General features: G+C 48.6%; 31 protein-coding genes. 30 read left to right on the plus strand and 1 reads right to left on the minus strand.

From position 1 onward, the window contains the following. The first annotated feature begins 33 nt into the window (after positions 1–33). Positions 34–16,593 (plus strand): hypothetical protein, encoded by a 16,560-nt coding sequence (locus tag EQP46_RS22910; RefSeq protein ID WP_205685945.1) that lies wholly within the window; start codon positions 34–36, stop codon positions 16,591–16,593. A gap of 9 nt (positions 16,594–16,602) precedes the next feature. Next, positions 16,603–16,947: a hypothetical protein gene (locus EQP46_RS22915; RefSeq protein ID WP_129495807.1), complete on the plus strand. Its 345-nt coding sequence runs from the start codon at positions 16,603–16,605 to the stop codon at positions 16,945–16,947. A gap of 296 nt (positions 16,948–17,243) precedes the next feature. Here EQP46_RS22915 and EQP46_RS22920 read toward each other — a convergent pair whose 3' ends face one another. Further along, positions 17,244–18,206 (minus strand): transposase, encoded by a 963-nt coding sequence (locus EQP46_RS22920; RefSeq protein WP_129495808.1) that lies wholly within the window; start codon positions 18,204–18,206, stop codon positions 17,244–17,246. Positions 18,207–19,100: 894 nt separating this feature from the next. On the opposite strand from EQP46_RS22920, the gene EQP46_RS22925 reads away from it, so the two are divergent. The 28 genes from EQP46_RS22925 to EQP46_RS23060 form a co-directional block, all read left to right on the plus strand. After that, positions 19,101–19,628: a tetratricopeptide repeat protein gene (locus EQP46_RS22925; RefSeq protein WP_129495809.1), complete on the plus strand. Its 528-nt coding sequence runs from the start codon at positions 19,101–19,103 to the stop codon at positions 19,626–19,628. A 103-nt stretch (positions 19,629–19,731) separates the two neighbouring features. Further along, positions 19,732–20,775: a tetratricopeptide repeat protein gene (locus tag EQP46_RS22930; protein WP_161972887.1), complete on the plus strand. Its 1,044-nt coding sequence runs from the start codon at positions 19,732–19,734 to the stop codon at positions 20,773–20,775. Continuing rightward, positions 20,768–21,031: a flagellar biosynthetic protein FliQ gene (locus EQP46_RS22935; RefSeq protein WP_017012279.1), complete on the plus strand. Its 264-nt coding sequence runs from the start codon at positions 20,768–20,770 to the stop codon at positions 21,029–21,031. The genes EQP46_RS22930 and EQP46_RS22935 overlap by 8 nt, the downstream gene beginning before the upstream one ends. Continuing rightward, the gene (locus EQP46_RS22940; protein WP_240671787.1) at positions 21,028–21,810 is read left to right on the plus strand and encodes a flagellar biosynthetic protein FliR; all 783 of its coding nucleotides are present in this window, start codon (positions 21,028–21,030) and stop codon (positions 21,808–21,810) included. The genes EQP46_RS22935 and EQP46_RS22940 overlap by 4 nt, the downstream gene beginning before the upstream one ends. A gap of 18 nt (positions 21,811–21,828) precedes the next feature. Further along, on the plus strand, positions 21,829–22,893 hold the full coding sequence (locus EQP46_RS22945) for an EscU/YscU/HrcU family type III secretion system export apparatus switch protein (protein ID WP_240671788.1): 1,065 nt from the start codon (positions 21,829–21,831) through the stop codon (positions 22,891–22,893). Between the two features lie 14 nt (positions 22,894–22,907). Next, positions 22,908–24,929 (plus strand): flagellar biosynthesis protein FlhA, encoded by a 2,022-nt coding sequence (locus tag EQP46_RS22950; RefSeq protein WP_129495812.1) that lies wholly within the window; start codon positions 22,908–22,910, stop codon positions 24,927–24,929. Continuing rightward, positions 24,929–25,600, plus strand: a complete 672-nt coding sequence (locus EQP46_RS22955) for a flagellar hook-basal body complex protein (RefSeq protein WP_129495813.1) — start codon at positions 24,929–24,931, stop codon at positions 25,598–25,600. Before EQP46_RS22950 ends, EQP46_RS22955 begins: the two co-directional genes overlap by 1 nt. 1 nt (position 25,601) lies before the next feature. After that, positions 25,602–26,363, plus strand: coding sequence for a flagellar hook-basal body protein (locus tag EQP46_RS22960; RefSeq protein WP_129495814.1), 762 nt, complete (start codon positions 25,602–25,604; stop codon positions 26,361–26,363). Further along, complete coding sequence (flgA, locus tag EQP46_RS22965; RefSeq protein ID WP_129495815.1) at positions 26,364–27,044, plus strand: flagellar basal body P-ring formation chaperone FlgA; 681 nt, start codon at positions 26,364–26,366, stop codon at positions 27,042–27,044. Between the two features lie 2 nt (positions 27,045–27,046). After that, complete coding sequence (locus EQP46_RS22970; protein ID WP_129495816.1) at positions 27,047–27,610, plus strand: flagellar basal body L-ring protein FlgH; 564 nt, start codon at positions 27,047–27,049, stop codon at positions 27,608–27,610. Further along, positions 27,611–28,738: a flagellar basal body P-ring protein FlgI gene (gene flgI, locus EQP46_RS22975; protein ID WP_129495817.1), complete on the plus strand. Its 1,128-nt coding sequence runs from the start codon at positions 27,611–27,613 to the stop codon at positions 28,736–28,738. It abuts the gene before it with no gap. A gap of 12 nt (positions 28,739–28,750) precedes the next feature. Continuing rightward, positions 28,751–29,068, plus strand: coding sequence for a hypothetical protein (locus EQP46_RS22980; protein WP_129495818.1), 318 nt, complete (start codon positions 28,751–28,753; stop codon positions 29,066–29,068). After that, the gene (locus EQP46_RS22985; RefSeq protein ID WP_129495819.1) at positions 29,068–29,481 is read left to right on the plus strand and encodes a flagellar basal body rod protein FlgC; all 414 of its coding nucleotides are present in this window, start codon (positions 29,068–29,070) and stop codon (positions 29,479–29,481) included. The genes EQP46_RS22980 and EQP46_RS22985 overlap by 1 nt, the downstream gene beginning before the upstream one ends. Beyond that, positions 29,481–29,747: a flagellar hook-basal body complex protein FliE gene (fliE, locus tag EQP46_RS22990; protein ID WP_194956914.1), complete on the plus strand. Its 267-nt coding sequence runs from the start codon at positions 29,481–29,483 to the stop codon at positions 29,745–29,747. Before EQP46_RS22985 ends, fliE begins: the two co-directional genes overlap by 1 nt. A gap of 2 nt (positions 29,748–29,749) precedes the next feature. Then, a complete protein-coding gene (gene fliF / locus EQP46_RS22995) occupies positions 29,750–31,123 on the plus strand; it encodes a flagellar basal-body MS-ring/collar protein FliF (RefSeq protein WP_129495821.1) in 1,374 nt (457 codons plus the stop codon). Next, on the plus strand, positions 31,101–31,481 hold the full coding sequence (locus EQP46_RS23000; protein ID WP_129495822.1) for a hypothetical protein: 381 nt from the start codon (positions 31,101–31,103) through the stop codon (positions 31,479–31,481). The genes fliF and EQP46_RS23000 overlap by 23 nt, the downstream gene beginning before the upstream one ends. Then, a complete protein-coding gene (locus EQP46_RS23005; RefSeq protein WP_129495823.1) occupies positions 31,474–32,142 on the plus strand; it encodes a hypothetical protein in 669 nt (222 codons plus the stop codon). Before EQP46_RS23000 ends, EQP46_RS23005 begins: the two co-directional genes overlap by 8 nt. Further along, positions 32,132–33,451: a FliI/YscN family ATPase gene (locus tag EQP46_RS23010; protein WP_129495824.1), complete on the plus strand. Its 1,320-nt coding sequence runs from the start codon at positions 32,132–32,134 to the stop codon at positions 33,449–33,451. Before EQP46_RS23005 ends, EQP46_RS23010 begins: the two co-directional genes overlap by 11 nt. Next, positions 33,423–33,857 (plus strand): hypothetical protein, encoded by a 435-nt coding sequence (locus EQP46_RS23015; RefSeq protein ID WP_129495825.1) that lies wholly within the window; start codon positions 33,423–33,425, stop codon positions 33,855–33,857. Before EQP46_RS23010 ends, EQP46_RS23015 begins: the two co-directional genes overlap by 29 nt. Further along, positions 33,844–34,581, plus strand: a complete 738-nt coding sequence (locus EQP46_RS23020) for a hypothetical protein (protein WP_129495826.1) — start codon at positions 33,844–33,846, stop codon at positions 34,579–34,581. Before EQP46_RS23015 ends, EQP46_RS23020 begins: the two co-directional genes overlap by 14 nt. Then, positions 34,559–34,987, plus strand: coding sequence for a flagellar hook assembly protein FlgD (locus EQP46_RS23025; RefSeq protein ID WP_017012261.1), 429 nt, complete (start codon positions 34,559–34,561; stop codon positions 34,985–34,987). The genes EQP46_RS23020 and EQP46_RS23025 overlap by 23 nt, the downstream gene beginning before the upstream one ends. Positions 34,988–34,996: 9 nt before the next feature. Further along, entirely contained in the window at positions 34,997–36,139 is a 1,143-nt protein-coding gene (locus tag EQP46_RS23030) for a flagellar hook-basal body complex protein (protein ID WP_129495827.1), read from the plus strand. Further along, on the plus strand, positions 36,139–36,855 hold the full coding sequence (locus EQP46_RS23035; protein ID WP_129495828.1) for a hypothetical protein: 717 nt from the start codon (positions 36,139–36,141) through the stop codon (positions 36,853–36,855). Before EQP46_RS23030 ends, EQP46_RS23035 begins: the two co-directional genes overlap by 1 nt. Further along, a complete protein-coding gene (locus EQP46_RS23040; RefSeq protein ID WP_017012258.1) occupies positions 36,839–37,087 on the plus strand; it encodes a FliM/FliN family flagellar motor switch protein in 249 nt (82 codons plus the stop codon). The genes EQP46_RS23035 and EQP46_RS23040 overlap by 17 nt, the downstream gene beginning before the upstream one ends. Positions 37,088–37,390: 303 nt before the next feature. Continuing rightward, positions 37,391–38,032, plus strand: a complete 642-nt coding sequence (locus EQP46_RS23045) for a flagellar type III secretion system pore protein FliP (RefSeq protein WP_129495829.1) — start codon at positions 37,391–37,393, stop codon at positions 38,030–38,032. A gap of 14 nt (positions 38,033–38,046) precedes the next feature. Further along, complete coding sequence (locus tag EQP46_RS23050) at positions 38,047–38,622, plus strand: sigma-70 RNA polymerase sigma factor region 4 domain-containing protein (protein ID WP_129495830.1); 576 nt, start codon at positions 38,047–38,049, stop codon at positions 38,620–38,622. Further along, positions 38,615–39,226 carry a tetratricopeptide repeat protein gene (locus EQP46_RS23055; protein ID WP_129495831.1) on the plus strand — a complete coding sequence of 204 codons (612 nt, stop codon included), beginning with the start codon at positions 38,615–38,617 and terminating at the stop codon, positions 39,224–39,226. The genes EQP46_RS23050 and EQP46_RS23055 overlap by 8 nt, the downstream gene beginning before the upstream one ends. 194 nt (positions 39,227–39,420) lie before the next feature. After that, a partial coding sequence (locus EQP46_RS23060) for a DUF6531 domain-containing protein (protein WP_161972888.1) occupies positions 39,421–46,990 on the plus strand: 7,570 nt, incomplete at its 3' end.

Here is a 46,990-nt window from a genome sequence, read left to right on the forward strand (position 1 = left end):
GGCATTGCATTGACCCAGAACAAGCAACAGAGTGTGCTCACTGATTACACCTATGCCCGCGGGGAAGTGGCGAGCCAGACCCGCTACACCCGTCTTGATGCTAACGGTCAGGGTATCGTGGTGTCGGACGTGACGGTGTCGGCGTCGACTGATGCCAGTGGGCGCAGTGTGACCGTGGGGAATACGCCTGTGGTGAGTGACCTTGGCACCGGCATTACCCTCACGGTGCTGAATGCACACCATCAGGTGGTGTCGAGCGAGACCATCGATACGCAAAACGCCGCCAATGGCGGCACCTTGTTGGCCAATGCTTTGGACGCCTTGGTCATGCCAGAAGAAGGCGGCAAGGTGGTGGTGACAGGCTCAGACGGTTGGGCCAACAACATCAGTGGCAGGGCCGCGAACGCCCTGAAAGCACTCGGACTGAGTCACCCGTTGTTCACTGAGACAGCGCAAGAGCGCCGTGCCTCGGGCACCCTGTTGGTGGCGGTCAGCGAAGTCAAAGACGGTCAATGGTCGCTGGTTGACCAAAGTGTGCGCGCCGCCGACGAGGCACTGACCTTGTCAGTGACGGGGACCGAGCATGTGCACATGACCTACGATGCCTTCGGGAACCTGCTGGGCACCCAGACCTTGAGCGGCAACCTTGCCACGGGCGAGGTGCGCGTGCTGTCTCAGACTCGCCAAGTGGTGGATGGGCTCAACCGTGTTACCAGTGTGACGGACGCGGCGGGCAACACCGTCAGCACCCAATACCTGGACGCCAGCCGTCAGGTATTGGTGACCCAAGAAAGTGGTCTGGTGACCGAACGCACCTTCAGTGTGCGCGGGGAGCTGTTGACCGAAAGCCAACAGGCGACGGGCGAAGAGACCCGCACCCGCGGGTTTGTGTATGACGCGCGTGGCCAGTTGGTTGCAACGACTTACCCGAACGGCAGCCTGAGCGTGCAGCAGTACGATGCGGCAGGGCGTCTGTGGGTGACTGTGTCTGCCACCGGGCAAGTGACCGAGTACCGCCGCGACAGCGAAGGACGTGTGTTACAAGAAATCCGTTATGACAGTGCGCTGGACATGACAGCGTGGCTCGACAGCCAGAGCAACACACTCTCGGTCACCGCCGACGATATCTTGTCTCAGGTCAGTGAGAAAACCACGCACCGTATTATCATTACCGAGTACGATGCCCGAGGCCGCCTGCACCGTGTGATAGACGGGGAAGGGCGCGTGGCCGAGACTCAGTACGACCACCAAGACCGCCAAGTGGGTGTGTTGAGTTACACCGAGGGCGACAAGGCCAATGCGGTGTCAGCTACCCAGACGTATGATGCGGCAGGGCGTCTTGACAGCCAGACTGATGCCGACGGGTTCATCACGCGCCACGTATACGATGAGGCGGGACGCCTTATCGAGACCAAAACGTATCATGTGGCGAATGCTGCTGAGACCAGTGGCCTCGTTGACCGTGTCCAAACGTTTTATGATGCCAAAGGGCGTCAGCAATACACGGTCAATGCTCAAGGCTTTGTGACCGAGACCCGCTACTTGGATGCGGGGCGTGAGGTGGCGACTTATCGCTATGCGAAATCCGTGACCCACCGCGATGGGGGTATCACCAGCATCTTAAACAAAGCCGGGGATGCGCAGCTACTTAGCCGTGTGCGCAACGACAAGGCAGGGCGTCTTGTCAGCAGCATCAACCAACACGGCATTGAAACCCGCTACCACTATGATGATGTCACGGGCTTGCTGCGCCAGCAAACGGCGGCGGCCAATACCGATGACAGCCGCAGCGTCTACCACACCTACACCGACTTTAACGAGCTTGAAGGCCAAGTGGCCCTCGCGGGCAAACAGGAATGGCAATCGCTGAATCTGACCGACCTTGTTACGCAGCAAGGCAGCCAGACCACCTACAACATCATGGGCTGGACAGAAAGCACCACCCACCCGGCGACCGGCACCACCCACTACGCGTATGACAACGCAGGGCGCTTGCTCTCGACCACCGACGCAAAAGGCAGTACCACGTCCACCACCTACAACGCCTTCGGGGAGACAGAGACCCGGACGGCCGGGGGCGAGCTCAAAGAGGCCTTCACTTATGACAACGCCGGGCGCCTTGCCCGCACCGTGGACGGGGAAGGCATCACGACCGCGTACCACTACAACCACCAAGGCCATGTCAGCCACACGGTGCGCCAGCACGTGTCGGATGCCTATCAAGCGTTCAACACCACGGAAGGAGAAGCCCGTGGTGACCTGATTGCCCGCTATGTGACCCAATACGGCTACGATGCCCGTGGCAATGTGATTGCCCAATCGGTGGCGAAAGACACCCGCGAAGGCAGCAGCCTCACCGGGGGCGATACCCTGACTGACATTGTCCCGTCCGCCAAGCTCAAATACGTGTCCCAGTGGACGCGCAAGTACGACCATGCGGGCCGTGTTGTTGAAGAGACTGACGGTGTCGGGAGGGTGACCACCCAGACGTATGCAGAATGGGGACGTAAACGCATTACCCGCTTGAGTGGCGCGCTGCAAGAGCGCATCGAGCTTGATGCCCTTGGCCGCACGTTGAAACAGGCGGACGCCAAGGGACTGGTGACCCACTATACCTATGATGACCATCTCAATGCTGTCGTTATGCTGACCCCAGGCGGGGTGCGGACGGTGACCGAAAGTAACGCCCACGGGGAAACGACCATCGTCACCGACGGGGAAGGCAACGAACGCCATGTTCATTATGACCACCGAGGTCAGGTGACCCACACCGCCTTTAAGGCCGCGGGCAGCGACACACTCGAGGTGCTCACCACCAACAGCTACGATACCCGCACCGGTCAGCTTGCCTTCACTGTTGACAGCGAAGGCGCCAAGACCGAATACCGCTACACAGCCAACGGCCTGCAATGGAAAGTCATTCAACACGTGGATGACATCACGCTCACCACCGAATACGGCTATGACAGCCAACACCGCCGAGTCTGGACCAACAGCGAAGGGCGGGTGACCACGGTCCGCTACGACAGCCACAACCGCCAAATCCACACCGAGCTGGGCGGCATTGCCACCACCTACCAGTACGACGCCAACGGCCAGGTGCTTCGCAGTGTGGACGGCAAGGTCATCGACAGCACAGAGACTGCCCCTGCACGGGTTTTGGAAGAGCGTGTCACCGAATACGGCTATGACGCGCAGGGGAGCATGACCCACAAGGTGGTCAAGTCAGGGGCCGACTGGGACCAAACCCAGAGTGTGCGCACCACGGAATACCGCTACAACGACGCGGGGCAAGTCACGGAAAAAATCACCGGCAACGGGGCCGTGACCCGCTACACCTATGACGGCCGTGGCCGGGTGGTGCATGAGGTCAATGCCCTGCGTTATGTGACGGAATATACCTATGACAACGCAGGCCAAGTGGTGAAAACCACACGCTATGCCAATGCCATAGACTTACCGCGCAAAATGACCGCATTCTTGATGGGGCAGGAAATCAAGAAAGTCGCGGACAGCACGCAAGACCGCGTCACCCGCACTCAATACGACAAAGACGGGCGTGTTACCTACGAAATCGACGGGGCGGGGTATGCGACGGGCTACACCTACAACGCCAACGGGCAGGTGACCCAGACCACGCAATACCATCAACCGACCACCGAAGCGGGTTGGAGCCAGACGTCCGCCGCCAACCGCACCACCCACAGCCTGTATGACGGCAAAGGGCAACTGCGTTTTACCGTGAGCCCGAACGGGCAGGTGAGCGAGCGCCGCTACGACGGCGAAGGACGCGTCACCCAAACCTTGCGCTACGGCGAGACCGTTCACCTCACCGCAGCCCTGATGGACACAGAGGCGCTCAGTCAGCACCTTAAAACGCAGCTCGCTAACGACGTGCGCAGCGAGATGACCGTCTACGACACCCTCGGCCGCAAACGCTTTACGCTCGACGGTGACGGTTACCTTGTTGAATACCAATACAACCGCCACTCAGAGGTCGCGACCAAGAAAGCGTACGTCAACAACACCGCCATCAAAAACGCCATCATTACAGTGCGCGATGGCGACAGTGACATCAAAGACTACGCCGTGTTCCAGCAGGCGTTGGACAACCTGGGTGGGATTGAAGAGGCATCGGTTGAACTCAACGCCAAACTGACGGCGCTCAATACCCAACAGGCGCGCATAGACAGTCTTAATGCAGAGCTTGCACAGCTTGAGCAGGACATTGCCAGCACCGATGCGGCTAACCATGCCCTGGGCGTGGACATTAATACCGCGGCGACCCGCATTGATAACCTGTACCTGGACGTCAAAGAAGAGGCGGCGTATCAAGAGAACCTCAAACAAGACATCCTCGAACTGCGTGCGGAGATAGAGACGAAAGAAGACGCACTGCGCGTGCAATACCATGAAGAGTTGTCGGCGGCGCAGACAGCGGCAGATACTGCCAGCGCTGCCTATGAAGTGGCCCTCACTCAAAAGGCTATCACTGACGCGGCGGTGCAGGCGTTGGTGACAGAGAGCATCATCACAGAGTTGATGCCAGAGACTCACGATGACTTTGCGTCGCAAAGCGGGGCGATAGCGCGCGCTACTGAGTCAAGTGTCCGTGCCGAGGCGGCACTGGCGGTTATTCATGATGCACGAAACACACTGGACGCGCGCTTTGCGAGTGAAACAGACGTCTCAGTCAAACAGGCGTTGGCATCGGCGTTAGCGCGTCTTGCCGATGTGGAAGCGGCTGTGCGACGCGACGGTGAAGCAAGCTTGACTCGCGCTTACACTGACGCCTCCAACACCCAGGCGGCAGCCACCTTGCTAGACGTACAGATGCGCCTGAACAACATGGAGGCACAGATAGCGCAGAACGCGTTTATCGCGTTGGGGTCTGTGGTGAACGTGGATGTTGCACCGCAGGCAGGACAACGGGATGTAGAAGACACCCGTACGCTGGATGAGCTTAATGCGGCTCTCGAGTTAGCGCAGGCAGAGTATGGTATCGCGCAGGCCACGGCGACGCGGAGACAGGCTGATTTTAGTACTTATCTAAATAGCGGCGAGCTCTCAGAGTTGTCGGTTAGGCTCGCGCTACGTAGCCAAGTGTCTCTCCCTGTGACGAGTTCCTATCCGGCGCTCAGCGCATTGTTTGACTCGGGGTCTGTGGTGCACGGATATGCTGAACATTATGAAGATGTGTATTACAGCTTGTTAGAAGAAGCTGGGTATCCAAACCAAGGATTATCCGAAGGGGTGCAGACACACATTGAACTGATGGCGGTGGAGCTAGAAGGCTCGTTGCAACACAGTTCCTTGGCCGACATGCTGTCTGAGCTTGACGACTACATTGCACGGTTGGACACGCTGGGTCAGATACGTTCGGAAATCCCCGCCCATTTTTGGTCACAACAAAGCCCTGAAGAACTCTGGCAGTCGCGACACCCCACTTATATCGATCCTGTCACAGGGGAAGAGCGATACCATCAGGAACCCGACTACACCTTGGGCGAAGCATTGGGTGCAACCAATGTGAAGGTGCAAAGTGACGTTGATAGCTATGTCGCGTTAACCGAGCAAGGGTTGGAATTGCTTGCAGCGTATCGTGAAAATCTCTCGTCAGTTGTGGAGGCAAAAAAAGCGCTTGATGCGGCCCAAGACGCAATGTTTGAGCTGCAGTTTCAGATCGAAATGAAAGAGCAAGAAGCGCAAACAGAAGCCCTGACCTTGTCACTGAGACAGGTGTCAGCTGAGCTTCAAGCCTTATCTACACAGATACGAGACCAACAGGCTCGGATCGCATCAGACCCAAGTAACAATGTACTGCTCGATGAGTTAGCCGCGCTGGTGAGCGATCAGAACACCCTACTTACCCAACAGGCAGAGCTGTTGGTGCAGCTTCAGACCCACAATGTCCATGAGCTGTTAGCAGATGCCGCTTCTGTTGAAGCAGAGAATGGCAATGCCTCCATGATGACAACGGCGCAATGGGAAGAGGCGGTTGCCGTTGCTCGTCAGACTTACGAAGATGCGGTTGAGACCGAAAGCGAGAAAAATCATCGACTGTCGCTGCGCTACTTTGGAGAGTATGCCCAACCGGGGATATTGCAGGATATTGAGGCTTTGTCGGCCAGTTACTTGCCGGCACTGAACTTTGATGAGGCGCAACAAGTCCTCAACGCTGCCCAGGCAACGCTGGATGTTGCCGACCCGCAGGAACTATACAGTTACCGACAGGAGAGCTCAGCGATTAAAGCTGAGATGGATAAGGTAGGAAACATTTCTAGTGAGGCTCATTCAGGCGTGGGTTTGTCTGGAGACACATCACGCTTTATCGGCGCAGTGTTCCCTTACCATCAAAGTCAGAACTATGGCTATTTACATGGTTACTACAGCCATTACAGAGCACATCTAAATGAACGCGTCTCTTCCGTGGTTGATTTTGACTCGTTTTCTGGTGATGTATCTCGCTTAAACACGTTGAAGAGACAGGTGGAATGGAGTGACAGTGATGTGGTCGAAGCAATAGCCTTGACCGAAAAGGTAATGACAAACTATTCCCTCATTTACGACGAACTGTCGACACTGGCAGACGATTTCTTGACACTGGAAGAGGCGCAATCGCTACGGGAAAATAACCCTGGGAATACATATCAAGGTCTTGATGCAGTTGATTTCCCTTCGATGGAGGGGTATTCCACGCAGGAAATATTGGATGAAATATTGGCCGCTGTTGAAACTAATTCTCAGGGTTCGCGCAGCAATGTTTCTCGAGAGGTCTCAGATGTTCAGTCCCTTCAACGCTCCTTCCAGGAAATAGCAGACGCCAGACAGCGAGCCAAAATGTTGGCCCTGTTTGGTGGTGAAACCGCGAATTTTGATACTTTCGCAACACGGTATGCAAGGCCTTCTGGTGCCATGTATACGAGAGGTGATTATCCTCTTATCGGTGCACTTTTCCCCTATTGGCAGCACCAGCATTATGGTTTGCACTCCGGGTATGTGGAGTATTTCGAAACACGTGTCGAAGCGCAGTTGCAGGCAAGCGTTGATACTGAAGCCTTCGGCAATCATGCGTCAGGGTTGCGGGCACTGCTCAGTCAATCCCAATGGACTGACAATGACATTGCACAGGGGTTGGCACTGACCGCACAGTGGGCGTCTGACTTAGAAAGCATTGACAGTGTGTTATCAACACTGCCTGAACACTTCCTCACGCTGGAGGAAGCTCAAGCATTGCGGGAGAGTAATCCCGGAAATACCTATGTTTCTGAAAGTGACTATCTACGTCCCATGGATTTGCCCTCATCAGAAGAGCATTCAACGCAAGAGCTATTGGATACAGCGCTTTCATGGGCTGCTTTAGATGCAGAGGTAAAGCGTAATGATATTGCGCAAAGACTGGCGTCGGTAGAGTCGATGCAGGCGTATTTTGAGGCCCTAGAACAAGACAGGCAGCGTACCCGATTACGTGTTTTATTTGGAGAAGGAACACGCTTTGACGATTTCACTGCGCGCTATGAGCAGGTATTAGCGTCATTGTCACCAGAAGCTGCACCAACCAATGTGGCTGCAATGAATGAGGCGATTGCCTCGCACATTGGCCGCTTATCTGAAACGGCCAGCATGAGTACGGAAAATGCTGAACTGCTTCGCTACCGCGAAGACAATGCGGCGTTTATTCAGCGTCTCAATGAGATGAGAGAGGCCGTCACGGCCGTGCCCGCGCACTTTATGACGCTGGAGGAGGCAGAGACGCTTTGGCAGGGACGCACAAAAGTGGCTGACCCTGCCACGGGCGCTATCTTAAGTGCAGAACAAGGGCTGACTGCAGCCAGAGCACAGGCTGCATCAGAGAGTGCGAGATATGTTGCCAAGCTGGATGACGCCCTCGAAGAGTTACAATCAGTCCAAGAGGCCTTGGACAAGGCGTTGTTGGTCGAGGATGCTCAGACCCGCCTCAACAGTATTGAAGCCGATGCCTACCTCGCAAAAACCCAGCTGTCAGCAGCCGTGGCGGTGGACAAGCTGACCACGCAACGTGCAGGACTGGATGCGGCAATAGAAGCCGAAATGGCGGCGTTAAACACTGCGGCGCAAGCGCAGTCGACCTTGTTTACGGACCTGCAATACTTTTCCAGCGTCGCCCCAACCAATGGACATACCGCGAACAACAGACTTTATAACGAAATTTCATTCTTGAATGAATATGAAAACGCGCTGTACACCTATTATACCGATGGCTCACGCGGGGTAACAGAACACTACCTGAATAAATTGGGGCAATCGGTTGATGGTAGAGCGAAGAGTATTCAGCAAGACTGGGATTCTCTCCGTGGCACTATGAGGTCGTATAGCTATGGTGTTGTGTTAAGCCTGCGTTCGAGCCCTATCACGCAGTCGAATATCAGCAGCTACATTAAAGCGAACCAGAAGCTCGAACAGGTGTTGGATGCGGCTGATATTATTACTGAGACTCTTGATTACGTGCCAGGTAGTTTGGCGCCACAAATTCCTTACAGCCCACGGTCGAGTTTTGCGTACGCGTTGGTACATAAAAATCCTGAACGCATTGATTTTAGAACGGGCGAGCCTTCAGGGCTATCAATAGAAGACATTCGACAGGGTATCATTGCAAGTGGCGAGGCGATATCAGCGCACTTGGCAAGCTCGCTAGAAAGCACAATCGAAGGGGTTGCGACTCTGGGAGACAGGCTGCGTACCCTTGAGTACTTGTTGTCAGAGCGTGACAGAAGCGACCATGCCTTGGCGGGCTTACAGACCCGCATCGAAGAAGAAGCGCGGGCATTAGCACAAGCAGAACTTCAGGCAACCTCCAACAGCACGTTGCAAGACCTGCAGGCACTGGCAGCGTCCATCGAAGTGGTGCAATCCCAACTGGCGGAAGACACTTCCAACCTAACCCTGCAGGATGAACTCGCCGCGCTCATCCATCAGCAACAGGCCTTATTGGCCGAGCAACAATCAACCCTGACCGCGTTGACAGACGATGGCGCGCAAGGTCTGCTGGTCACCAACTCCCTGCGTAATCTTGAAGAAGCAACTGCCACAAGAGCCCAGGCTGAGGAAGACGTCGAAGCTAACAAGCAGCAGGTGGCAGACCTCAAGCAAGAAGTGGCTGTGCTGTCAGAAGAAATCGAAGCGCAGCTTTCAGCTATGGCCGATAAGCGCGCTGAGTATGAAGCCTTGGAAGAAGAGGCTGAGCGTCTGCGCCAGCAGGAAAATGAACTTAGGGATACCTTAGCCGGTGAAGAGTCCACGCAAGCTGATGCCTTGGCCGTTGAGGCTGCCAAAGTGGGCGCACTGACCTCGCTGTATACTCAGAAAACTATCCTGACATCTTCTCAGGTGGAGAGGGAGGCGATTGAGGTTAATAGCCAGACCATCATTAGAAATGCGAGTGACTTAATCAGTACCAATGAGGCTGTGTTAACTCAACATGCCCAGGATATTACGAATAAAGAAAATGAGTTGGTTGCGGCGAATAAGGTATTGGAAAAAGCGAATAAGGCATTTTCCAATGCAAAGCTGGAACTTAGTCGCCAACTCGGCGGGCGCAATATTATTCGCTTTGGGAGTAGAGGTGTTGTTCATCGTAGGGGGAGTGTATTGGAGTCATCTGGCTTTAGTGCGTTAAACCTTCGGCCTGAGATAGGTAATAACTCCTTTAATTACTTCTACTACTACAAGAGAACCGATAACTTTATTTTTGGACCCTTTGAGGTGCGCACGTTTTTGCCAAATGAATTCGAGGCACAATTTCAATCAATGTTTATGCGTAAGTTGCCATACGTTGATTCATCAAGTGCATCTTCATATGTCAGTTTCTCACGTTCCATATCCGGGGTAATCAATGAGCCAAATACCGTTGGCGCAAAGATTGGCGGGGTTAATGATTACATAAATTTATTAAGTTCAGTATACAGGAGTGCAAACCAGCTAAACCGAACAATTGATGGCCCTTACAAGGTTACGAAACAGGGCTCTTATGGCTTTTTGTGGTGGTCAGGTATAGAAGGTTATGATAGGAGATTCATTGAAAAATTGGACTCACTTTACAACCAGTCCAAAAACCAAATAAAAACCTGGGCCAGTAGGGCGATAAGTGGTCTTAAAACTATTAGAACCGCTTTGGTGAACTACCAAAATGCCATTAACGCCGTTAACACCGCCAAAGCCAACATCGCAGGCATAGAAGCCTGGCTAGACCCTTACCACACCAAACAGAACGAAATCGCCACCGCGGAGAAACAGATAGCCGATGCGCAGTTGGCACTGGATACCGCCCAAGCGGCTATCACTGATGGTGAAGCGGCGCTTGCACGGGTGAATGTGGACATTGCTGAAGCGGAAGCGGCTTTGGCGACGTCGGTTGCTTCACGTAAAGAAGCGGAGGCGTCGGTGAGCGCCACCCGCTCGCTACTGGCACAGGCAGAAATTGACAAAGCGAACGCGGAAGGGTTGGTATTGGCCGCTCGCCAAGAAATCAACGTGGCCGGGGGGCATTACAATGCTGCGCAGGCCTCTCTTCTGGAAGCCACCACAGAGCTTGGCTCAGCCCAAAGCAACCTCAACGTCGCGATGAACCTGCACCTGCAAGCAGAGCAATATATTCATGATGCTGACATGGCCAAACTGAGTGCGTCGGGCACCTTGTCCGATGCTGAGAAAGTGGTGCAGTTCAGCCAGTACCTGCTTAAACGCCAAATGAATGCAGAGACGGCCAGTAATGATACCTCGTATGAATATGATGACCGTGGTCAGCTTATTGGTGAAGTGTCCGCCTTGGTCAGCTATTCAGAGCGCGCAGAGCAAGGCGGTCTAACCCAATACATTGGTCGCCTACGGAGTGAACATCAGTACGACAGTCTCGGTAATGTGGTGGGCACCATCACGGCCAAGGGAACGGCGGATGAGACGTCCAATACCTTTGTTTACGATGTGGACGGCAATCAGACCCAGTCAATTGGGATTGCGGGCAGTACCGTCACGTTTGATGCCACTCATCAGGCTATCATCAACATCAACGCGGACGGGCAACGCCGCGACAACGTGTATGACGCAATGGGGCGCTTACGCTTTGAAGTGGATGAGCTGGGGTATGTGACCGAACACCGCTATGACGGTCTGAATCAAAAAGTGGCGCAACGGCGCTACGGCGCCGCCTTTGGTGGTGTGCGCACCCCAGGTGAAGCCCTGACGGTAGAAACACTCGATGCCTTCACCGCGAGCGCGGGGGAATACCGTCTTCTTCGCTATGGCTATGACCAACGTGGCCAGAGTGTGTCTACCACGCAAAGCAGCTCGGTGGACACATTGTCTCGCGACACCCAAGTGGCGCTGAGCGCCTTTGGTGAGACCCTGTCTGTCACCGTGCGTGCATCAAACGATGGCGTGATTGAATCCGACGTGACCACCCAAGCGCACCTTTATTCTGTGGCTGGGCAATTGTTGGCCACCCGTGACGCTGAACATTACGTTACCCTATATGGCTATAACGGTCATGGGGAAGTGGTCACACAACGTGAACTGACCGCGCGTTACGACGGTGATTGGACGCTGGATGCGCTTAACGCTTGGCTAGCGGATGCTGACACCACAGCGCGCGAACAGAGCTTTAGCTACGATAACCGCGGTAACCGCCAACAAACGACTCTGCACAACGTTACCTACCACCGTCATAATGGCGCCCTTGTCGAGGACGTCACCAACGACCTTATCACCACCACCTACCACGACCATGCAGGCCGTATGTACCTGACGGTGACAGAAGAAGGCACCACTGACCCAGACAGCCACTTTACCGCGGCAGACCGGACCCTTCTCGAATACGATGCGCTAGGCCGTCTAGTCGCGAGCTGGGGTAAAACGCGTGAATACTTGGTTGATGGCTTAGAGCTTGGCTTTAAGGGCGCACTTCCTGAGAGACTCATCGCCAATCAGCGCACGGACTACTTCTATGACGCGCAAGGCAACCAGGTCGCGACCCGTGTCGATGGCCCGATTGGCCGGGTGACGCAACAGTACTTTGATGATGAAGGCCGTCTTATCGGCCGCCGGGATGCGGAAGGGAATTATACCGCCATCACAACGGATGCGATGAACCGTGTCATCAGTGAGCGTACCGAGGTCAACGGCAACGGCTATCAACATACCCGCGACGTGACGTACCACTATGACGTCACCGGCCGTCAGACAGGGACTACGGTCTCGGTCAACAATGCAGATGACATCATCGATACGGTTATCTATAACGCGTACGGTGAAGTGACGGCGAAGCAACACAATGGCACGGTGCAAGAAAGCTACGGTTATGACGGCCTAGGCCGTGTCACACAGAACACCGTGAAAGGCGTGACCACCGGCTACCGCTACAACTGGCTAGACAAGGTCACGGCGGAAACCGTTGAAGGCACCCGTACCACCACACGTGCGTACGACCAAGTGGGGAATCTCACCCAAGAAACAGGCCCTGCCCAGGACGTGAATGTGGCGACCTCGTTGCGCTCTGTGACCAAGATGGTCCATGACCGTTGGGGCAATGTGCTCACACAGACAGTCAATGGCCACACCCATACCCTTAGCTACAATCATGCTAATCAGGTGACTAAGCAGGTTGGCCCCAGTGTTGACGTGGTGCGTGCCGACGGCAGCATCGACACATCAACCCGCGTCATGACGCTGATGTATTACGACCGCCATGGCAATCGTATCGCGGTGCAAGATGGCAATGGCCACTGGCAGAAAAGTTACTACGACCTTACCGGTCAAAAACTGATGGATGTGAATGGGGTTGGGGGAACAACCCATTACTACCACAATGCGTTCGGGGACGAGATAGCGCGCGTGAATGCTGCCGGTCAGGGGGAAGTGTTCACTTATGACAATAACAGCCAGCTGCTGACCCGCGCCAAAGTGAGTAAGAGTAAAGGGTACTTGGAAGTGTATGCAACGTACGCCTATGACCAGGCAGGGCAGCGCTACCATGAGCAGTGGCAGGGGGCGTCAGGCTATGAAATTTTCACCCGCTATGACGCGGCAGGACGGGTGCTGGAAACCCAAGGGGCAGGGCAACACAAGCGCTATACCTACGACAGCTTTGGCAACCGTAAAACCGAATCTTGGTTAGCGTCCGGTGCGATTAAAGCCACCAAAACCTCGCATTACGACACGCACGGCAGGTTGAAAACCCAAACGCTGTATAGCGGTGATTCGGTCAGCTATGGCTATGACGAATTTGGTCAGTTGAAAACGAAATCGGGTGCCATTACCCAAAACTACGATTATTGGGACAACGGGTTACTGAAAACCCAAACGGCGGGCAGCAAAAAAGAGTCTTATGCCTATAACGCCAGCGGGCAGGAAACCACACGTACATTGACGGACAATGGTCATAAGCTTGTAACGCGCACAGAGTGGGATGCGCTGGGGCGGATTCAAGGTGTGACGGCCAGTGAGATACAACAGACCGAGGCCATTGATGAGTATGAGCGTGTATGGACAATCCATTACGACGAGGACGGTGACTCTTATCGCACCTGGGAGGACGTAAAGAAACCAGATGTGGTACATACGCTGGCTGACTCGTCGGTACAGTACTTCTACGATGCCGTGGGTAACCGCCGTAAAGTGGTGACGTCGGGCGAGCAGTCCGGTACTCGCTGGTATCACTATGACGATGACAATCGCACGGTGGGGTCGCATACCCGAAGCACAGATGTGGCGTTAAACAGCATCCAGGGACAGGCAGGTGACCGACGTATCACCTATAACGCGCTGGGCCAGAAAATCACCGAGCTGAGTTGGGAGACTGAGCAACGGGAAGTTGAATATACGGCCTTTGGTTTCAGCCGTTGGAGCGGTCAATATGAATTCACAGCGAAAAAGACACTGTCCGAGACGGTGAAAAATGAAACCCACCTAAGCTATGACAAAAACGGGCATATTGCCGGTATAAACGAATACGAATACGTCAACGGAACACGTTACAACACACGGGCAATGACGCAGACAAACAGCATGACGGGTCATGCTGAGCGTAGTACCGATGTGACACGCACTTATACGTATTCGCGCGACAACATAGAGACATCGCCGACGACCGCTGAACTGAAGTCAAGCAAAACGTCCACGACAGACATCTTGTATTCCGCAGATGGTCGCGCATACAGCCAAGTGGTCAACACCACCGGTGAGCAAGAAGTTTCGGTGTGGATGGATTATCACTTCAGTGGGCAACTGGCGGTGCAGCGCACCTTCCACACGATCGATGGGCAATCGGTCGTCGATACCCAAACCTACGCCTATCAAGGCAGAGAAAACTTCCAGAAAGAGAGTATTACAGCGAACACAACTCGCCGGGTATACAGCAAAAACTTCACCCCAGGCACGACGACCTTCCATTACAACAACGTTGGGCATCTCACAAAGGTAACCAGCACCAAAGAGGAAAGTGAGCGACAAATACTGACGGACTTTAATGGTCAAATTGCGTTGCAAGTGGCGGACGGCAAACTCAGTGCTGAGCTGACCAATGGGGGTAACCCGTTAGCAAATATTGCAATAGACAGTGTGAATGCAGACCTATTGAGTGACAGCGGGGCTAGCGCAGGCCAACAGCCGGGCACCTACACGGTCGCTGCCAACGACACCTTACAACGCATCTCGCAACTCGTTTACGGCGACAGTCGCTACTGGTATTTGATTGCCGATGCCAATGGCCTATCACCAACGGAGCCACTGATCGAAGGCAAGGTGCTGGTTATTCCTAACCAGCATACTCAAACCTTCAATGGTGCGGAGAGCTTCAAACCGTATAACGAAAGCGAGGTGCTGGGCAATGTAAACCCAGACCCGATTGCGCCGCCGCCACCGAAGAAGAGCTGTAACCCGATTGCACAGATAGTGATGGTAGTTATAGCAGTCGTAGTTGCTTATTACACAGGTGTATACATCGGTAATTTGGCTGGTTCTGCCGTTGTAGGTGGAGCTGTAGGTGGTGCAGCAGGCTCAGCTGCATCACAACTTGTAGGTATAGCTCTAGGGGAGGTTGAAAGTTTCTCATGGAAACAAGTAGCAACCGGTGCTTTGGCTGGCGCAGTTACGGCTGGGCTAAATACCGCTGGGGTTACAGGTTTTTCAAAAGCCGCGATTTCATACGGTGTTAACTATGCTGGTAGCAAAGTGTTGGGACAAGATGTTTCATTCAGTTGGGAAGGCCTTGTTGCATCAACGGTGGGCTCTTTGGTTGGAAGCTCTTTAGGAGGTGAGAGTGGTTATCTCAGTGACTGGGGATTAACAAATACTCTGGCTAATGACTACATCAGTGGGTTTGTAGGTAGCGCAACGACTTCTGTTTTACGAGGAGATTCATTCCGAGACAATGCAGGGGCATTGGCAGTTGATGCGTTTGGGAATGTGTTGGGGAATGCAGTTGTTGGTGAAATTGAAAGACAGAACGCAAGTAACACAGCGGCTGCCAAGGTAATTGATAAACCAAGGGAAAGAACCCGAATAGGAGGAACAGCATCCACTAATGGCGTGGGTGTATATTTTGGTGGTGCGATAAACGACAGCTTTAGCTTTGAAGAAGAAGCCAAGCGTTATGGTGTAGAGATACTTTTGGACGACAGTGACGAGCCTCAAGCATTCGTCAACACAGAAGTACTTGAGCAACAAGCGGGTGAGATTTTTGATTCCGAGGTATATAGCCTTAAAGGGTATGAGAATTATCATGAAGCGGGGCTCCCTATCGAATCAACATGGGCTCCATCTAACGGTATAGTCCTCAGCAGTGGCGCAATTGCCTATGGTGAAGATGGCTCGTATCAATCGAATGAAGGTTGGGTTAATGAAGGAAGACGCTATTTTAGAGACAATTATCCAGTTTTAGGTCTGATGGTTGATATTGGTTTAGCTCCGCTAGATGCTATTGGTGGTGTTGTTGGTCTTACTGGAATCAATTCTCAAGATGGCGTGAAGTTCAATGCTTTTACTGGTTATTCAATGGGTATCAACGACCTGCAAACGGCAGCGATGGATATACTTACGTTTGGTGTGGCAACATTAGAAAGCCGAACTGCGAAGGCGACGATTGGCTTGGTTGATGATGTTATAGGTAACAACAATTTTGTTGATAAATTTCTAGTTGAAGTAGATCCTAATAAGTTCAATTATCTTTTTGGTCGAGCAAGAAAAGATGAACACAATACACCCAGAACAAAACAACTATATTTATACATGGAGCGATTAGGCGTGCATGACAATGCGAAAGGGCGCCAGTTGCTTGAAGACCATTTTAGATCAGTGGCTCAGCAAGAGGGAAACATAGTCACGACTTGGACAGATAAATTTGGGACGTTTGAGATTAGAGAGTCTATATTTTTCGGCCCATCAGGGAAGGCAGTAAAATTTGAAACTGGATTCATGGTTCATGAAAATGGAACCCGTAGGTTCACCTCAGCTATTCCCAAAGCAGATTGGAGGAAGTTTGGTAAAGGAGGTGTAGATAATCTTCGAAGTGATGGTGAGCCACCAGAATGGTGGCCACATAAAGTAGTTAATGATAAGAAATAAAGGAGTTTAATGGTGGATATACCTGAGGAGTGGGAGCTCATAGATTTTTTTGGGTCTTCTAAATATAAGTCAAAACCGGAAGATGGTTTTCATTGTTATGAATTAAATACAGAAGCCGGGTTAGCTTTTGAGTTTTCATTAAACATATTTCAAAGCTCAGTCCTAATGAGGCTTGAATTCAATCAGGAAGAGATAGTAAATATTTACCAAGAGGCTGTTTTAAATCTGTGTATTGAAAATAGTCCTAAGGGTAAAACCTTAATTATTTCCTTTGATGAGGATGCGCTAAGTCGTTCTTTGATAGTTAGAATGGACCCAACAATACATGTAAGTTTGGAGGAAATGGTCGACTAGGTCGTGTGGTGACTTAAAAAACGGTTACTAAACAGAGGTATATATGGGCGCTCCCCGAACGTCAAGTCAATACGCTCTTGTCGTTTCGCGCGTAAAAATAGAGACAGGCACTTTTAGATAAAGATGATGACTAGTCTGTTAGTAAGTGACTGATTTATTGTCTAACTTTAAGGAAAGGTGCTCAGAGTGGGTTGTTAGGAAGAGATTTTTTCAAATCACGCTAAATTTATAAGTTTCAGGCAGCACGAAAACAGGCGATGGCCTGTTAGCTTTGTAAAGTTGTGCGAGGAGAAGGTTTAGCTATCAGGCAATCTGAACCCTGAAAGTCGCTTTCGGTTTAGGTGGGGCAGCGCGGTCTTAATGGCTTGGCTGCTGCCGACTAACCTGCCTCTTTCTACTTGGGTGCAGGCGTTCAGCCAATCGGCTTTGTCAAACCCCAACCTTGAAAGAATGGGTGGTAAAGTGCTGCGAATATAGCCGCGTTTGTCATTGCGTATCTGGCGCCCAGTCCAATCAACCAGATCCAAATAATCCAACAGGCGAAAAGGGATCCCATCAGGCATCTCTTCGCGCGGGTTGCCGGCAAACGGGAACAAATTCGGAGCTGTCATCTCATCACTTTTTATCGACTCAATTCTCGCTTTTACTGACGTATGGTCAGACTGTTCGGGTGTATCCGCAATTGCCGCTCGCACAGGGTTTAGATCGACATAAGTCATCGCAGCCGCTAACGCTTTTTCGTCCAGCAGTGCCTGACTCTTAAATCGCCCTTCCCAGAAATGCCCTGTGCATTTGTCTTCACGGTTTGCTTCAGCTGCAATATGTTGATTGATAAGGCGCATAAACCAACTGATTGACGTTAAACGCTTCCGCCAAACTTCAATGATAGCCAGACAACGTTCTGATTCTGCCTCTGATAGCTTGTCCCCTCGTATAAATCGCTGGATAAGCAAAGGACCTTGATGGAAAGCTAGCCAACGTTCAGCTATGTCAGTTGGAGATAACGTCTTAGCCTCGTCTGCGTTGATGTGTAGGACGACGTGATAGTGATTGTTCATGATGGCGTAGGCACAAACATCAATGCAAAAGGCTTGGGAGAGAGCTAATAACCGCTTCTCAATCCAACCTCGACGATGTTCATAGCACTTGTCAGTTGTTTCATCACGACCGCATAGAAAGGAGCGACGAACGCAACGCGAAACACAGTGATAGTAGGGTGTTGCGTCAATACTGATGAGAGAAGAACGCGCTTGAGCCATTGTTGGAAACTTTGATAAGCAATGATGGTGCATTGAAAGTACCTCAGCGAGATACCCCTTTCATCTTGACGTATTCAAGGTGGGCGGATGAGCAAGAAATGTTGAAACTGACATTTTTGTTGTTTTCTTAAAGTGTCTGTCTATCTTGTTTCTTGTTTCTCTTATTCCCCTTTGCGGGCCCCCCCCGAGCATAGATGCCAGAAGGGTTGCTTATTCGCTTGATGGATTATCTCGAACTTGTTGATTGGTCGGGGCGTCAATGCCTCGAAAGTAAACGCGACACATCGATGATGGTGGACCTGACATACTAAAACGTTTGGGGTTTGTTTCAGCGGAAAGGCTGAAGCATATGCGTGCGTTGAAAAGGGCCCAGTAGTCGGTACAGAGGTTTTCTTGAGAGCAGCTTTGGCAGCAGGTGTTTTAAACAAAACTCTGTGCCAGATAGATGCGGAAGATGAATGGATGAATAACAGGGCAGTACCATTAAACATAACCTGTGCGCTTGTTTTTGTCAGGATTGTGTCAAAAAACCTGTCGACTCATTGAAACATATCAGAAGTGTATTATTGTTTAAATACGGCTTTGCCTGATGCTGTGTCCCCCTAGTTGTAAGTCTATCCAAATCTATCGCTTGGTGATGAAAGTCATATAACAATGTAATGTATGGCTTTATTTACATCGAGATTCCCATTTCCGCTTTTTCCTTCTCTCATATATTTCTCTCTCTCACTATCTGTAATTCTGTTCAATCTGTTAAAAAAGCTGACATGCACTGAGAATAACTATTCTAAAAGAGATGAAATGCGTTAAGGTTTGTATAACCAAATTACAAAAGCCCTTCGTTCTGTAAGATAAGTCGGGCAAACAATAAAGCAGTCGGTTGGACAAAGAACTATGCAGTATCTTGAATTGTTTTCTACGGAAGAACTTTTAGCATTAGCAGCACTTGATCTAGAGAAAGAACAGCTTGATCAGGGCTTGCAAAAATTAAAATACCTCACAAAACAGAGTGTTGTTTCTGATGAGTTAGACTCAATGCTCGGTAGTGTATATGCCAAGCTTCGGTTGTTTGATTCTGCGGCAGAACATTACGCTCTTCTCTTAGATAGGACGCCTTCTCGCCTTCATGAAAGGTTTCAACTTGGGATGGTTTATCGAGAAATGAATGAACTCGAGAAAGCCGCCGAATGCTGGGACGTCGTGTTGAAAGAAGATGGCACTTATCCTCCAGTTTTGTTTCACAAGGCTCTATTGCATCTGACGATAGAAGACGTGTCTGAATCTAAAACGCTGCTAAACAAATTGATAGCGTCAGCAGACTCAGATAACTACTACGTTGAGCGTGCGCGCAATGTGCTTGAAGACATTAATTTGTCAGAGAGTGAGCCTAAGCCAACAACGTCTATCGACCAGGTTCACTAAAGGTTCACGTTTGACTATGTCGATAGAGCGTATGCAGCAGTATTTGGCGCTCGACCCTGGTAACTCATTGTTAGCCTGTGATGTTGTTGAAGCATTGGCGAAAATGGGTGACTTCGAGGGGGCGAAGGAAGCATTAAATACAGCTCTCACACATAACAATAAAGATGCTCATCTACTCAGTTGGAAAGGGCATATTTCTCTTGCGTTGAAAGACTATGATGAGGCTATCTCAGCCTACGGTGATTTGTTTTCTGAAGGTTATGACCAGTCAGGCTTGAAGATAAATTGCGCACTTGCTCATTTCCAAAAGAAAGCGTTTGCAGAGGCAAATGAGCTACTTGATGACATTGAAGGGCTCGACGTAAAAAATGGTTTGATGAAGGCAAGATGTTTAGCACACATGGAGCATATTCCTGAAGCCATTACGCTAACTCGAGATCTTTTGACTCAGTGTGACTCAACAGAAGAAGCAGATGTGCTTGGTGCTTTAAGTCTATTTTATGTTGACGATGCATTGTACGAAGAGGCTGATAAATACCAAGCGTTAGCGTTAGAGATCGATGCTGAACAAACCGATGCTCTGGTGACTGCTGCCAGTTTGGCTCTTTATAGGCTCGATATGAACACTGCAGAGCAGAAAGTTTCTCGCTTGCTGTTGATGATGCCAACGAGTGGCCGAGTTTTGGCGATGAAAGCGCTCATCCATATGTATCGTCAAGAATTGGTAGAAGCGATTTCTACTTACGAGCTAGCATGCAAAGAAATGCCGGATCATGTTGGTAGCCGAGTCAACCTCGCGTGGTGTTTTTTCGCGACGGGTGATTTGGATACTGCGGAGAAAACGTTTAATGAAGCGGTTGAAATAGAACATAACTTTGCTGAGTGCCATGGTGGTTTAGCCGTTGTGAAAGCCTATCGTGAAGACTGGAGTGCTTCTAAGCAGTTAGCTAAGAAAGCGTTAAAACTTGATGCTCAATGTGCTTCTGCTCTTTTTGCGCGTTCGCTTTATCTAAAAGTGAAGGGGATGGATGAGCAAGCGGAGGCGATCATGAATAGTGTTATGTCTTTCCAATCAGAGCTGGCTGAGCAAAACCTGAGTGAAACGATCACTCTTAACTTTTTAACCAAGCAAAAGCTAAATGGATAAAGACGCTGCGAGCTTTCTACTCAGTGAAATGATGAGTACAGCATTTCTTGTTTGTGGCCCTATTTTATTGGTGGCTCTCGTCGTTGGATTGGCAGTGAGTATTATTCAAGTAGTAACGCAAATACAGGAAATGACATTAACCTTTGTTCCAAAAATGTTTGCTGTGGCGCTTATTATTATGGTGATGTCCGGTTGGATGCTTGGTGTATTAACAGAGTTTACCATTTCGCTTTTTAAGTATGCTTCGAGTTTGTGATTGATAATGAAGTAGCCATTGACTGGCAAAACTATATTAGTGTCTTCTTTTTGATCCTCTGTAGGGTCACACCTCCTCTTGTATTTAGGAGTATAAATCCACTTTCAATGTTGCCGCCTTATATAAAAGTATTGGTAACGATTGTTTTCTCTCTGGTTATTTTATTCAGAGTGGGTGATGACAATATGATTATGCGCGCTGTACAGCTAGATGGTACGGCATTGGCGGTAGCGTGTCTAATCGAGTTTGGAATTGGATTAATATTATGGTTTGCATTGCTTGCGACGTATGGCGCGATTTATACATTTTTGCGCGTGTTAGATATGCAAGTGGGCTTCAACCCCATGGGTATATTTAACCCGTCGATGAGCGAGTCTGATCCTATATTGACCCGCGTTGTCCTTGTGTTTGTTTTTCTGTTGTTTTTTATAACAGATATGCATTATTTTATTCTTCTTTCATTGACTCAATCGTTAAGCGTTTTTCCAATTTTAAGTGGGTTTGGTGAGCCGGATTTGGATATGTTGATTGCACTGTTCTCTTCCCAGTTTATGCTTTGTTTGATTTTGGTTTTACCCATTATGGTTTCTATTTTTTGGGTTGATTTAGTGTTAGGCATGTGTAGCCGGGTTATGCCACAAGTGAACATATATTTTGTGGGTTTGCCGTTAAAAATTGCTGTGGCATTCATTATTCTAGGCCTTGCATCACGACATATCACTAATGTGTCTGAGGAGCTATTTGATAACGTCGTAAGGTATTGGCAGGCCTTGTACTGACAAATTTATAGAAGGGGCATGTCGTTGGCTACGGAAGAAAAAACAGAAAAAGCAACAGACTATAAACTCCGTAAAGCCAGAGAAAAAGGTCAAGTATCCAAGAGCATGGATGTAACATCCACAGCCAGTTTACTGGTGACGTTGATCATGGTTATGGCAATGATTTCCCATGTCGGTATCGTCGTTCTTGCAACGACATCGGACGTTTTTTTGTTGGCAGCGAATCTGGATGTGACCAGTAGTCTCGATTGGTTACTCAACAAACTTTTTAACGCCTACTTGTCGGCGTTAATGCCAGTTTTTCTCACCGCGATTATTTTTGGTGTACTCATCAACTTGCTACAAACTAAGGGCGTTTTCAGTTTTCATCCTTTAAAGCCAAATATTGGAAAGCTTAATCCTATTAAGGGACTAAAAAAACTCTTTTCGATAAAGTCGCTTTTTGAATTGGCAAAGAATATTCTTCGTTTAAGTTTTATCTCTGTTATGGCTTGGTATTTGTTTTATGACGAGGTTCTCTATATCCCAGATAATTCTGGGCTTTCAGCTTGGTTGATACTCGAAAGAACGCAGGTTTTATTTGGTAAGACTGTGGCTCTTTTTATCCTGACTATTTTACCTTTCACTTTGTTTGATTTGATTTTTCAAAATTGGTCATTTGCAAAAGAAATGCGAATGACAAAGAAAGAACTTAAAGATCAGTATAAAAGCCAAGATGGCGATCAGGAGATAAAGCAAAAAAGAAGGCAGCTCCAAAAAGAACTCGGTTCTAAAGTTGGTTCTCTCACCAATGTGTCTAATGCGGATGTGGTTATTACCAATCCAACACATATTGCTATTGCACTAAAGTATGACGAAGAAACAATGACAGCGCCGAAAGTTATTTCTAAAGGGAAAGGGCCGATAGCAGAGGCAATAAAAGAAATAGCAAGAGAACATCGTATTCATACGAAAACGAACATTCCGCTAGCCAGAGCGATTTATAGAAAAATCCGGATAGGAAGGGAGATTCCACCTGAGTTTTATGACGAGGTGTCGGAAATCTATAAGTGGTTATTGAAAAGTAAAAATGCCAATTTGTGAAGTAAGGTAGTCATTTGTTTAAGCAGTATTTTCTAAAAGATTGGCATAGTAATTTATTCATCATCGGTGTTGTACTGATCTTGATGGTGATTTTTCTGCCGATTCCGCCGTCGTTGTTGGATTTTCTTCAAATCATCAACTTCAGTGTCGCTTTGCTCATTCTTTTGCTGACATTCAGTACAGATAAGCCACTGAGCTTTTCTACATTTCCTTCCATTATATTGATTGCGACATTATTTCGGCTCGCGCTCAACATCTCTGCAACGCGACTTATTTTAGGCGAGGGTGATGCAGGGGAAGTGATAGGCGCTATTGGTGAGTTTGTTGTATCCGGCAACTATGTGATCGGGTTTATCGTTTTTATCATTCTTGTTGTTGTTCAGTATGTGGTTGTTACTAACGGTGCCCAGCGTGTGGCAGAGGTTGCTGCCAGATTTACGTTAGACAGTATGCCGGGCAAACAAATGGCCATTGATGCCGATATGAATATGGGTCTCATTGATGCGGAAGAAGCTCGGACGCGCCGCTCGAATATTGAAAGAGAAGCCAGTTTCTATGGTGCGATGGATGGTGCCACAAAGTTTGTAAAAGGTGATGCGATTGCAGGCATCATCATCATCCTGATCGACATTATCGGTGGTGTCACTATCGGCGTGATGCAACACGATCTTACGTGGGGTGAGTCTCTAACTAAGTATTCGTTGCTAACAATTGGTGATGGCATTGTCACCCAGATACCATCGCTCATCATCGCAGTTGCGACAGGTATCATCATTACGCGCGCGGCGACTGACACTGAACTTAGCCGAGAGATAGGGCGTCAAATTTCCTCTCATCCTCGCACACTGATTTTGGTCACTCTTGCGTTAATAGGCGCACTATTTTTGGATGGTCTTCCTACCATTCCAATCCTTGTTGTCGCTGTCTTCTTTGCAGTTTGTGTTTGGTGGGCAATCAGAAGCAAAGAACATGAAACCGATATTGAGATTGAAAGCGCGGAGAAAGAAGATCTTGCGGACATCATCAAAGTGTATCCACTCGAGGTGCGACTGGGTGCGTCCCTCAAATCCCTAAGCACCTCGCATCAATGGAACCTAGGAAAACGTCTGGAAGCTTTGAAAAAGGTTGTTGCTAAAGAGTTTGGTTTTATTTGTCCAGAGATCAAATTTACCGAAGATGAATTGCTGAGGACTGATGATTATGAAATCCATATTCATGGTTCTCGTGTTGGCAAAGGCACGTTAAAAACAGACAAGGTGCTGGCGATTGGCCATACCGACGTTCTTTCTCAACTTGAAGGTGAAACGACCAAAGAGCCAGCCTATGGATTACCCGCTCTTTGGATCGATAGTGCTGCGCGGGACTTGGCACAAAGTCAATCCTGTACGCTTGTTGAGCCTGAAATGGTCGTTTTCACGCATATTTCTGAAACCGTGAAGAATAACCTTCATGAAATTATTTCCCGTAAAGATATCGAGCAGATCCTTATCTCTTTGAGGCAGGACAAGATATCAATCGTGGATGAGATCGTGCCTAACTTGCTCACGATCTCGGATATTCACCGTATCTGTCGCATGCTGCTGACTGAGAAAGTCAGCATCCGTTATATGGAGCTGATCCTCGAGACACTGGCCGAGCATGCGGCTCAGGAAAACAAAGACATTGATAAGTTAGTCGAGAAGGTACGCGAGCGCTTAGCGTTGCGACTTTGTGAACGTTATCTCGATGAAAACGAACAGCTGAATGTTATCACTATGTCCCCTCAGCTGGAGGCCATGCTTAAACGTACGCTGCGTGGCGAGGCGTCAGGCGCATTCAACATAGATAGTGTACTGAAACAGCTGGTCTCTCACTGTGAAGAGATTCTTTCAAAAGGAATGGAACCCGTACTGCTATGTTCGGGAGCTATCCGTTCGCCACTTAGGAAGATCACGGAGAGAGTGGTTCCTAAACTCGCGGTGATCTCAGCTCAGGAAGTCCGTGGTGTGAAATCAGTCCAAACTATTGGAAAGCTCACGTATGAGGAGAACGCGTAGTGGAAAATGTGTCTGAAATTGTTGCTTCGTCGATCACCCGTAATTTAGATGCGTTGGAGCGAATTAGCAACAATACGCAAAACGTGACAACCGTCGGGTTTAAATCGCGGTTACATGGTCAATCATCCGAAAGTACTTCAATGGCAACATCCATCGATATGTCTCAAGGCGAGTTAAGACAGACCAACCGTTCTCTTGATTTGGCAATTAATGGTTCAGCCTGGTTTGTGCTCAAACAAGGTGACAGCCTTTACCTTAGCAGGAATGGTCAGTTCCGCCTGACGGGAAATGGGCAGGTGATTGATGGTAAAGGGCGTATTTTGCAGGGCCAAAATGGTGATGTCTTTCTTGACTCTTCCAATGTTTCAATCTCTGGCAGTGGAGAAATTTCGGACCTTAACGGCGCGCTTGATCAACTATTACTGGTGTCTCCTTCCGCCATGACAAAGGGTCAATACATCGGCGGAGAATGGCATGTTAATCCTTCTACCACATTGGACTTTGACGCTTCTAGTACGGTTCTCCAGGGATATTTAGAACAATCAAACGTTGATCCTTCAACAGAAGTTCTCGAAATGATGTCAGCGAGACGACATGTGGAAACGATGCAAAAAACAATCGTTGCTTATAACGAAACCCTCGGTAAAGCGATCTCAGAATTAGGTAAATAAGATGATTGATGCACTAGCAAATGCGGAGCTAGCGTTAAGAACGCACCAAAAGCATATCGACATGATTTCAAATAACGTGTCGAACATTAATACGCCGGGATACAAAGCAAGTACACCGGTCTTCAATAGCCTTGTTTCTGAAGGTGCTAATCCAAACGCGGCAACATCAGCGACCAGTGGAAGTGGTGTTGAAATCAGCGATGAAATCTATCGATTCGACAACGGTGAGTTTAAATTCACTGGCTCTTCGCTTGATCTCGCTATTCAAGGCAATGGCTTGCTTGAAGTCGAGCTAGATAATGGAGACTACGCCTACACGCGAGTCACTTCTCTTAGAAAACTCGAAGATGGTTCTTTGGCCACAGTGCATGGGCACAAGCTAGCAGCAGGTATTGTTGTGCCACCAGATGTCTCTGAAATTCAGATTTCGAGTGATGGCATCGTTAACGGAGTGATTCAGGGAGAACCTGAACCTCTTGAATTAGGGCAGCTTGAACTCGCTTTATTTGATTCTTATGAGTCGTTGGAAGCGAGAGACGGTGGATTGTGGTACCGCACCGAGAGTGCAGGACAGATGCAGTATCTCTTACCAAGCGAAGAAGGTGCAGGAACGATTCTTCAGGGCTTCACTGAGATGTCTAACGTGAACATGATTGAAGAAATGGTCTCCTTAATGGCAGCTCAGCGCGCTTATCAACTTAACTCGCGTGTTATTCAAACCAGTGATCAGATCCTCGAAACCATCAATAACCTAACGCGGTAAATGATAGTCACGATAAATAAAGTTGCAGTGGCTCTTTGGTTTATGTGTTTGCTCGGCGTGAGCAGTGTGCATGCAAATGAAGAAAACACGGATGCGACTCAATTCCTATCAGCACATCTGCTTTCAAAAGGCTTCACTGACTTGGTGATTGGAGCGGTCGGTAAGAAAAATGGAGAGGCGCTTCAAAAGACGCGCTACTTCGCTGTGGAATGCACTTACAAGATTAATCGCTGCAGAGTGATGGGCGAAGACTCTGAGGGAAAACGCCTCTCTTCCTGGTTCCGTGTCTACAGTCAACAGCTAGGTTGGCAAGCGAAGAAGTCCATTCGTAAACATGCGCGCATCCAACAATCTGACTTTGAGTGGGTGATGACGGATGGCTTTTTATGCGCAAATAAGCTGGCTGGCAGAGACGAGATTGACACTGGAGTGATTGCTGCTCAGCGCATAAAGAAGGGCTCAACGCTGTGTGACTTACACATATTGAAATCAGACGGTATTGCAGCTGGGGATACAGTTTCTCTCACCTCTACCACTGAAATGCTTCAATTGATGATTGAAGTAAAGGCCCTGGACTCTGGCAATGTTGGAGACACTATCAGGGTGCGAATTCCAAGCTCAGGCAACATTCTTCAGGGCAAAGTGGTGTCTTCTGAACTGGTTGAATCGGAGATCAAGTAAACATGAGAGCAATATTACTGGCTTTGGGTCTTTTGCTATGTGCTAACGCTGCCCACGCCATTGAATTTGATATTGATAGTTATACATCGACGTGGGCAGACCAAAGAGCTTCCTCTATTGGCGACATCGTCACTGTTTTGGTTCAAGAGAAAGCCAAAGCGGTTTCATCGGCTGGGATTGATGCGGACAACGCCCACAGTATTGGAATTTCAAGCAACTATAAAGGCAGCGCTTTCAATCTGGACGCGGGTTTAGATAGCCGCATGAACAACGATGCCAGCACCGCTAGAAACGGTAGCATCAGCGCTACGATCACTACCCGTGTTATTGATATCGATGACTTTGGGCTTCTGAAAATTGAGGGTACTCAGTTTGTGACTGTTAATGGCGAGGAGCAGAAGATTACGTTGAGCGGATTTGTGCGAGAAAAAGATCTATCGCCAGATAGTGCTGTTATCTCTTCCAGAATCGAATCGGCGCGCATTGAATTGAGTGGGATAGGTGAAGTGAATGACAACAGAAAGCCAGGAATTATCCGCTCTCTTTTCAGATGGTTAGGGTTTTAAATGATGAAAACCAAATTTTTATTCTTTCTGCTTACATTGCTTGTCTCGCCACTCGTCTCCGCCGCAGAATCTTATGTTCGGCTCAAGGATGTTGCCCGCGTTGAAGGGGATAGGGAAGACGCGCTCATTGGTTACGGTTTGGTTGTTGGTTTAGCTGGCAGCGGTGATTCCCGCAGAAGTAAGTCAACGATTAGAAGTATTGCTAACACACTTGAGCATTTTGGTTTAGTCGTTTCTGATAGCGACGTAAATAGCCGTAATGTTGCTGCTGTTATCGTTACTGGTACGGTGGGCAGTTTCTCTGAAAAGGGAGACAAGATTGATGTGACTGTGTCAGCGTTAGGTGATGCTAGAAGCCTCGTAGGCGGAACATTGCTAATGACGCCACTTGAAGCTGCAGATGGAAGAAACTATGCCATCGCACAAGGCCAAATATCTGTCGGTGGCTATAAGTTTGAGCAGTTTGGCAACACACAACAAAAGAATCATCCTACCGTTGGTATCGTTCCTAAAGGCGGCTCAATAGAGCGGAGTAACATGGGAACGATGATTAATGAAAATGGCAGGATTGGCATTATTCTCCGCGAACCAGACTTCAACTCCGCCATTAACATTGCCGATGCAATCCGTGCCAATGGCTTTAACGCTGAAGCAGTTCATTCTGGGAAGGTCGAGGTTGTTGTTGGTAACCAGAATTCTAGCAATGTTATACGAACCATCGCGCGTATCCAGTCTATCGATGTCCTCATCGACCAAAAAGCCGTCATAGTGGTCAATGAAAGAACAGGAACGATAGTGTCTGGCGGTGATGTGAAAGTAAATGCGATGACGGTTGCTCATGGCAATTTAGAGCTGAGTATAAAAACTCAATATAATGTTAGCCAGCCGAATAATACGATCATTGGACGAAATAATACAACTAATGGCCGAACTGTCGTGGTGCCAGATGTTGATATAAAGGTGAACGACAATAAGAAAAATATTGCCGTTAACTTTAGAAATGAAACGACCGTATTTTCTTTGGTCAAGGAATTGAGGCGTTTAGGCCTTTCTACGCGCGATATTATTGTTGTTTTACAAGCGGCTGATAAGGCGGGTGCTATTAATGCAGAGCTTGTTCTCCAATAAAAGAGGTAAGACATGGAAGTTGAGTTGATTTTAAATAAAGTATCAAAAGCATTGGACAAAATATCTGTCGAATCAAGAGTGAATGCGTATAACCTTCTTGCTCAAAGGGCCAATAAGCCTCAGTTTTCAGTTTCTTTTAATGAGAGCTTTAATTTGGAGACTCTTTCTGCTTCATCTTTGGAAGATCACGTTGTACTGAAAGAAGAAGATTATTCAATTGATGAACTGCTGCTCAATGCCATCGATCTGTCGAGCCAGCAGGGTAAATTAATTTCAGTGACCAATGCGAGATTGCAGCTGGAAAGAATGGTGATTAAAGGAAGTGCGTAATGAATGATCTCAGTACATACAACATCTTATCGACATCGTTGAGCGCAGAAGGAAACCGCCTCGAAGCTGTTGCTTTCAACTTAGCCATGATCAATGAGACTTATAGCAGCAAATCTGACGTGCCCGGTGCGAAGTATATAAAAGTACAAAATTTTCCTGATATCAAAGAGGCTGTACTTGGTGGCAGTGTAGATGCGCCATCAGCTGAGATACGGAATAATTTCAACCGTGTGGATAGCGTATTAGATGTGAGTGGCTCTGAAACAATCACTAAGTTTAAAACCGCTATAAAGCTTGAAGAACAAATGATGTTTCTCAATGAAGCAACACGCGCTTATGAAGCCAGTATTCGTTTGTTTAATTTACAGAAAGAAATGAATGGAAGGGTACTTTCTTTAGGAGGGAACTCATAATGAAAATAGACGCTATTCAGTCTGAAGTTGTTAACCTTCTTCAGATAACTAATGAAGTGCCAACAGTGAAGGTTGATGATAATAACTTTTCAGAGATGTTGAAAAGTATTGATTCTCGCATTGATAAAATGGCGAAAGGTGAGCATGTCGAACTGCATTCTCTGTTAATCGATATTGAAAAGGCAAAGTTAAATATCGAGTACACAGTCAAAATGAAAGATAGCATTATTGATGCATATAAAGAAGTAACAAGGATGCAGGTTTAGACATGGAATTTAGTAAGAATGGGAAAATCTTACTGGTAGTAGGTTTTGTTTTTATATTGGGTTTGGCTGCGTATTTAAGTGTCGCTTTCCTTAATAAAAATTATACACGAGTATTTACTGACCAAAGCTCCGAGAAATTAGCAAAAATTGTCGATAGTCTTGAGCAAGCGGGAATTGCATTTGAGTATCCAGAGGCTGGTTCGGGTATTTTGATAGAAAATAAAACACTGTCGCAGGCTCGAATTCAACTTTCAAAAGATGCTGTCTTTGATAGTGAGGTTGTGGGGCTAGAGTTTTTCTCTGAGTCACAACATGCGATGTCTGATTTCTATCAAAAAGTGAACTACCAGCGCGCACTCCAAGGAGAATTAGAACGCTCTCTCATCCTGATAGAAGGTGTTAACTCTGCTCGCGTTCACCTTGCGATTCCAAGAGAAAAGTCTTTTTCGGTTAAGAAGGCCGACATTAAGGCTGCAGTCACGATTGAACTTACCCCACAAGGAAGAGCAAATGAAGGAGACATTGTCAGCGCGGTTGTAAGCCTAGTCGCCAATGCAGTTCCAGAATTGACAGAAGAAAAAGTGTCAGTGTTGGACAGTCAGGGAAGGGCATTTACGAGTGCAGATGAAGGCATGTCTAGCGCCGGTGGAACTCGACAAAAAAGCGCAGTTGAGAGCAATGTTGAAGGCAAGATTAAGCGTCTACTTGCCCCATTTTATGGTAACGATGAGGTTGGTGTTTCCGCATGGGTTGAGGTAAACAACGATAAAGTCTCTGAACGTGCTCAAGGTTTAGATGCGTCTAAAGAACCTGCTGTTTTGAAACGCACTACTGAGACGATACAAGGTTCTAAAAGTAAATCGAAATCTACCGTGCTTAACGAAGAGTTTGGCTATCAAACACTAACGCGTGAAATCGAATATGAAAGTGGCAACATTAGTCGATTAACTGTCAGTGTATTGCTTCCGCGGAGTCATCATTTCAGTGAATCAGAGCTTATCGCACTCATCAAATCGGCTGTGGGTTTGGATGAAGCTCGAGGAGATAAGTTGTCGGTGTTGCAATATACACCTGAGACGAAATCCGACACTGCAATTTCAAACCAATCGATGGTTAATGCTGAGCAAATAGCAAACGCTGAACAAACTGAAAAGCAGGAGATCACTCCTCCGGTACAAACCGGAAATGAAGTTATCGATTGGTTTTCATCCAACGTATTTTATCTGTTTCTCGCGCTGTTAGCGTTATTAACGCTTTCTTTTGCCGCTTTTTTCTCGTATCGACAACGTACGACAGAAGAAGAAGTTAAACAGATTACGGCTGACCTGAAAGTATGGATTGAGGAGAGGAAAGTTGAGCAAAACCTTAATCTATAGTTTCTTGATGCTTAAATCTTCAGCAAAAGTTCGTGAAAAAGTACTCGCGCGTTTTAATGCAGAAGAGAAAGATCTGGTCATGAAGGAGCTTGAAGTCACACCTCTTTACTCTGCGGATCTCCTTCGATCTATGCAAAGCGCGATTGTGGAAGAAAGCAACAAACCTGCGCTTATTCACAAACTAGAGAGCAAAGCTCCCGAAGAACCACAAAACAACAGGTCAACGTTGCTTGATTGGGTCATAAACAGCACTTGGCTCAGTATCAATGATAGAGATGCTGCTTCAGAGTATCTGGATGGACTTGATAGCTTCGCGTTGAAAACCCTCACTGAATACGCAGAACTAGATAATGAATGAGTCTTCCCAAAATCAGCTCAACGTTCGTGAAGTTGACGGTGATAACATCAAAAGATTTATAGAAAAGAACTATGCTGATGCGCTCAAGCAAGCATTCAATGACCAAAAAGAAAAAGCCTACGCCAAGGCTAAAGAAGAGCTTGAGTTAGAACTGCAATCGCGTGAGGAAGCTATTGCACTGCAGCAAAAAGAGTGCAATGCATTGTCTGAATCACTGACGAAGGAAAAAAACGCGTTCATTGAAGAAAACCAGGCATTAAGTGAAGCTCTGTCGCAGTTCGCCGTATCAATCCAAACACTCAATAAAGCGATTGATGATACACACAAAGCGTGTGAAGCCGAAAAGCTGGCATTTGCTGCGATGTTGGTCAAAAAGGTATTTTCTCTTTCCTCATTACCTTCTCTTTTTGAAGATGAACTGTCGAATTTATCTCAAGAAGCTCAAGGCGAGCGTGTGGCTTTGGATCTCTCGAGAGAAGATTATGGCAATGCCGCATTAAAACGCTATTTCGAGACGTTGAATTACGTTGTCGGTGTAAACAAATCGCTTAAGGCTGGCGAGATCAACCTGAAAACACCTTCGCTTTGTTATCACTTATCTGCTGAAGAAAAAATAAAGGTGATTAAGGCAAACCTGCAGGATAGTGTCGATGCAATTTGAGCAATTGCTTTCAGAGTTGACACTTGGAGTGAGTGACACTCACCTTTCAAGTGCTTTTGGAAAAGTCACCTCTATTAAAGGCGGATACATTCAATCAACGCATCACAACTGTTCGTTTGGTGAATCAGTTCGAGTTGGCAAAGCGGATAGAAGTATTGAATGCGAAGTGATCTCGGTGGATGAGAAATATTGTCTTCTTGCCCCGCTTAGAAGTATTGACGGTTTATCTATTAATGATCCTGTTTCTTTCAGCGGAAAGCGCCCTCAACTGACATTATTGCATCAACCCTTTGGGAAAGTCCTTGATGGGTTTGGAGATGTGGTATCGGATGAAGAATCGTCATTCGGCGAGAGCCAAACATTATTTCAAGAGCCAGTATCACCCATTTATAAGGAAAGCCTTTCTGAGCAACTGACGACTGGTTCGCCGATCATCGATAACATTCTACCTTTGTGTAAAGGCCAGAAGGTTGGGGTGTTTGCGGGGTCAGGTGTGGGTAAATCTACCTTGTTGAACAAGCTCTACACCAATGTGGATGCGGATGTAAAAATCTACGTAATGATTGGTGAACGGAGCCGCGAAATCGTTGATTTTTACCAATCAGAAATGGCGTCGAAAGATCAAAACAAGAAAACCATTTTAATCGCGTCCAGTACGGAAGATTCACCCGTGCTCAAGAAACGAGCCGTATATATCGCGATGGCTTATGCTCGCCGCTTTTCTCAGGCGGGCAAATCAGTGGCTGTGGTGATTGACTCGATCACACGTTTGGCTCATGCCATGCGAGAGATTGGCATTTCTCGCGGTGAGTTACCTGTTGCGCGAGGCTACCCACCTTCCGTTTTTTCTGAGCTTTCTCGTTTAGTTGAGCTCGGGGGCAACTTCAAGAACCAAGGCAGTATTACCACCGTGATGTCCATTCTTGTTGATGGTGATGATGTCAATGAACCTATCTCTGACTACTTGAGAGGTGTATTGGATGGTCACTATGTGTTGGATCGGAAATTGGCAAACCTTGGTTACTACCCTTCTATCAATATTTTGAAGAGTCGCTCTCGCACAATGGGGGATGTATTCAATCGCACTGAGCTCGAGTTTGAGCGAAGAGTGAGAGAGATATACGGCGAATATCATGAGGTTGAGGATATTGTCAAAACGGGGATCTATCAGAAGGGTTCAAATGCGGGTATAGACGAAGTGATTGATTTGAAGAAATCGCTTGATAATGAACTCTATACCTGGCCTGGAAGCGTAAGCAAAGCGCTAAGAGAGAAAGTTGATGCCTTTACCCAGAATCATCAAGATTAAGCGCTTACAGCAGGATGTTGAGATCCAGAAAAGGATGAAATCGCAGCAATCCCTGTTAGAGAAACGTTCGAGTGTTGATGCCGAATTGAATGACCTAAAACAACACATTCCATTGCTAAGCGATATCTCGTCTGAATGCTATGCCAACCCGCGTTTACATGAGCTTTCGTTAGACCAGATTGATGAAGTCATGACGACCATCAACACGCTCGAAGCAGAGTCTAGTGATTTGGAAAAATTGATAGAAAGATCACAAGAGAGACTCAGAAGAGAGAGGGCGATTAAAGAATCTCTCAAAGAACTGGAAAGCAAGGTTGAGCAAAGCCTTCAACCTTCTGTTTCTAGCGAACAGGTTGACGAACTGGTAACGCAGCAGGCGGGGATGATTCAACATGGAAATTCATAGCGATTTTGGAACATTGGTTGAGCCAGAAAGAAGAGATGTTGCAACCAATAAAGACAATCATGACTCATTTAAGCAGTACTTAGAGCGGGAAACTGTCAGCGAACCTGAATTTACGGAAATAGAGGAATATGTATCTGATGACATTTATATTTCTCTTCTTGAACAGGATTTTTCTAAGACACTGGATGAGAAAAATATTGATGTAAACGTTGAAATTGCAACGCTGCTTAATCAAGCATTCATTCAAAGCGCTTTTGCCACTGGTCAGTACAAAACGATCTCATCTTCTGAATTTGACTCCGGCACTTTTTCACCAAATCTGGTGGGGACGAACACGCAAACGGCGGGTGTTAAAGACGGCAATATCACATGGGTAAAGAACGCATCTGCGATGTCATCAAATAGCATTCATCGATCGTTTACTGCTGGTGTTCACATTAACACTGAACGCAACGTTGAAAATGCCAGCATCAATCGTTCCGAAACTCACAGACAACAGGTTTTGCTCCCATACAGACCTATCGATGATTACGCAAAGGTATTTATCAAAGTCGTCGAGCATGGCAAGAATCTAAAAATCATGTACAGGAATTTTGAAGATGTTGAAGGGGTATCTCTGAAACAACAGCTCTTCAATTCAGATTCTTCTCTTCCACACGTTCCACTTTCATTGACAATTAATGGCAAAACGGAGGTATTCAATGGATATCCCGCCAGTAGGTAGTGCTGCAACCCAAACCAGCCAACTCAATAATGCATTGGGGCAGGATGATTTTATTGAGCTGTTTTTGACCCAGTTAAGGGCGCAAGACCCTCTTGAACCTGTTAACAACCAAGACTTTCTTGCTCAAATGGCTCAATTTTCGTTGCTCGAGTCAAACCGAGTGGCAAATGAGGAATTGGCAAGCCTCCGCTCTCTTGTTGAAGCCAATCAAGGAATAGGTTTGATTGGCAAAGTGGCAGAGACCCAATCTGCTGGTCAATTGGTTGTTGGTGAGGTGATCTCGGTTGGCTTTAACACCACAGGCACCGTCGTGTCTATGAAGGTGACAGATGCGAGTGGTGAAGAATTTTTTCTGAACGAATTGCCCGTTTCCCAGCTTACCCGCGTTTACAACGAAGAAAATTAAGGAGCGGCTATGTTTCAGTCTTTCTATAACGGCTTGTCGGGGATGAAAACAAGCTCAGAGGCTTTGGACATTGTCAGTGACAATGTGGCTAACATGCAAACGCCTGGCTTTAAGTCAAAAGAAGTCTTCTTTTCAAATGTTGAATCCGGCGACAAAGGGCTAGGAGCCCGTGTTGCATCTGAATCTGTTAAATATACTGATGGTGAGGTATCACAAACGGGCAATGTTACGGACCTCTATTTAGATGGGCGTGCAATGTTTGTTTTGAGGGATGGCACGAACCAGTATTACACGCGAGCGGGCACTTTTACCCTGAATGATGACAATGTGCTGGTGGATCGTCTCTCTGGTTATGAAGTCGCGGGTATCGACAATCGTGGTGCTATAACAGACATCAAAATTGGTGACAAAGCCGCAATTGCTGCTGTGGCGAGCACAGAAGCAACATTGACGGGAGAAATATCCACCAAAGATCCCAACGTTTCATTAGAGGGGATGGGCTATTTTGATAGCGAGGGGGAGTATAAAGAGCTTTCTACGTTTTTAGAGTACAACGCCGATGACGAAACTTGGGGTGTCAGTATTACAGATATTGACGGTAACGAAGTTGGTCAGGGAACGCTGGAATTTGATTTAGCAGGCACACTTACAGTTGGAAGCAATGAGGTTGTTGCCACGCTTGAAGGTGGGCAACTTATTACGGTGAGCTTTGGTGAACCAGGGTCCCTGACAGGACTGACACTGCGAGAAGAAAACGAAACATCAACCCTAGAACTAACAGAAATCGACGGTTCGGCAGAATCACCGTATACAGAGCTCCGTTTTGAAGATGATGGCAATGTCGTTTTGATCTATGGCAACGGTGATGAAGCGTCAATTGGCAGGGTTGCGGTAGCTAAAGTCGACAACTTTGATGATTTTAGTGTCAAAGATGGTCATCTTCTTGTTGCTGAAAAAAAACCGGAGATCACTGCAATAGGTCGAGGCGTAGACGCGAGCATTATCTCTGGCTCTCTTGAACTGTCTAATGTCGATCTGGCGGAGGAGTTCGGCGATATGATGGTTATTCAGAGAACTTATCAAGCGAGTTCTCGTGTAATGACGGTGTCCAATCAGCTTCTCGAACAACTCTACAATAGTACGGGTGGTTAATGTCTGGCACCGAAATCATTCAACTAAGTAAAAAGCGATTTGTCTCATTCATCCTAGATGAAATGGTGTGTTGTTTTCCTTCCCTTTCCAACGAGACAGTAACCATCACTGAAGGCGTGAGCAGTGAAGCATTACGGCATTTCGAAGGAAGCATCCAAATCTCTTTAGGAAACGCCATTCGGTTCGATTTTGACCGCGCAATGGTTCAGAATCTGATGAAGTATTTCTTTGGTGATACTTATCAGCAACAAAACAGAGATTTTGAGGCTTTTTTTCTAAATAAGAAAATTAAGCAATGGTTCAGTGAGTCTGGTTTAGATAAGGATAGGAAGTTAGATGAAAAATCTGACTTCAAAGAGATATATCTCAATAGCGAGGATGGGGTTATTCATGTCTCAATTAACTCGGATTTTATTGAGACTATTAATCAAAAAATAGGTTTTTCAACCTCTCGGAAACTGTCGGTAAAAGAAGTTTCTGATAGTATAAAATCAATGTTAGTAACGTTAAATATAAAAATAAACAATGTAAGTTCGACGGTTGGTGTCTTGGGTAATATTGAACCGGGAATGAAAATAAAAACCAATCAGAAACTAGAAAATGGCTTGATGATCGAGCATCGAAGCACTGTTATATCAAAAAATACCTTCGTGACACTTGAAGAAGGTGGACCATTGTTAACTCTAGGAAGTGTGGAAAGTGACTACAGAAGTTGAAAATAAACGTCTAAATACATTCTCTGATGTACCTGTTTCGTTAGAGGTTAAGATCGGCGACGTAGCGTGTACCCTTGGTGATATTATGAAGTTGTCTCCAGGGAGTGTTATTAGCACCAATGTAAAGCTGTATGAAAAGGTCGAACTATTGATGGATGGTAAAACTATTGCTAAAGGGATTCTTGTTGAAGAGGACGGTTTCTTTGCTGTCGAAGTTGCTGAAGTAATCTAATGCCTTTTAAGCCGGAGACTAATGTTTTTAGTTTTGAATATATTATACTGATTTCGATACTTATTGTTGTATTTTTTATCGCAGTATATTTCAAGAAAAAAACATCTAAAGACAATAAGATACTGAATGTTGAATCTAAAGTTGAAGTGCTAGATAAAATCTATCTTGATAACAAAACAAAACTTTTTGTTGTTAAGTGCCATGGTAATGAATTCTTTGTAGTTAGTAACGCAAATTCAGTGTCGATTAGCGAAAAAATAGATAAAAAAGAAATATAAACTTCTTTGTATAAGTTAAATTTTTATGGATATAGATCTAACGCATCCAATAGTACAGTCATTTATCTTTGTTACAGCATCAGCATTTGTCCCTTTATTGCTTGTATCTGTGACCAGTTTTACTCGGTATTTGATTGTTCTTTCACTACTTAGAACTGCATTAGGGTTACAACAAACGCCCCCAAATATAGTTGTTATTTCATTGGCACTTTTTATGAGTGTGTTTACAATGGCGCCTGTTTATATGGATATAAAGAGTGAGAGTTATGATAAATATAATGAAGGTATAGTCTCTCAGGATGTCGCTATAGATAACGGAGTATCAGCTTTTTCAGAGTACCTCACGAGTAAAACCACAGAAAAAGATTACTATTTCGTTAAAAGTCTAGGCCAGAGTGAGGACAATAGTGCTCAGAGTATTCTCCCTAATGAACTTGCTGTGCTCATACCTGCATTTATGCTGACGGAATTGAAGGCTGCGTTTCAGTTTGCTTTTATCATTTTTCTCCCATTTGTATTAATTGATTTGATCGTTGCGAGTGTGTTGATGGCGTTAGGTATGATTATGCTTCCGCCAATATCAATTTCACTTCCTGTTAAACTACTTGTTTTTGTTCTCATTGATGGTTGGACACTATTAGTGGGTAGTTTAATTAGTGGATTTTAGCTGCATTTCTTAATATGAAAGACATAACCTATTCTTCATTAGTGCTAGAAATGCTGCCGTGGTGTGAAGTCATTGCGAAAGGCTTTTTGCGTAAGCACTACTATAACAAAGAAAATGAAATTGGCGACTACGTAAATAGTGGCGTTCTTGGTCTTTTTGATGCATATAGGAATTATGACTCGAATAAAGGTGAAGTGAAACCATATTGTTTTAGATACATGTATCTTGAAATGAATAGGGTTCTTATTAGTTCAAATTCATATCAGCTAAAGAAAATCAGCTTAGGTGAGTTTGGTGAGTCATTTGGTGATTTGTCGCTACCGCACTTTCCCAGTGAGAAACTCTACTGTGGATTAGATGGTTCTTTGACAAGTCATTATGAATACTCTGATATATTGGCTGCGGAGAGTTTAATTGTTTCTCTCTGCGTAGACAGAAAGCGTGTTGTGATAGATCACTACTTTAGAGACGTAAAAATTAAGGATATCGCATTCTACATGGGCAAAGACCCGTCGAGAGTGTCTCAAATTCATCGGTTGGCTATAAAAGAGTTACAGGACAAGGCGAGTGGTAGAGAAAAGAATGGATAATGAACTCAGCTACGAAGAAATACTGCATTTGGCTGCATACGCGGTAAATAATGGTGATCTAGCAAATGCACTAACCCTATGTAAAAAAATAGATATTGAAGCAACGCCAGATCAGCGATTAAACCTCATCCATGCAGCTATTTTAAATCAACTCGGTATGCATCAAGAATCGATTGGTATCTATAATGTTGTTGTGGAAAAAGACCCTGATAATGAATTGGCTAAGTTTCAACTCGGTGTTGCTTACTTTTTCAGTAATGATATCGGTAATGCAGAAACTTACTGGCAAGGGTTGGATTATTTCGCGCATTTTGCAGAGGGTTTTTTATCGGCGAAATCAGGTGACTTTGAACAAGCAATAAAACACCTTTCGCTGTTTATAGCCAATAATGAGCAATATCCTGCTTTGAATGGGGATGCTAGCAATTTGCTAAAAGCGTTTGAAGATAAATTGGCGCGTTCAAGTACTGAGCAAGAACCTAGCAGTGTTGAAACTCTTGATACGAACGAGCGGATTGATAGCGAGCCAAGCCCGAATTCGACAGGTAGTACTGAGACAAGTCAAAAGAACGTCTCAGCGTTATTATCTATATACAAAGAGTAACTGATTTATCCTAGTTTAAGGAAAAGGTGAGCTATTAGCTGTGATGCAATAACTGATTTGTTTTCTTACTTAAAAGGCCCGTTAGTGTGATTTGATTCACACTAACGGGCCTTTTTTCATTTTCCCGCTCAGTTTTTTCCGCGTTTCTCTCCATATACCCCCGTCACCCCATTCAATGTAAAAGGAAGCACAACATGGCAGTCATCATCGGCGGCGCAGGACTTGGTCAATTTGATGTTCACGGACAAGGCAGCGTGGGGTCAGCCAGTGGGCTGTCCGTCAATGCCTTTACGGGCAATGTCGTGGCGGGCGGGGCAGACCAACGCCTCATCAGTCAAGGGTTGGACCTGTCGCTGGCGCGCACCTACAACAGYCARGGCGCCAGCGGGGAAGCATGGCGTTTCTCGTTTGAGCGTTCAGTGYTGGCGGCCGGGGATGTRCTYGAGCGTGTGACCGGGGATGGYCATCGYAGYGTGTTCCGATTGCAAGCGGATGGKTCGTACCTGTCGACCGCYGGCASCGGTGCCCATGATGTGYTGAYGCGYGACGGGGATAACTGGGTGTACACCGAAGGGTCAACGGGCCTGCGTGARGTTTACCGTGTGGGTGACGGTCAGCTTCAGTACACCGAAGACAGYGATGGCAACCGSGTRACYTAYGGGTACGAGAGCGGGGTATTGACCTCACTGGACAGCGCGGGTGGCGAGACCTTGCGTGTGGTCTATGATGACGCCGGCCGTGTGTCACGGCTCGATACCCATGTGGTGGGGGCAGACGGTGACCTGACCCACAGCCACAGCAAAGTCTATTACGGTTACGATGATGCTGGYCGCTTGTCGAGCGTGACCGTGGATTTAAGCCCTGCGGATAAAACCCTCGAAGACGGGCATGTCTTCACGACATCRTACACCTACCATGGCACCTCTTCTCTGATAGAGACMGTCTCTCAAAGTAACGGCAGTGTGGTGACACTGGCGTACCAGACGGTTGATGGGCAATCGCGTCTAAGTAACATCAATGACAACGGTCAGGTGACAGCCTTTGACTGGGACAATGCCCGTGCGAACGGGCACCAGTTGGCAGTAACCGATGCCAGCGGTGCGGTGCGCTACTACCAACACGATGCACAAGGGCGCTTGRCCTCGGTGTTGTCACCGGCGGTGGCGTATGCCGACAGCCCGGGGGCAGAGGCTGCCGCGGTGCAAGGCAGCATCACGTATACCTATGACGATGCGGATAACCTGGAAACAGTGACTGACGCCAGTGGGGCGGTGGTGCGCAATGATTATGACGATAACGGCAACCTGACCGAGGTCTATCGCAACGGGGCGTTAACCCTGTCCCATGCGTATGACAGCAACAACCAACGTATTCACAGCACCCGCTATGCGGCGGACGGCAGTGTCGACGGCATCAGCCACGCCGTGTATGACGGGCGTTTACTGCGCTTTACCGTGTCAGCGACGGGGAGTGTGACCGAGCATACGTACAACAGTGTGGGTGAGCGGGTTTCAACCCGKGTGTACACCGGCGCGGAATTTGAGACCGCCTCGTCGCCAGACCTGACCTCTGTTGAGGGTTGGGCATTGACCCAGAACAAGCAACAGAGTGTGCTCACTGATTACACCTATGCCCGCGGGGAAGTGGCGAGCCAGACCCGCTACACCCGTCTTGATGCTAACGGTCAGGGTATCGTGGTGTCGGACGTGACGGTGTCGGCGTCGACTGATGCCAGTGGGCGCAGTGTGACCGTGGGTAACACGCCTGTGGTGAGTGACCTTGGCACCGGTATTACCCTCACGGTGCTGAATGCGCAACATCAGGTGGTGTCGAGCGAGACCATCGACACGGCGAACGTGAAGTTTACCGGTACTGTTTTAGCTGAACATATTGAACAGTGGGGCGCGTTCCCAGAAGGGAGCAAAGTGGTGATAACCACGTCAGCCGGTTGGGTGACTCACCTCAGCGACAGAGCCGTGGGATCATTGAACAGCCTCGGTATTGACCATGCTGTGTTGGGCAAGGAATGGCGTGAAAATCCTGACCCAGCAGTCCTGCTTGTGGCGGTCAGCGAAGTCAAAGACGGTCAATGGTCGCTGGTTGACCAAAGTGTGCGCGCGGCTGACGAGGCACTGACCTTGTCAGTGACGGGGACCGAGCATGTGCACATGACCTACGATGCCTTCGGCAACCTGCTGGGCACCCAGACCTTGAGTGGCAACTTTGCCACCGGTGAGGTGCGAGTGCTGTCCCAGACCAGCCAAGTGGTGGACGGCCTCAACCGCGTCACCAGTGTGACGGACGCGGCGGGCAACACCGTCAGCACCCAATACCTGGACGCCAGCCGTCAGGTGTTGGTGACCCAAGAAAGCGGTCTGGTGACGGAGCGTACCTTCAGTGTGCGCGGGGAGCTGTTGACCGAAAGCCAACAGGCGACGGGCGAAGAGACCCGCACCCGCGGATTTGTGTATGACGCCCGGGGTCAGTTGGTTGCAACGACCTACCCGAACGGCAGCCTGAGCGTGCAACAGTACGATGCGGCAGGGCGTCTGTGGGTGAGTGTGTCCGCCACCGGGCAAGTGACCGAGTACCGCCGCGACAGCGAAGGGCGGGTGTTACAAGAAATCCGTTATGACAGTGCGCTGGACATGACGGCGTGGCTCGACAGCCAGAGCAACACGCTCTCGGTCACCGCCGACGATATCCTGTCTCAGGTCAGTGAGAAAACCACGCACCGCATTATCACCACCGAGTATGATGCCCGAGGCCGCCTGCACCGCGTGATAGACGGGGCAGGGCGTGTGGCCGAGACCCAGTACGACCACCAAGACCGCCAAGTGGGGGTATTGAGTTACACCGAGGGCGACAAGGCCAATGCGGTGTCAGCGACCCAGACGTATGACGCGGCGGGCAGACTGGAAAGTCAGGTTGATACTGATGGCTACCGCATTAGCTACTTGTATGATGCAGCGGGCCGCTTGGTGGAAACTAAATCATACCAACGTGCCAATGTGGCAAAGACCAGCGGCTTCGTTGACCGTGTCCAAACGTTTTATGATGCCAAAGGGCGTCAGCAATACACGGTCAATGCTCAAGGCTTTGTGACCGAGACCCGCTACTTGGACGCGGGGCGTGAAGTGGCGACGTATCGCTATGAGAAACCCGTGACCCACCGCGACGGGGGTATCACCAGTATCTTGAACAAAGCCGGCGATGCGCAGCTGCTTAGCCGTGTGCGCAACGACAAGGCAGGGCGTCTTGTCAGCAGCATCAACCAACACGGCATTGAAACCCGCTACCACTATGATGATGTCACGGGCTTGCTGCGCCAGCAAACGGCGGCTGCCAATACCGATGACAGCCGCAGCGTGTACCAGACCTACACCGGCTTTAACGCGCTTGAAGGCCAAGTGGCCCTCGCGGGCAAACAGGAATGGCAATCGCTGAATCTGACCGACCTTGTCACACAGCAAGGCCGCCAAACCACCTATAACATCATGGGCTGGACCGACACCACGACCCATCCGGCCACCGGCACCACCCACTACGCGTATGACAACGCAGGGCGCTTGCTCTCGACCACCGACGCAAAAGGCAGTACCACGTCCACCACCTACAACGCCTTCGGGGAGACCCAAACCCGGACGGCCGGGGGCGAGCTCAAAGAGGCCTTCACCTATGACAACGCCGGGCGCCTTGCCCGCACCGTGGATGGGGAAGGCATCACGACCGCGTACCACTACAACAATCAAGGCCATGTCAGCCACACGGTGCGCCAGCACGTGTCGGACGCCTATCAAGCGTTCAACACCACGGAAGGAGACGCCCGTGGTGACCTGATTGCCCGCTATGTGACCCAATACGCCTACGATGCCCGTGGCAATGTGATTGCCCAATCGGTGGCGAAAGACACCCGCGAAGGCAGCAGCCTCACCGGGGGCGATACCCTGACTGACATTGCCCCTTCTGCCAAGCTCAAGTACGTGTCCCAGTGGACGCGCAAGTACGACCATGCGGGACGCGTAACCGAAGAAAAGAATGGCGCAGGTGTTGTCTCGAAGACGTCTTACCTTTACGGAGGCCGTCAACAGGTCAATAAGATAAGTGATCATGTACAGACCCGTATTACGCTTGATGCGTTAGGACGTACCTTGACGGAGAAAGACAGCGCAGGACGCACAACGACGTATACCTATGACGACCAGCGTCGCACCATTGCCATGGTGACCCCGAGCGGAATAAGGACGGTCACAGAAAGCAACGCCCACGGGGAAACGGCCATTGTCACCGACGGGGAAGGCAACGAACGCCAATTTCATTATGACCACCGAGGTCAGGTGACCCACACCGCATTTAAAGTCGCGGGCAGCGACACGCTCGAGGTGCTCACCACCAATAGCTACGATACCCGCACCGGCCTACTAGACTTCACCGTTGACAGCGAAGGCGCCAAGACTGAATACCGCTACACAGCCAACGGTTTGCAATGGAAAGTCATTCAACACGTGGATGACATCACGCTCACCACCGAATACGGCTATGATAGCCAAAACCGTCGTATCTGGACCCTAAGCGAAGGACGTAAGACAGCGTTCAGCTACGACAGCCACAACCGCCAACTTCAGGTGACAGAAGAAAACCGTTGGCAAGAGACAGATACAGACGGCAACGTGATGCAACGTCAGCACGATGTGGCCACGACGTACCAATATGATGCCAATGGGCAGGTGCTTCGCAGCGTGGAAGGCCAGTTCATTGCCTTTGATAAGGCCGATGAGCGGGTGCTGGAAGAGCGTGTCACCGAGTACGGTTACGATGCCCAGGGCAGCATGACCCACAAGGTGGTCAAGTCTGGGGCAGACTGGGGGCAAAGCCTGAGTCAAAACCTGAATGAAAACCTGAGTGAAAATAAAAGCTACCGTACCACGGAATACCGTTACAACGGGGCTGGTCAGGTGACCGAGAAAATCACGGGCAATGGAGCGACTGCTCGGACTGTGTATGACAAACTTGGGCGTGTAGCTTATGACATCAACGGCCTGAATTACGTCACCGCTTACGCGTATGACGAGAATAACCGCGTTGAGCGCACAACCCGATATATCACGGCCATCACCTTGCCGAACACGCCACTTTCCGTGGAGAACATTACGGCCGCGTTAACCCCCTCAGCACAAGACCGCATCACCCAAACGCGCTATGACGATGAAGGGCGCGTGCACTATGAGATTGATGGGGCAGGGTATGCGATTGGTTACACCTACAACGCCAACGGGCAGGTGACCCAGACCACGCAATACCATCTGCCGACCACAGACGCGGTCTGGAGCCAGGCCTCCGCCGCCAACCGCACCACCCACAGCCTGTATGACGGCAAAGGGCAACTGCGTTTTACCGTGAGCCCGAACGGGCAGGTGAGCGAGCGCCGCTACGACGGCGAAGGACGTGTCACCCAAACCTTGCGCTACGGCGAAACCGTTAACCTCACCGCTGCCCTGACGGACACAGAGGCGCTCAGTGAGCACCTTAAAACGCAGCTTGCTAACGAGACGGTGCGCAGTGATATGACCGTCTATGACGTACTGGGCCGCAAACGCTTTACGCTCGACGGTGACGGTTACCTTGTTGAATACCAATACAACCGCCACTCAGAGGTCGCAACCAAGAAAGAGTACGTCAACAACACCGCCATCAAAAACGCCATCATTGAGGTGCGCAATGGCGACAGCGACGTCAGTGATTATGCCTTGTTCCAACAAGCCTTGTATGACCTGTCAGGGATAGAAACAGCGTCAGAAGAGCTCAAAGCAAAACTGGATGAACTCAATGCCCAGCAGGGACGTATCGATGCCCTGAGTGCGGAGTTGTCAGCGCTGGAAATCCAAATTGCGAGCACAGATGCTGAGAATGCGACGCTGGGCATTAACATCAACCAGGCCGCAGTGCGTCTGGACAATCTCTACCTCGAGATAAAAGAGGAAGCGGCGCATCAGGAAAACCTCAAAGAAGACATCGATGCACTTCGTGAGGAGATTGAAAACAAGGAAGGGACGCTGAGTGCCCAATACGCGAATGAACTGGCGGCTGCCAAATCCGCGCTGAATGCGGCAGACGTTGCCTATGACATTGCCCTGTCGAAAAAGGCACAAACACAGGAGAAAGTCAGGGCACTGCTTGGCGAGAGTGCGCTGACAGAATACTTGGCCACGGCTGGCATTGAGGATGCATTGCTATCTGAGTTGGTATCACAGAATCAGCAGGATGCCTTACAGACCCTGAAAGACACCCTCAGCACATACCTTGCGGATAATGAACAGACCCTCACGGATGCGCTGAGTAGAATGCCTCGTGATTTTAGCCCCAACGTATACAACCATTAYGGCTCTTATTCCGATTTGCTGACGCTGTTTGATGGTCGGGGGAGTTTTGTTTCCGGGTATACCGACCACTTTACGGCCACGCTTGAGTCCTTACTGGCGCCGTCCGTGTCGCCGGATTTTCTGACCAGTTACCCCACGCAACTGGGAGGCTACTTGGAGGCTGTGAATACGGCGATATCAGCAGGAGATAACGCAGTATTTAGCGGCTTGCTGCAACAAGGGCAGACCTTATTGACGGGGATGGAGGCGTTGACTGACGCGCTGCTGGCAATGCCGGAGCAACTCCTCACACCCGAAGAAGCGGCGCAGCGTTTCAATGAGAGGCACCCTGACTATGAGGCCAATCTAGCGGCATTATCCGCGGCCAAATCTGCACACCAAATGGCGTTAGAGGCAGAGCAAACCACGCGAGAGGAAGCGGAGTCGCACCTGTATGCGAACCGTTATGGCGTTCATTATGGTGGGGGCTATGCGACCGATTTTGACCCTAGCCAGAGAGTCGATATCGCTAATGAAGCCAACACCGCGATGCGGGCGCTGTATGCGTATTACTTTGATGGCACGAATGCGAACAGCGCTAATCAGCTGCAGGGTTACAACACGCATTTTGAGCAGGAGGTAACGGCTCGTCTGTCAGCTGTCGTTGACATGAGCGGTCGTGATTTGTCAGCGGAAAGACAGCAGCTTGTTGGACTGATGGCCTCAAAGGATTTGGATGATGCCCGACTCGAACAAGGGCTTGCGTTATCGCGGTCGTGGATAGAGATGTTGAGCTCGTTGGACACAGTATTGGAAACTTTGCCGCACGACTTTTTGACGCTTGAAGACGCGCAGACTCGAAGAGACAACAATGTCGGGAACACCTATACCGACAGTTACGTGTACATGAACGTGTTTTACTACACCAGTCAGTTCACGACACAGCAAGCACTGGATGCCACCTTGGCGCAGGTACGCGATGATGCTGATTATCTAAGGGGCATTGGAGCCGGTGTGCTGGACGATATTCGGGAGGTTTACCAGCATTTACAAGCGCTGGAGGAGGCAAGAGAGGCTACCGCAATCGCTCAAGCCGAGGTTGACCGCCTCGATGCCCTCATTCCTGATATCACGGTAGAGCAAGCCTACGAAAAAGCGGTCGCAACTACAGTGAACTGGAGTAAAACGTACCTATCAAAGTTACTGTCTCCAGAGCGTGTTGATGCAGAGTTTGCGTTGATTGACATTAAGCTAGCACACACACGCGCCCAGCATGTTTACGATAACGCCTTGGCTGAGAAAGAACGCACAACATTAGCAGTGCATGCTTATGCCGAGCCCAGTGTTATCACCGAGCACCTGCCACACCTGACACATTACATCACCCTCAAGAACGACCATTACG

Source organism: Enterovibrio baiacu (assembly GCF_004120195.1).
Lineage (GTDB): Bacteria > Pseudomonadota > Gammaproteobacteria > Enterobacterales > Vibrionaceae > Enterovibrio > Enterovibrio baiacui.

Coding starts and splice junctions, on each gene's coding strand:
- EQP46_RS22915 (WP_129495807.1), top strand. CDS start 16,603: ATGGTGGATATACCTGAGGAGTGGGAGCTCATAGATTTTTTTGGGTCT.
- EQP46_RS22920 (WP_129495808.1), bottom strand. CDS start 18,206: ATGGCTCAAGCGCGTTCTTCTCTCATCAGTATTGACGCAACACCCTAC.
- EQP46_RS22925 (WP_129495809.1), top strand. CDS start 19,101: ATGCAGTATCTTGAATTGTTTTCTACGGAAGAACTTTTAGCATTAGCA.
- EQP46_RS22930 (WP_161972887.1), top strand. CDS start 19,732: ATGGGTGACTTCGAGGGGGCGAAGGAAGCATTAAATACAGCTCTCACA.
- EQP46_RS22935 (WP_017012279.1), top strand. CDS start 20,768: ATGGATAAAGACGCTGCGAGCTTTCTACTCAGTGAAATGATGAGTACA.
- EQP46_RS22945 (WP_240671788.1), top strand. CDS start 21,829: ATGTCGTTGGCTACGGAAGAAAAAACAGAAAAAGCAACAGACTATAAA.
- EQP46_RS22960 (WP_129495814.1), top strand. CDS start 25,602: ATGATTGATGCACTAGCAAATGCGGAGCTAGCGTTAAGAACGCACCAA.
- flgA (WP_129495815.1), top strand. CDS start 26,364: ATGATAGTCACGATAAATAAAGTTGCAGTGGCTCTTTGGTTTATGTGT.
- EQP46_RS22970 (WP_129495816.1), top strand. CDS start 27,047: ATGAGAGCAATATTACTGGCTTTGGGTCTTTTGCTATGTGCTAACGCT.
- flgI (WP_129495817.1), top strand. CDS start 27,611: ATGATGAAAACCAAATTTTTATTCTTTCTGCTTACATTGCTTGTCTCG.
- EQP46_RS22980 (WP_129495818.1), top strand. CDS start 28,751: ATGGAAGTTGAGTTGATTTTAAATAAAGTATCAAAAGCATTGGACAAA.
- EQP46_RS22985 (WP_129495819.1), top strand. CDS start 29,068: ATGAATGATCTCAGTACATACAACATCTTATCGACATCGTTGAGCGCA.
- fliE (WP_194956914.1), top strand. CDS start 29,481: ATGAAAATAGACGCTATTCAGTCTGAAGTTGTTAACCTTCTTCAGATA.
- fliF (WP_129495821.1), top strand. CDS start 29,750: ATGGAATTTAGTAAGAATGGGAAAATCTTACTGGTAGTAGGTTTTGTT.
- EQP46_RS23005 (WP_129495823.1), top strand. CDS start 31,474: ATGAATGAGTCTTCCCAAAATCAGCTCAACGTTCGTGAAGTTGACGGT.
- EQP46_RS23010 (WP_129495824.1), top strand. CDS start 32,132: ATGCAATTTGAGCAATTGCTTTCAGAGTTGACACTTGGAGTGAGTGAC.
- EQP46_RS23015 (WP_129495825.1), top strand. CDS start 33,423: ATGCCTTTACCCAGAATCATCAAGATTAAGCGCTTACAGCAGGATGTT.
- EQP46_RS23020 (WP_129495826.1), top strand. CDS start 33,844: ATGGAAATTCATAGCGATTTTGGAACATTGGTTGAGCCAGAAAGAAGA.
- EQP46_RS23025 (WP_017012261.1), top strand. CDS start 34,559: ATGGATATCCCGCCAGTAGGTAGTGCTGCAACCCAAACCAGCCAACTC.
- EQP46_RS23030 (WP_129495827.1), top strand. CDS start 34,997: ATGTTTCAGTCTTTCTATAACGGCTTGTCGGGGATGAAAACAAGCTCA.
- EQP46_RS23035 (WP_129495828.1), top strand. CDS start 36,139: ATGTCTGGCACCGAAATCATTCAACTAAGTAAAAAGCGATTTGTCTCA.
- EQP46_RS23045 (WP_129495829.1), top strand. CDS start 37,391: ATGGATATAGATCTAACGCATCCAATAGTACAGTCATTTATCTTTGTT.
- EQP46_RS23050 (WP_129495830.1), top strand. CDS start 38,047: ATGAAAGACATAACCTATTCTTCATTAGTGCTAGAAATGCTGCCGTGG.
- EQP46_RS23055 (WP_129495831.1), top strand. CDS start 38,615: ATGGATAATGAACTCAGCTACGAAGAAATACTGCATTTGGCTGCATAC.